The organism is Phenylobacterium sp., from assembly GCF_004299445.1.
Lineage (GTDB): Bacteria > Pseudomonadota > Alphaproteobacteria > Caulobacterales > Caulobacteraceae > Phenylobacterium.
On the sequence record NZ_SCTC01000075.1, the window covers coordinates 1 to 41812 of the forward strand.

The following is a 41812-nucleotide window of genomic DNA, read 5'->3' on the forward strand; positions in this document are numbered from 1 at the left end:
GCCGCCGACGCAGCCGGCCTTTCGGCTGAAGCCAAGACCGCCGCCAAGGCTGCGGCGGCGATCATGGGCATGAACAACGTCTACTACCGTTCGCTCCACCTGCTCTCGAACGGCGAGTACAAGACCCTGCCGGCCCGCCTGCGCATGAACGGGCTGGCCAATCCCGGCGTCGACAAGGTGGACTTCGAGCTGTGGTCGACCGCCGTCTCGGCCGTGAACGGCTGCGGCATGTGCCTCGACGCCCACGAAGCCGAGCTCAAGAAGCACGGCGTGCCGGCCCAGCAGATCCAGGCCGCGCTGCGCATCGCGGCGGTGGTGAACGCGGCCAGCCGGGTGATCGCGTCGGAAGCGGCTCTGGCGGCCTAGAGCCTGTTCCGATCGGGCGGAATCGCCGGGTCGGATCGAAACAGGCTCTAAATCAAAAAGCTTGAGCGCGTTCCGATGCGGAAAACCGGTATCCGGTTTTCCGAAACGCGCTCTAGGTCTCCAACGCCGCCGCCAGCCGCGCCACCCCGCCGTCCATGCCCTTCGCCGGGAAGCCGGTGAAGCCCAGCAGCAGGCCCTGGCGTGGCGGTGAGCCGCGGTACAGCGGGCTGATCGCCCGCGCCGTCAGGCTCTTCGCGGTCGCCTTGGCCTCGGCTTCCAGGTCAGAGAGGCCGTCCTTCAGATAGGCGATCAGGTGCATCCCCTGGTCGGGGACATCAACGTCCAGAATGTGTCCCAGGCGACGTGTCAGGGCCTCGGCCAGAGCGTCGCGCTGGGTCCGGTAGGCCAGGCGGCGTCGACGGATATGGGCGGCGAACTGGCCGCTCTCCAGGAAGTCCAGCGTGATGGCCTGGGTCAGTGTGGGCGGCTGGCGGTCGGCCAGGCGGCGCAGGGCCGACAACGGCTGCACCAGCGGGCGCGGCGCGACCATGTAGCCCAGCCGGATGCCGGGAAAGAGCGACTTGTTGAACGTGCCGACGTAGATCACCCGCTCGCCGCCATCCAGGCCCTGCAGCGACGCCAGGGGCGCGCCCTCGTAGCGGAACTCCGAGGCGTAATCGTCTTCCACGATCCAGGCGCCGGCCTGCCGCGCCCAGGCGATCAGCTCCAGCCGCCGGCCCATCGACATCGCCACCCCGAGGGGAAACTGGTGCGAGGGCGTGACAAAGGCGGCGCGCGCGTCGGGCGCGCTCTGCACGCCCGCCTGGACGATCAGGCCTGCCCGGTCGACGGGCACGAAACAGATCTGGGCGCCCGCCGCGTCGAGGGCCTGGCGGGTCTGCAGGTAGCCGGGATCCTCCAGCCAGACCTTGTCGCCATCCCGCAGGAGCAGCCGCACCGCCAGGTCGACCGCATGTTGGGCGCCCGCGGTCACGATCACCTGCTCGGGGTCGCAGACCACCCCCCGAGCGGCGCGTACGTAGTCGGCGATGGCGCTGCGCAGCCGCGGGTCGCCCGCCGGCTCGGCATAGCCGAAATGCTCCGGGCCCAGCGTGCGAAGCGCCCGGCGCGTGGAGACCGACCAGGCGTCCAGCGCGCGGGCGTCAATGAGCGTGCGGCCGTTGGAAAACATCTGCGGCGCGGCCGGCTGGGCGTTCACCGGCACGTCGGCCAGTTCCAGCGCCCGCGCCGGGAGCACAGGCGCGGCGGCCGGCTCGGGGCTGCGGCGCGGCGCCTTCAGGTCCAGCACGCCGGACAGGTCCTCCGAGACGTAGGTGCCAGAACCGGTGCGTCCCTGGGCATAACCCTCGGCCAGCAACTGATCATAGGCCGCCACCACCGAGGCGCGCGCGACGCCCAGGCGGATCGCCAGGTCGCGGCTGGAGGGTAATCGCCCGCCGGGCTTCAGGGCGCCGGCGTGGATGGCGCTCCGCACCTGGTCATAGACCTGGCGGATCACGGGACGCCCCGCCTCCGGCGCGGCCCAGGGATAGACATCGGCCCAGCTCATGGCGCCCCCAAGTGGTCTGTCCACAATGTTTGAAGTGGACCTATCTAGCAGACCACATAAGGCGTAGCTCGCCAATCCGAAAGGAGGCGGACACCATGCCGACGAACCTGAACCTGCAGATCGACGCGCTGCGCCGCGTCCTGGTGAGCATCCTGGCCTATGCGGTGGCGATGGCCGTCGTGGCCGGAACCATGTTGCCCACCCTCCTTCACGCCGATCCGGTGGCGACGCTTCTCCCCAAGCCGCCGCCGACCGTGGCGCGCAGGCCCCACCCTGCGCCCCTCGTGAGGGCCGCGCTATGACCCCGCCCCCAGAGGGATCCGGCGCGGCCTTCACCCCCACGGCGCGCTCACAGGTGCGGCGCAGGCCCCAGCGCGGCGCCTACGACGAGGCGACGGTCTACGGCATCCTCGACGCCGGAATCATGGCCCACATCGGCTACGTCATCGACGGCCAGCCGTTCGTCACGCCCACCGCCTACTGGCGCGAGGGCCGCAAGCTGTACTGGCATGGCGCGGCCGCCAGCCGGATGCTGGCCACTGTCGCCGAGGGCGCGCCCGTGTGCGTCACCGTCAGCTTCCTCGACGGCTTCATCGTGGGCCGGTCGGGCATCACGCACTCGCTGAACTATAGGTCGGTGATGGCCTACGGCCGCGCGCGGCTGGTGAGCGATCTGGCGGTCAAGCGGGCCGCCATGGACGCGTTCATCGACCGGCTCTACGCGGGACGGCCGGTGAAGCTGCGGCCCACCACGGACGCGGAGCTGATGCAGATCGCCGTCGTCGAGATGGAGATCGAGGAGGCCTCGGCCAAGGTCAAGAACACCGGCGTCACCGAAATCGCCGCGGATGAGGGCTGGGCCGGTTGGTTCGGGGTGTTCCCGGTGGAGACCCGGATCGGCGCCGCCCTCCCCGACCCCCGCGTCGACGTCCCCATCTCCGACGACCTGTCGCCCTATGCGCCCGGCCGCCGTCTGGACGAGGCGCTGGCCTACGGCGCAGGCTTGCCCGTTTCGACGTAACGCTTGAGGCGAGCAAAGCTGCCGCTCAGGACTTGGTCCACTAGGGGCGCGGCCCTGATCGTGTAGTCCCGCACACCACCCACGTTGTAGGTGACGGTCAGCTCCGTCCCGCCGTCCCTGGCGACCGCGTGATAGTAGAGCGCGCCGCGAACGCCTTCGTCCTGCAGCGGGCCCAGAGAAGCGTCGACACGGATCATCCCCTGCTGCGGCCAGGCCAGTTCGACCACGCCGTGGCGCACGCCGCCGCCGGGCAGGGTCTCACACCAGCAGGCGCCAGCCTGCAACGGCATGGTCATGTTCTCGGCCTTGCCGGAATAGGTGTGCTCTGGGTCCCACCAGCGGCCGAGCTCACCGATCGCCTGGTAGACGCGCGCCGGCGGCGCTTTGATCTGCAACACGCTCTTCAGACGGAAGCCTTGCGGGCCTGTTTCGACCACCTCGGCGCGTGCGACGTCGGAGAGGCCCAGCGCGGCGATCGCCGCCAGGATCCAGTACCGCATCGTCTTCCCCCGTTCAGATCGGCTCGAAGCTTAGCGGTCCGCCCCAGAAGGTCTCAACCAGGCTGTTCTGCGCGCCGGGCTGACCGGTGGTCAGAAAGCGGCGAACGGCGCCGGTCCCCGGCTGGAACTCGGGATGCCGGGCGAAATAGCGCTCCAGGGCGTCGGCGGTGGCGTCGGGCTGGCGGATCAGAGGCGTGCCAGGCGGCAGCGCGGCCTGGAACAGGTCGGCCACGATCTCGTAGTGGGTGCAGCCCAGGATGGCGCGGTCCGGCGGCCGTCCGATGCGGGTGGTCAGCGCCTTGACGTGACCCTCGATCACCTTCGCCAGATCGTCGCGCGGCGCGTTCTGCTCGATCATCCGCGCCAGTTCCGGGCAAGGCTCGGAGAAGACCGCCACATCTTGCCGGCGCTTGTCGATCTCGATCTCGTAGACCCGGCTCCTGGTGGTCGCGGGCGTCGAGAAGACGCCCAGGATCTCCAGCTTCTCGGCCTTTTCTTCCTTCCACTGGGCCTCGTGCTCCCAGGGCAGGCCGGTGGCCGCCTCGATGGTGGGCACCACGATACCCAGCACGTTGAGCGGCCGTCCCAGCTCGCGTCGGTAGCCCGGCAGCCAGGTCTGCTGCAGGCGGCGCAGCGCCACGCTGGCGGCGGTGTTGCAGGCCAGGACCACGACATCGCAGCCGGCCTCGAACAGGCGAATGCAGCCGGCCTTGGTCAGTTCGACGATCTCCTCGCCGGGCCGCCCGCCGTAGGGCGCGTTCGCCTGGTCTGCCAGATAGATGAAGTCGGCCTGCGGGAACCGGTCCACAAGGCGGTGGTGGACGGTCAGGCCGCCCACGCCGGAATCGAACACACCGATGCTCATGTCCCGGTGTTAGCGAGCGCCGCGGGGCCTGTCGACGCCGGGTCCGCAGGGTAGCTGCGGAAGGCGTCGGACCATGGCGCCGCCTGCGCTGAATCTGCACGGCGGCGCGCTAGGACCTGCGGGCATTGCATGGGCCTGGAGGCGCCGTTGTCGCTGATAGAGGGGGCGCTGCTAGGAGGCCTGCTTGCCGCCGCGGCCTGCCGGGTGGCCTGGCCTGGACGCTGGCGACCCGCCGGCCCGCGGGCCTGCCTCGCGCTCGCGGCGCTGGCGCTCGCCCAGGCGTTCTGGTCGGGCTTCACCTGGCAGTTTGTCGGCGGCTACGCGCTGCTCTCTGTGCTCGCCTGGCCATGGCGCGCCAGGCGCCGGTGGAGCCGGCTGGCCGGGGCTATCGGACTGGCGGGCCTGATGCTGGCCGCCCTGGGGCCCTGGGCGATCCTGCCCTCGCCCCGTCTTCCCGCCCCGCGAGGGCCGCACCCGGTCGGCTCGACGATCTATCGCTGGGTCGATGGCGGTCGCGCCGAACTCGCCACCCCTGACGCCGCCGACCGGCGCCACGTGGTCGCCCAGGCCTGGTATCCTGCCGCCGCGGCGCGCGGGCGAAAGGTCGCCTACATGGACGGGCTGGGCCGGCTGCCGGGTTCGGTATACGGCCTGCCGCGCTTCATCTTCCGGCGGTTCGGCGAGACCGACACCCACGCCGCCCTCGACGCCCCGGTCTCCACGGGCCAGGCCCGCTGGCCGGTGGTGATCTTCTCGCCTGGGTACGGCGCGCCGCGGGCGGTGTACGCCGGCCTCCTGGCCGACCTGGCCAGCCAAGGTTACGTCGTGGTGGCCCTCGACCACCCCTACGAGTCGGCGATCGTCCAGCTGGCCGATGGCCGCGTCGTCGGCCCGGCGCCCTTCCAGGCGCGCGGCGACACCGGCGTCCCGCACATGGAGCGTCAGGTCCTGGTGCGCGCGGCCGATGTCCGCTTCGTGCTGGATCGCCTCGCCCGTGGTGACGGGCTTGGACCGCTGTCCCGGCGTCTCGATCTCACGCGCGTCGCCGCGATCGGCCACTCGTTCGGCGGCGCGACCGCCGTGCTCATAGCCAGTCGGGACGCCCGGATCCGCGCCGCCGCCGACATCGACGGCATGCTGTACGGCGACGTGCGCGCCGCCGGCCTCCGGGGCCCGCTCCTCCTTCTGGAGAGCGGCGGCACGCAGCAGATGCCGCGCTATGTCCGGGCGACCCGCGCAGTCATGGCCGAGGTTCCCGCCGGGGGATGGCGCTATGCCATCGGCGGTTCTAACCACCTGAGCTTCACGGACGCCGAGCGGTTCCTCAGCCCGCCCACGCGGTGGGTCGCCGCCCGCGTGATGCACGGTCCGCGCGGCGCCGCCGACACCCAGGCCGTCGCGGTGGATATCCTTGAGGCCTTCCTGCGCGGTCCCTTGAGGGACGAGCCGGCCGATGTGACCGCGGTCGCCGCCCGCAGTGCGCAGGCTTGGCCGTCCAGATAGTTGAAGTCGGCCAGCGGGGAAAACGGGCCCGCGAGGCGAATGTGGACGATCAGCTCGCCCACGCCGGAGCCGAACACACCGATGCGCTTGCCCAGGCGCCAGCCGCCAGCGTGAGCCGCGTCGACGCCAGCCGTCAGGCAAACGTCTCCTCAAGGTCGGGCGACTGGGGCCCCCCTCCAAACCTGTTCGGCCCGGGCGTGCCAGGCAGCACGTAAAAGATCAGCAGGACGAGGCCGCCGACAATCGGGATCAACGCAATCAGCAGCCACCAGGCCGAGCGACCCGTGTCGTGGAGACGCCGGAAGCCTAGCGAGAGGCCGGTCACGAGGTTTGCGAGGATGACAAGGAGATAGAGAACCCCGAACCCAGCCCCCATCGAGGCCGTCATTCCGGCGAGCACGGTATTGTCGATCACCACAGCGACGATGAGCTGGATGAGGTAGGCCAGGAACCAGAGCCAGTATTCCCTGCGGCCCGCCCGGCCCTGAAAGTCGAACGTGTGCTTGTAGGCTTCGAACATGCCGTTTCCCCCAGCTGAAAGGCTTCGAGCTTAGGCAGCGATCGTGACGCAAGGGAACTGGAAGTTGTGTCCTAGCTGAACAGGTCGGCCTGGGCGGCGGCCTTCGCGCCCTCGATGGCCAGCAGCTTCATCTTGGTGGTGACCCCGCCGCGGGCCGAAAAGCCGCCTGGCTTGCCGCCCGCCGCCGTCACCCGGTGACAGGGCACGACGATGGGCCAGGGGTTCTTGCCCAGCGCCTGGCCCACGTCGCGCGCCAGCAGCTTGTCGCCCAGCTGCACGGCGATCTCGCCATAAGTCAGGGTCTCACCGGGCGGGATCGCGCGGGCGATCTCGTAGACGCGGGCATGGAACTCGGGCGTGCGGGACAGGTCCAGCGGGGCGCCCGTCAGGTCGGCCTTCTCGCCCCGCATCAGGGCGCGAATGCCTTCGACCGTGGGCGACAGGCGCGCCGGGATCTCGGCTTCGGTCGCCTCGGGAAAGCGCCGCAGAAAAGCGCGGCGCGCCGTGTCGGCCTCGCGCTCGGGCAGGTGGCAGGCCACGAGACCGGCGTCGTTCCAGGCGATGCCGGCGAAACCGATGGCGGTGTCGAACAGGGCGAACTGGGTCATGCTCCGCAAGATAGGGCTGTTCGCCGGCCATCGCTGGCGGCTTTCGGACATCGTTGAAGGAGGGCCGGATGCCCCGCGTCGCCTACGTGAACGAGCAGGCCGGGGAGGCCATGGTGGTCATCCAGCCCTGGGCGCACGCCACCCGCGTCGCGCCGGGCGGCCGCGTGGACATCGTCTTCGATACGAAAGGCATTTCCGATCCAGAGATCCGCATCGCCCACCGCGGCGACGAGGTGGAGATCGTGCTGCGCGTGAACCTGGTGTCGATCTCGGGCGACGGCGTCGAGGGGTTCAAGCTGGCGGAAGGGTGAACCTCCTCCCCTGCCCGCAGGGGGGAGAGGGCTTCGCGACCTTGACCTGCCCAGCGCCGCAGGCTCGCATCGATAGTGAGACATGAGCACCGCAAGCACCTGACGATCCCCCCTTAGAAAATGGAAACCGCGTTCAAGTTCATTCTCGCGGGCCTGCTCGCAAGCTGGGTGTCGGCCGCTCTCTTCGGGCTTCGCCACCTTGCGGAGGTGGGGCCCTACTGGAAACGTGGCGACAAGCGCTCGGGACAGCTGACGAAGGGCGGGCTCATCTCCGCCGGCTGCTTCCTTGCGTTCTTGCTCGCCGCGTTTCTGACGTGGCGCAGGTTGTATGGAGAGGTCTAAGCCGCCGCTTCCTTGACCTTTCGCCCTCTTTGAGCGCATAAGCCCGCCCTTCCGGCGCCAACCTCGGTCAGCGCCCTCTACCGCCACGACCCCCACACCTTATGTGGGACGAGGGCGGCGAGGCCCCCCGTCCACGCAATCGTGCACGGGGGTCGACTGCGTTTGGGCTAAAGGAGTTTTGCGTTGTTTGACGCGCTGACAGATCGGCTTTCGGGCGTATTCGACCGGCTCTCCGGCAAGGGCGTGCTGTCCGAGAAGGACGTCGCCGAGGTGATGCGCGAGATTCGCGTCGCTCTGCTCGAGGCCGACGTCGCGCTGCCGGTCGTCCGCGACTTCATCGCCAAGGCCACCGAGGCCGCGACGGGCGAGGCGGTGATCCGCTCGGTGCGTCCCGCCGACCAGGTGGTGAAAATCACCTACGACGGCCTGGTCGAGATGCTGGGCGGCGGGAAGGAGCCCGAGGGGCTCAACATCTCGCTGAACCCGCCGACCGTGATCCTGATGGCCGGCCTGCAGGGCTCGGGCAAGACCACCACCGCCGGCAAGCTGGCGCTGCGGCTGGTCAAGGATCGCAAGAAGGTCCTGCTGGCCTCGCTCGACACCCGCCGTCCCGCCGCCATGGAACAGCTGGGCATGCTGGCCGAGCAGGCGGGCGCCAACTTCCTGCCGATCGTCCAGGGCCAGGCCGCCCCGGACATCGCGCGCCGCGCCATGCAGGCGGCGAAGCTGCAGGGCTTCGACATCCTGATCCTCGACACCGCCGGTCGCACGACGGTCGACGAGGCGATGATGTCCGAGGCGGCCGAGATCGCGAAGATCTCGAACCCTTCCGAGACGCTGCTGGTCGCCGACGCCCTGACCGGTCAGGACGCGGTGCGCACGGCCAAAGCCTTCCACGAGCGCCTGCCGCTGACCGGCCTGGTGCTGACCCGGGCCGACGGCGATGGCCGCGGCGGCGCGGCGCTGTCGATGCGCGCCGTCACCGGCCTGCCGATCAAGTTCCTGGGCGTGTCGGAAAAGATCGACGGCCTGGACGCCTTCGACGCCGAGCGCGTGGCCGGCCGCATCCTGGGTCGCGGCGACGTCGTGGCGCTGGTCGAGAAGGCCGCGCAAGAACTCGACATGGCCCAGGCCGAGGCCACGGCGCGCAAGCTCGCCAAGGGCCAGTTCGACCTCGACATGATGGCCGACCAGCTCAAGCAGATGAAGCGCATGGGCGGCATGGAAGGCATGATGGGCCTGCTGCCCGGCGTGCAGAAGATGAAGAAGCAGATCGCCGAGAGCGGTCTGAACGACAAGATGTTCGACCGCCAGGTGGCGATCATCTCGTCGATGACCAAGCAGGAGCGGAAGAAGCCCGACATCCTGGCCGCCTCGCGCAAGCGCCGCATCGCCGCCGGCGCGGGCGTCGACGTGGCCGAGGTGAACCGCCTGCTGAAACAGCACCGCCAGATGGCCGACGCCTTCAAGGCGCTGTCGAAGAACGGCGGCAAGGGCTTCGGCCAGATGGCCAAGATGCTGGGCGGCGGCAACATGGACATGGGCAAGATCGCCCAGATGACCGGTCAGCCCGCCCCCACGCCGGAGCAGATCGAAGAGATGCAGTCGAAGCTGAAAGGCCTCGGCGGTCCCGGTGGAACCGGCGGCTTCAAACTCCCCGGGCTGGGTGGCGGCGGCCTCCCTCCCGGATTCAACCCCTTCAAGAAATAGCTTTCAGACCAAGGACTTAAGACAAATGCTGAAGATTCGTCTCGCCCGTGGCGGCGCCAAGAAACGCCCCTACTACTCGATCGTCGTCGCCGACAGCCACTCGCCCCGCGACGGCCGCTTCATCGAGAAGGTGGGCTCGTACAACCCGCTCCTGAAGAAGGACGACCCGAACCGCGTCGTCCTGAAGCAGGAACGCATCGCCGAGTGGATCGCCAAGGGCGCCCAGCCGACCGACCGCGTGGCCCGTGAACTGGGCAAGCTCGGCATCGTGAAGTGGGAAGCCGGCAACAACCCGACCAAGGCCGAGCCGGGCAAGAAGGCCAAGGAACGCGCCGAGGAGAAGGCCCAGAAGGAAGCCGACCGCGCCGCCGCCGCTGCCGAAGCCGCCGCCAACCCGCCGCCGGTCGAAGAGCCCGTCGCCGAGGAAGCCCCGGCTGCCGAAGCCGCCGCCGAGGAAGCTCCCGCGGCTGAAGAGGCCCCGGCTGCTGAAGAGGCTCCGGCCGCTGAAGGCGAAGCGCAGGCCTGAGGCTGACGACGGATGGGCGCTGACTCCGAAAACACGGAAGGCCTCATCCAGGTGGGTCGCGTCGCGGGCGCCTTCGGGGTCCGCGGCGAGATCCGCATCACCAGCTTCACGGCCGAGCCGCTGGCGCTGGTGGACTACAAGACCCTGGTGCGTGAGGACGGCTCGCCCGGCCTCACGCTCACCTCGGGGCGCGACGCGAAAGGCAGCATTGTCGTCCGCGCGAAGGAAATCGAGACCCGCGAGCAGGCCGAAGCCCTGCGCGGCCTCAAGCTGTTCATTCCGAGAGACCGCCTTCCCGAGCCCGAGGAGGACGAGTTCTACGTCACCGACCTGATCGGCCTGTCTGTGCAGACCGCCGAGGGCGAGGTGCTGGGCGTCGTGAAGGCCGTCCAGGACTTCGGCGCCGGCGACCTGCTGGAAATCGCGCCCGCCGTCGGCGGCGCGAGTTGGTATCTTCCGTTCACGCGGGAAGCGGTGCCGGAAGTCCGGATCGCCGACGGGGTCGTGGTGGCCGTTCCGCCGGAAGAGGTGGAGTAGCTTTCCCTCCCCATTAAGGGAGGGAAACTAGGCCTTCGGCTTCTTCATCCGCATCAGGCCTTCCTGGGCGCAGCTGGCCACCAGCGCGCCGTCCGAGGCGCGGTAGATGTAGCCCAGGTTGAAGCCGCGGCCACCCGAGGCCGAGGGACTCTCCTGCACGTACAGATGCCATTCGTTGAAGTCGGTCGGGCGATGGAACCACATGGCGTGGTCCAGGCTGGCGGACTGGAAGCCGGGCGTGCGCCACGAGACGCCATGCGGGCGGATCGCAGTGCCCAGCAGGCTCATGTCCGACGCATAGGCCAGGATCACCTGGTGCATGTGCTGGTCCTCGCCGATCGGATGACGCGCGCGGAACCAGACCTGCTGGCTCGGCTCGCGCGGGTCGGGCGCGGCGCTGTCGAAGCGGCCGCCGACGGTGCGCATCTCGATGGGCTGCTCGCGGTCGATCCAGTCCTCGTCGTCGGGCGCCAGGGCCGCCAGGCGCTTGCGCACGGCCGAGTCATCCTCGACCTCGTCCCACGGAGGCGCGACCGGCTGGTCGGCCTGGTGCTCGTAGCCGTCCTCCGCCACCTGGAACGAGGCGGCCAGGTTGAAGATCTGCTGGCCGTGCTGGACGGCGATGACCCGCCGGGTGGTGAAGCTGCCGCCATCGCGCGAGCGGTCCACCTCGAACACGATCGGGACCTTCGGGTCGCCCGGCCGGATGAAGTAGCAGTGCAGCGAGTGGCAGATGCGATCCTCTACGGTCTCGTAGGCCGCCAGCAGCGACTGGGCGATCACCTGGCCGCCATAGATGCGGTGGCGCTGCTCCTTGTCGGGCGTCGTGCCGCGGAAGAGGTTCACCTCGAGACGCTCCAGCCCGAGCGTCTCGGAGAGGGTCACTTGGTCCATGGGGCGCTCGTTATGCTGCAACTGCGAAGGCGTTGCGCTTACGCCTCCGAGAAAGGCGCCGCAATCCCTTCCCGCCCCGCAAGGCGCGGAGACTATTTGCTCGGCTTCATCCGCATCAGCCCTTCCTGCGCGACGCTGGCGACCAGCGTCCCGTCCTCGGCGAAGATCTGGCCGCGGATCAGGCCCCGCCCGTCCGAGGCCGAGGGGCTGTCGTGGACGTAGAGGTGCCATTGATTGAAGTCGGTCGGCTTGTGGAACCACATGGCGTGATCCAGCGAGGCCGACTGGAAACCCGGGGTCTGCCAGTGGACGCCGTAGGGCCGCATCGCCGTCGACAGCAGGTTCATGTCCGACGCATAGGCCAGGATCACCTGGTGCATGTGGGCGTCGTCGCCGATCGGCGTGCGGCAGCGGAACCAGTTCTGCGACACGGGCTCCTTGGGCTTGCCGTCCAGCCAGTAGGTGCGCGCGTCCTGCGAGCGCATCTCGATCGGCGGCATCCGCGACAGCCACTTCTTCGCTTCGGGCGGCGCGTTCTTCATCATCTCGCGCATGACGTCCATCTGGTCGGGCAGCTTCGACCAGTGCGGCCCCTTCGGCATTCCGGCCTGGTGGAAGAAGCCTTCCTCGGGATCCTTGAACGAGGCGGCGAGATTGAAGATCTGCTTGCCCCGCTGCACAGCCACGACGCGCCTTGTCGTGAAGCTGCCACCATCGCGGCTACGATCGACCTCGAACACGATCGGGACGGTCGGGTCGCCGGGGCGGATAAAATAGCAATGCAGCGAGTGGCAGACACGCGCCTCGACGGTCTCGTAGGCCGCGAGCAGCGACTGGGCGATCACCTGGCCGCCGAAGATGCGCCCCGGCGAGTTGTCGGGGGTGGTGCCGCGGAACAGGTTCTCCTCGATCCGCTCCAGCTGCAGCGTTTCGACCAGGGTGTCGTCCTGGCCCTCGGTCTCGGGAACTTCCGTCTGGCTCATCGCCGCCGCTTACGCGCCGCCCCGGCGCGGGGCAAGATGTTGCTTCCGCGGACGAAGCCGCCACATCCTGCGGCATGGGGGAGATGAGCGTCACCGACAGGCCGATCTGGCGCACGCCGCTCGCCGTGGCGATCGTCGCCTGGATGGTCATGGCCCTGTCCGTGACCCTCGCGGCCGCGCGCCTGATGGAGGTGACGCCCGAGGGCTCGGCGCCCATCGTCATCGCCGCCATCTACATCGTCCCGCCGCCGCTGCTGCTGGGCTGGAGCTTCTGGGCGATGCTGCGCGAGCCGGTGACGGGCTGGCTGGCGCCCACCGTGCTGATGACGTTCGTCGGCGGCTTCGTGCCGCTGTTCCAGCCGTTGTTCCAGACGGGCGTGCGGCTCAACTTCGAGCAGCGCCGCCCGGCCTACGAGGCGATCGTGGCCGATGCTCAGGCCGGTCGGCTGGTGGGTGTGGGCAATCCGCAGGGCTGGGTGACCGGCGAACGCGGCGACATCCGCTTCCGCTATCGCCCAGCCGACCCCGGATTCATCGACTTCGTATGGACCCGCGCCTACGGTTTCCGCGCCGGCGTCCTCTACGACGACACCCCCTGCGTGGCCCGCAAGGGCTACACCTGCCTCTCCCGCGGCGACCCGCTGGACGCCCGGTATTCGTACTACGCGCGGGTGTTCTGACGTGACGGAGGCTCGCGCCTTCCCGTTGGCTCTTGCTGGCTGGTTTGCGTTCGCCGCGTTCGTCCTCCTGGCCTGCGTGCCGATCTATGAGGTCTTGGCCGGATGGCACAGGGTGCCATGGGCTATGATCGTGCTCGGCGTCCTCATGCTCCTGGCGTGGGGTCTGCGGCTGCTCCTTCAAAAGCCTCGGCGGAATTGGCCCGCTCCGATCCTCGTTCTGCTGGCGGCCTCGCTGTGGTTCGGATTGTCGGAGCCGCTGCTCAACGCGGGGCTCATGCTGAACTTCGCGCGGCACCAAGCGACCTACGATCGTGTCGTTGCAGACGCTGAGGCAGGGCTGCTCAAGGGCAAGACGACGCCCAGCGGCGCTATCGAAGGCGTTCGAAATGGCCAGGCTTTCCACGCCGTGCCTGGACCTGCCGGGTTCGTGCGGTTCAAGGAATGGCAAGGCGGGGACTATATGTTCTTCGACGTCTTCCACGACCGGCGCAGTTGTCCGGGGCGCAACAAGGGCCGCCCCGTGCACACGCCGGCGCAGGGGTCCAGACCTGCCACGCTCTCCGTCGGCTATTCGCTTCATTTGGGCGGCCACTACTGCCTTACCCACTTGATTGTATGACGAGGCGCCGTGTGGCGCCCGCTTGACCTTTGGCTGCCGGCGGGCCCTAGGAAGCCGCCATGTCGTTCGACTGCACAGTCCTCACCATGTTCCCGGACGCGTTTCCGGGGCCGCTGGGCGTTTCCCTGATCGGGACGGCGTGGCGAGAGGCCGCGCTTTGGACATTGGAAACAGTGGACATTCGGGGCTTTTCCACAGATAAGCGCGGCTTCCTCGACGACACCCCTGCGGGTGGCGGTCCGGGACAGGTGATGCGGGCGGATGTGATCGCCTCTGCGCTCGACAGCGTGGAGCGGCGCGGACGCCCGCTTTTGTACATGAGCGCCCGGGGTCGCCCCCTGACCCAGGCGCGCGTGAAGGAGTGGGCCCAGGCGCCTGGGCTGATCGTCCTCTGTGGGCGGTTCGAGGGGGTGGACCAGCGGGTGCTCGACGCCCGGGGGTTCGAGGAGGTCTCCGTCGGAGACGCGGTGCTCGCCGGTGGCGAGGCGGCGGCGATGGTGGCGATCGAGGCGTGCGTACGGCTGGTCCCGGGTGTGCTGGGGCAGGCCGAGAGCTTGAGTGAAGAAAGCTTCGAGGATGGGCTCCTCGAGCATCCGCAGTACACGCGACCGCGGGCGTTCGAAGGCCACGACATCCCCGAGGTGCTGCTGTCCGGGAACCACGCGCACGTTCGCAAGTGGCGTCAGGAGCAGCGGGAACAGACCACGCGGGAGCGGCGACCCGATCTCTGGGCCGCCAGGACCGCCAATCAACAGGCAAAGGGCGCCCCTCCAGGAAAAGAGGGCAAGCCCAGTAAGGATGAAGACCGATGAACGTGATCGAACAGCTCCGTAAGGAAGAAGCCGACCGCCTCCTGGCCACCCGCAAGGTCCCCGAGTTCCGTCCGGGCGACACCGTGCGCGTCAACGTGAAGATCAAGGAAGGCGAGCGCGAGCGCGTCCAGGCCTATGAGGGCGTCTGCATCGCCCGCGCCGGCCAGGGCGTCGATGAGAATTTCACTGTCCGCAAGATCTCGTTCGGCGAGGGCGTGGAGCGGGTGTTCCCGATCCTGTCGCCGATGATCGAGTCGATCGAGGTGAAGCGCCGCGGCGTCGTGCGTCGCGCCAAGCTGTACTACCTGCGCGACCGTCGCGGGAAGTCGGCGCGGATCGCCGAGCGCCAGATGTCGGCCCGTCCGACGGCCGAAGCCGCCGCCGAGACCACCGAAGGCTAAGCCTCCGAACAAGCTACGAAATTCAGACGGCGGCTGGAGCGATCCAGCCGCCGTTTTTCATGCGCCCGGCCCTGGGGGAGGTCGGCGCACTCGGGGGAGTTGGTCAGGCCGGCTGGCCCGCGGCCAGGGCCGAGCGCCAGCCGGCGGGGGTCATGGTCGCCAGGTACTCGGCCTGCATTGGCGCGGTCAGCACCTCGATCATCAGGGCGTTCTCGACCCACAGCTCGATGACGCCGAACATGCCGCCGCGATTGCAGCCCTTAGCCAGCCAGCCCTCCTCGGCGGCCAGCGCGTAGATCTCGGCTTCGCTGAGCGGCGAGGCCACGGCGAAGTGGACCGGCCCGTGCCGAGGCTGGTCGCCCATCCGACACTGCACCTCCGCGTCTCCGTCGCCGGGGTGCAACTCGGCGCCCCGGCGGTAGATCTCGATGGCGGAGTTCCGGTGGTCGCCGGCCAGCACGATGACCGACCCGTCGCCCACCGGTGGAAACGGCAGCGCTTCGGCGCGCCACAGGCGGGCGATCGCGGCGCCCACGCGCTGGGGATCGTCGGCGGCGATCGAGAGGTGAAAGATCATGGGCGGGCTCCACTCGTGTTCAGTTGGCGCGCTGGGTAGGCCACGCTTGGGTCCTGCGGAATCGGCGATATTGCGCAGGTGGATTGCAGGAATGCAGGGTGCCCGCATGCAGGACTGGGACGACCTTCGATTCTTCCTGGCGGTGGTGCGCGCCGGCAGCGCCGTGGGCGCGGCGCGGGCATTGGGCGTGAACCAGACCACCATCGCGCGGCGGATCAGTCAGCTGGAGGAGCGCGCCGGCGCCGTGCTGTTCGACCGGCAGCGCGAGGGCTACCGGCTGCGCGAGGCGGCCCTGCCGCTGGTGGCCGTGGCCGAGGCGGCGGAAGTCCAGGCGCAGGCGTTCGCCGACCTGGCGGGCGCGCTGGGTCGGGGAATTGACCGCATCCGCATCACCTCGAACGAGACCCTGGCGAACAGCGTCATCGCCCCCGCGGTGCAGGCCTTCCGCGTGCAGCATCCCGACGTCCGCATCGAACTTCTGACGGGTGAACGGTTGCTGGACCTGACCCGCGGCGAAGCCGACGTGGCGCTCCGGGTCGTCGCGCGGCCGCAGCAGGACGTCGGCCTCGTGGCTCGCCGCGTCGCCTTGGCCGCGTGGGGGGCCTACTGCAGCCGGGACTACGCTCGCTTCCACGGTGCGCCGCGGACGCCCGAGGACCTTGCCGCGCACGACGTGCTGACGCTGGATCACCCCAGCGGCAGTCACCTGGCCAGGCTCGGCCCGAGGGTGCGATCGCACGAGTGTCGCGAAACCCTGAACGACCTCTGCATCGCCGCGCGCGCGGGTTTGGGCGTGGTCAGCCTGCCCTGTCTGCTGGGCTATACTCAATCCGACCTGGAGCTCTGCTTCGTCCAGGAAGAGCCGCTGGATCCGGTCTGGCTGATCTTCCACGAGCGACTGCGCGGCGCGCCACAGGTGCGGGCATTGCTGGATGAAATCGCGGGCCAGGCTTCGCGGGTGCGGCCGCTGCTTCTGCGCGGCGAGGCTGGCGGGCCGGCGCGCGATGCGCTTTCAGAAAAAATGTGACCGATCGTGCTCTTTCTAGGTTGCCGCTGACGCGCGACAGGTGCTCCCTGACGCCTCCAACGGACGGAGCGGCCGCATGCCACAGCGCCTCGAGTTCTTCTTCGATTTCGCCAGCCCTTACAGCTATCTCGCCCACAGCCAGCTCGCCGACCTCGGCGCCGAGGTCATTGTGCGACCGATGCAGGTGCTGAAGGTGATGGAGGCGGTCGGCAACCAGCCCACCACCATCCAGTCACCGGCCAAAGGCCGATATGCCTTCGCCGATCTGACCCGCTGGGCCCAACGCTACGGCGTGCCGCTGAACCCTGGCCGCATGCGCACCAACGACAGCGCCGCCTGCGCCCGCGCCGTCCTGGCTGCGGGCCGCCTGGGCGAGGCCAACGCCGCCACGGCGGCGATCTTTCACGCCTTCTGGGGTGTGGCCGAGCCCTTGCGCACCAACGCCGAGATCCTGAACGTCCTGGGCAAGGCCGGCCTCGACGCGGCCAGGCTGGCCCCTTTGCTGGACGACCCGTCGGTCGCCGCGGACCTGGACGCCAACACCAGGGAAGCCGCCGATCGCGGCGTCTTCGGCGCGCCCACGATCTTCGTGGGCGACGACATGTACTTCGGCAACGACCGACTCGATTTCGTGCGCGAGCGCCTGGCCCAGCCGGTAGCCGCGTGATGGCAAAGCCCGCCGAAAAGCCCCTGGCCCTCGTCACCGGCGTCGGCCCCGGAACCGGCGCCGCCGTCGTCCGCCGCTTCGCCGAGGGCGGCTATCGCGTCGCCATGCTGGCCCGCGACGCCGATCGGTTGGCCGCGCTCGCCGCCGAGATCCCGGACACCATCGCCATCCCCTGCGACGTGACCGATCCGGCCGCCCTGGACGCCGCCCTGGCCAAGGTCGGCGACCCTGAGGTGGTGGTTCATAACGCCGTCGGCGGCGCCTTCGGCAGTTTCCGCGATGTGGATCCGGCGGTGCTGGAGAAGAACTTCCAGGTCAACGTCATGGCGCTCCTGCACCTGGCCCGGAAGGTCACGCCGGCCATGGAGGCCGCGGGCAAGGGCGCCCTCATCGTCACCGGCAACACCTCGGCCCTGCGCGGCAAGGCCCACTTCGCCGCCTTCGCCCCCACCAAGGCCGCGCAGCGGATCCTCGCGGAGTCCCTGGCGCGTGACCTCGGACCCAGGGGCGTCCACGTCGCCTACCTCGTGATCGATGCGGTGATCGACGTGCCCTGGACCCGCCAGCGCTTCCCCGAGGCTCCCGACGACTTCTTCATCGCGCCGGCCGACATCGCGGGCGAAGTCTTCCACCTGGCGCACCAGCCCCGCAGCGCTTGGACGTTCCTGACCGAGGTGCGACCCTTCCGCGAGACTTGGTGACGTTCGCTAGGATCGAGGCGGGCGGGCCACATAGGTCTCTAGGTCCTGGTCCAGGCCATCGTCCAGGCTGAGCCAGCCCACCTTCGCCGACGTCCAGATGTGGACCGTGGGCGTCAGCGCATCGCGGTCGTCACACGTGGCGATGGCCACGCCGATCCGCGCCGGCGGGTCGTTGGGGCAGGCGAACAGCGGCGTGCCGCAGCGCGCGCAGCTCCGGCGCACGATCCGCGGCGACGTCTCGGCGCTTGTGGTCTCCCCGGACCACTCGAACGTCTCCGCCAGGAAGATGGCCCGCGCGAAGAAGGGCGCGCCGGTCCAGCGCTGGCAAAGCCGGCAGTGGCAGACCCGAACGTTGGCCGGTTCCGACATCGCCCGCCACCGCACCCGGCCACAGAGGCAACCCCCCTGGTAGGGCGCGCTCACGGCGCCTCGGCGGCGTAGGCGGCAAACTCTTTCGCCAGGTGGTCGAACATCAGGCGCATGCGGGGGGAACCGCGCAGCGTCTCGTGCATGCAGATCCAGATCGGCAGGGTGAAGCCGAACAGGTGCGGGGCGACAGGAACGAGGCCTGCCCGGCGCGCGATCTGGGTCTGGCAAACCCCGATGCCGACGCCCGCGCGCATCGCGGCCAGTTGCGCCACGTCGTTGTCGGTGCGGTACGAGAAGAGATCGCGTGTCACGGGCCGGTCCAGGCCCCCTCCGATCGCCAGTTCGTCGACGATCTCGGGATAGGCCCGGTCGAAGCCGATCAGGGTGTGCTTCTGCAGGTCTTCGAAGCTGGTCGGGACGCCGTGGGCCTCAAGGTATTCCGGCGTCGCGTGGAAGCCCAGATGCAGGTCGCCCACCTTCTTGGCCACCAGGCTGTTCTGGGTGGGGCGCGTCATCCGCACCGCCACGTCGGCGTCGCGGCGGGTCAGGTCGGCGTTCTTGTTGTCCAGGACCAGCTCGACGTCGATGCCGGGATGCGCCCTGCGGAACTGGGCCATCATCGGCGGGATCACCTCGATGCCCACGATCTCGCTGACCGTGACACGCACCACCCCGCCCTCGCCGCTGATCAGGCCATCGATGTCGCGCGCGGCGGTCGCGGCGGCGGCGGCCATGTCCCCCAGGTGCTGGCGGAAGGCCAGGGCCAGGTCGGTGGGTTGCAGCCCCCGCGGACTGCGCAGGAACAGCGGCGCGCCCAGCTGGCGCTCCAGCTGATCGATGTGCCGTCCCAGGGTTGGCTGGGTCAGTTTGCGGATGCGCGCGGCGGCCGAGAAGCTGCCCGCTTCGAGCACCGCGTGAAGGCTTTGCAGGAGGTCCCAGTCGGGCGTTGCGGCCATGCGAGAACGAATACCTGCTCTGCGACCAAAGGCAATTCCGCAGGTTGGCGCGAAGGCGCACCTCTGAGTGACAGGAGGAGCCCCGCCATGACCACTCACCGCCAAGCTCTCGTCATCGGCGCCACCGGCGGAGTCGGCGGCGCGGTCGCCGACCGCCTGCTGGCCGATGGCTGGCGGGTGCGCGCCATCAATCGCGACCCCGCCACCGCCGCGCAGCGGTCGGGCCGCTCGGGACTCGAGTGGGTCAGGGGCGATGCGATGGTCGAGGCCGACGTCGTGGCGGCCGCCCATGGGTGCGAGATCGTCGTCCACGGCGCCAATCCCCCCGGCTACAAGAACTGGGCCGGCCTGCAGATGCCGATGATCCGCAGCACCATAGCCGCAGCCCAGGCGACGGGCGCGCGCATCCTGTTCCCGGGCACGGTCTACAACTATGGCCCCGACGCCTTCCCGCGCATCGACGAGCGCTCTCCCCAGACCCCGCGCTCGCGGAAGGGGGCCATCCGCGTTCGGATGGAGCAGGCGCTGCGCGAAGCCGGCGTGCCGGTCCTGATCGTCCGCTGTGGCGACTTCTTCGGCCCCAGGCCCGGCAACAACTGGCTGAGCCAGGGGATCGTTCGCGCAGGACGCCCGATCACCTCGGTGATGGCGCCGGGGCCGCTGGACGTGGCCCACGCCTGGGCCTACCTGCCCGACGTCGCCGAGACCTTCGTCAGGCTCCTGGACACCAACCTCGGCGACTTCGAGGTGGTCCAGATGAAGGGTCACGAGATCACGGGTCGCGAACTGGTCGCGGGCCTCGAGGCGGCCGCGGGGCGCCGGCTTAAGGTCAACCGCCTGCCCTGGCTGGCGCTGATGCTGGCGGCGCCGTTCAACGAGAGCCTCCGGGAGATGCTGGAGATGCGCTACCTCTGGGACGAGCCGGTGCTGCTGGACGACACCGCCCTGGTCGCCCGCCTGGGCGCCGAGCCCCGCACGCCCCTGGTCGAGGCCCTGCGCGCGGCGTTGGCTGGGCAGTCTTCCCTCCCTGTCGGGGAGGGACAACTCGCCGGAGGCGAGCAGGGTGAGGAAGTGGTGATCATCCCCGCCGCTTGAGACTTGGCGGCCGCCGCCCCGCCCGTCTCGCGGCGCTCGGCGCCCTCCCCGGCGGGTAGGGAAGAATTTTGCGTCGCTCACAAAATTAATGCGGCGCTGCAGCACTAGACTTGCGCCCGGGGGCCGACCTACATGCGGCCCATGCCCGGCAAGACCCTTTACGACAAGATCTGGGACGCCCACGTCGTCGACACGCAGGACGGCGAGGCGATCCTCTATATCGACCTGCACCTGATCCACGAGGTGACGACCCCGCAGGCGTTCGCGGGCCTTCGCGCCAACCGCCGCGCCGTGCGCCGGCCCGACCGCACCCTGGCGGTCGCCGACCACAATGTGCCGACCGAGGGCCAGGCCCTGGGCGTCGACGCCGTCGCCGACGAGGAGGCCCGCCTGCAGCTGCAGACGCTGGGCAGGAACGTCGAGGACTACGGGATCGAGTACTTCCCGATGGGCGATATCCGCAACGGCATCGTCCACGTCGTGGGGCCCGAACAAGGCCGCACCCAGCCCGGCATGACCATCGTCTGCGGCGACAGCCACACCTCGACCCACGGCGCGTTTGGGGCCCTGGCGCATGGCATCGGCACGTCCGAGGTCGAGCACGTGCTGGCCACCCAGACGCTGCGCCAGAAGAAGGCCAAGAACTTCCGCGTCAGGATCGAGGGCGAAGCGGCCCCCGGCGTCGGCGCCAAGGACTTCGCCCTGGCCGTCATCGGCGAGATCGGCACCGCCGGCGGCACCGGCTACGTCATCGAATACGCCGGCTCGGCGGTGCGTGCGCTGTCGATGGAAGGCCGCATGACGCTGTGCAACCTCACCATCGAAGGCGGCGCGCGGGCAGGGCTGGTCGCGCCCGACGACACCACGTTCGAGTACCTCAAGGGCCGCCCGGCGACGCCGAAGGGCGGCGGCTGGGAGATGGCGCTCAGCTACTGGAAGACCCTGTTCACCGACGACGACGCGGTCTTCGACCGCGAGATCGTCATCGACGCCGCCGCCATTGCGCCGACCGTCACCTGGGGCACCAGCCCCGAGGACGTGGTGGCGGTGACCGGCAAGGTGCCCTCGCCCGACAGCTTCACCACCCCCGACAAGCGCGCCTCGGCCGTCCGGGCGCTCGAGTACATGGGCCTGGAAGCCGGCCAGCCGATCACCGACGCGAAGATCGACGTCGTCTTCATCGGCTCGTGCACCAACAGCCGCATCGAGGACCTGCGCATCGCGGCCAAGATCGCCGAGGGCCGCCAGGTCGCCCCGGGCGTCCGCGCCATGGTGGTTCCGGGCTCGGGCCTGGTCTCGGCCCAGGCCGAGGAAGAGGGCCTGGACGAGATATTCCGGGCCGCTGGCTTCGAATGGCGCGAACCCGGCTGCTCGATGTGCCTGGGCATGAACCCCGACCGCCTGACCCCGGGCCAGCGCTGCGCGTCGACCTCGAACCGCAACTTCGAGGGCCGCCAGGGCCGGGGCGGCCGCACCCATCTGATGAGCCCCGCCATGGCCGCCGCCGCCGCCATCGCCGGCCACATCGTGGACGTGCGCGACTACCTCTGAGGAGCCTGGAATGATCACCGCTCTCGATCACGTCGCCCTCGTCGTCCGCGACCTCGACGCAGCCATCGACGGCTACACGCGCATGCTGGGCGTCGCGCCGAACTGGATCGGCCGGGGCGGCGGCGTGCGCCAGGCCTGGTTCCAGTTCCCGAACATGGCCCTCGACGTCATCGCGCCTGAGGCCGAGGGCGCGTTCGCCGACGGCATGCGCGCCCATCTGGACGCCAGGGGCGAGGGCCAGTGGGCGGTGGCGTTCACAGCAGAGAACATCGAGGCGTTCGCCACCCTGCTGACCCGCCGCGGCCTCCCGACCACGACGCCGGCGCCCGTCAGCACCACCGCCGACGACGGCCGCACGCGCACCTGGCTGGGCGCGAACATCTCGGCCAAGTCCACGGGGGGCCTGCAGTACCTGCTGATGGCCCCGCCCACGGACGGCGCCTGGCCGCTGTCGCCTCCCACCGGTCCCGGCCCGATCGCCAAGCTGGACCACGTCGTCGTCACCAGCGGCAACGTCGACCGCGCGCTGGGCGTCTACGGCGCCAAGCTCGGCCTCGACCTGCGCCTCGACCGCGAGAACCCCCAGTGGAACGCGCGCCAGCTGTTCTTCCGCTGCGGCGACGCCGTCTTCGAGATGGCGGCCAAGGTGGGCGAGCCCGACCTTGAGGCGCTGAGCAAGCCCGACCGCTGGGGCGGCCTGGCCTGGCGGGTCACCGATCCCGAGGCCGCCCAGGCCCGCATCGCCGCCGCCGGCTTCAACGTCTCGGAGGTCCGCACCGGCCGCAAGCCCGGCACCAAGGTCTTCACCGTCCGCGACGCGCCCGCTGGCGTGCCCACGATCATGATGAGCGCCGAACCCAGGCTGGAAACCGCCCCAGAGATGCAAAGCTGATGGAAGCCTTCACCCGTCTCGACGCCGCCGCGGCTCCGCTGCCGCTGGCCAACATCGACACCGACCAGATTATCCCGAAGCAGTTCCTGAAGACCGTGGAGCGGGCGGGGCTGGCCAAGGGCCTGTTCTACGATTTCCGCTTCGACGAGCAGGGCGTCGAGAAGCCCGACTTCGTGCTGAACCAGCCGGCCTACAAGAACGCGGGCGTGCTGATCACCGGCGACAACTTCGGCTGCGGATCGTCGCGTGAGCACGCGCCGTGGGCGCTGATGGACTTCGGCATCAAGGCGGTGGTCGCCACCAGCTTCGCCGACATCTTCTACAACAACTGCTTCCAGAACGGTCTGCTGCCCGTGGTGCTCAAGGCCGAGCAGGTGGCCCAGCTGATGGACGAGGCCCGCGGCGGCAACCACGTGGTCTCGATCGACCTGGAGGCCCAGACGGTGACCTCGCCGTCGGGCGCAGTCTTCAGCTTCGAGATCGACCCCCAGCGCAAGCAGAAGATGCTCCAGGGCCTCGACGCCATCGGCGAGACCCTGCAGGCCGCCGGCTCCATCGACACCTATGAGATGAAGCGCGCGCTGAGCCAGCCGTGGCTGGAGGGCGCGTGACAATCATCATAGCCGGAACCGTCCGCGTCCCGCCCGAGAACGCCGAGGCGCTCTTGCCGCACATGGAACGCCAGCTGGCGGCCAGCCGGGCCGAGGACGGCTGCATCACCTATTCCTACGGCTTCGACGTCGAGGACCCGGGCCTGATCCGGGTGTTCGAGGTTTGGCGCGACCAGGCCGCCGTGGACGCCCACTTCAAGGCGCCGCACATGCCGGTCTGGCGGGCCGCCGGCGCCGAGCTTGGGGTTTTCGATCGCAGGCTCAGCCTGTACGAGGTCGCCTCCGAACGCGCGCTCTAGCGCGGCCCGCAATAATGGGCGCCGGTTTTGCGGTAGGACGCGCGCAACAAGGATTCCTGAGGTTCCGAACATGACCGACCTGCTTCTCCTGCCCGGCGACGGGATCGGGCCGGAAGTGACCGCGCAGGTGCGCCGCGTGGCCGAGGCCCTGACGCCCGACCTGAAGCTCGACGAGCGTCCGTTCGGGGGGATCAGCTACGACCAGCTGGGCACGCCCCTGGCCGACGAGACGCTCGCGGCGGCGAAGGCGTCGCGCGCGGTGCTGATGGGCGCCGTCGGCGGGCCGCAATGGGCCGGGGTTCCGCGCGACAAGCGTCCTGAGGCGGGCCTCCTGAACCTGCGCGCGGGCATGAATGTCTTCGCCAACCTGCGCCCGGCGCTCTGCTTCCAGCCCCTGGCCGACGCCTCGACGCTGAAGCGCGAGGTGGTCGAGGGCCTGGACCTGATGATCGTCCGCGAGCTGGTGGGCGGGGTCTATTTCGGGAGCCCGCGCTTCATCGAGGACCTGCCCGGCGGCGGCAAGCGCGCCGTCGACACCCAGGTCTACACGACGCCCGAGATCGAGCGCGTCAGCCGCGTCGCCTTCGAACTCGCCCGCGGCCGCCGCAACAAGGTGGCCTCGGCCGAGAAGTCCAACGTGATGGACACCGGCCTGCTCTGGCGGGAGGTCGTGACCGACCTGCACAGGCGCGAGTACGCGGATGTCGAGCTGACCCACATCCTCGCCGACAATGCCGCCATGCAGATCGTGAAGGACCCGAAGCAGTTCGACGTCCTGCTCACCGACAACCTGTTCGGCGACATCCTGTCGGACGCCGCGGCCCAGTTGACCGGCTCGCTGGGGATGCTGCCGTCGGCGGCCCTCGGGGTCGCCGGGACGCCCGGCCTCTACGAGCCCATCCACGGCTCGGCGCCCGACATCGCGGGCAAGGGCGTGGCCAATCCGCTGGCCGCCATCCTGTCGTTCGAGATGGCGCTTCGCTGGTCGCTGGACCGCGCCGCCGACGCGGATCGGCTGTTCGCCGCAGTGGGCAAGGCGCTGGACGGCGGCGCCCGCACGCGCGACCTGGGCGGGACGCTGTCGACCGTGGAAATGGGCGACGCGGTGCTGAAGGCGCTCTGAGCGCAGCGCCCCCTCCACCGCTTCGCGGTCCCCCTCCCCCATTTGGCATGGGGGAGGAACTGAGGATCCAGCGCTCCGAGTTCCTCACCCGCTTGCGGGGGAGGGGGACCACGAAGTGGTGGAGGGGGCGTTGCCGCGCCTACAGCCTCAGCCGCCAGGTCTCGGACACCTCGGGTTTGCCGAAGTCGTCGTGGACCCAGGTCTTCTCCAGTTCGAAGCCTGTGGCCGCGTAGATCGCCCGGGCCGCGGTCAGCACCTCGTGGGTCCACAGCACGATCTCGCGGTAGCCCTTCTCGCGGGCGAAGCCGATGCACTCGTCCACCAGCCTGCGGCCCAGCTTCTCGCCGCGGGCGGCGGCTTCGACCATCAGCAGGCGCAGGCGCGCCACGCCGGGCTCGGCGTCCTTCACGATGAACACCGACCCCACGCGCTCGCCGCCCCGCTCGGCGATCCAGCAGCGCTCCATCTCGGGGTCGAAGTTGTCGAGGAAGTCGGCGCAGATCCGCGCCGTCACCGCCTCGATCTTCGGCGCCCAGCCGTAGGTTACGCCGTAGAACACGCCATGCCGCTCGGTGACCCAGCCCATGTCGCCGGTCTGGTGCGCGCGGAGCACGATCGGCGGCTTGTCGGTCCTTGGCTGCATCAGGCTCTGGGCGGTGTCGAGCGCGCCCGCCAGCCGCGCCTTGTCGGGCGCCGAAAGCCCGCCGATCAGCTCATGCACGCGCTCGATGGTCTTGGCGTTCAGGTCGGCGAAGTAGGCCTGGCCGCGCGGGGTCAGGCGTAGCGTCACGCTGCGCCCGTCGCTGTTGGAGCGCCGCCGCTCCAGCATCCCATCGCGCTCCAGCTTCGACATCATGCGGCTCAGGTAGCCGGCATCGAGGTCCAGGGCCGCCGCAATGGCGCTGGGCGTGACCATCTCGCCGTGGCTGATCTCATACATCACCCGGTTCTCGGCCAGGGTGTAGGGCCCGCCCAGGTAGCCGCGCTCCAGCACGCCGATGGCGCGCGTGTAGAAGCGGTTGAATCGGCGGACGGCGGCGACGGTGTCGGGGGCTTCGCTCATGGTTCCAATGCACGGCAATTGATTGACTCAGTCAAGTAATTCTTCGGCCTGGCAGGTAGGCTGGTGTTAAGCGGCTTGCGGCAGACTTGAGCCGTGATCGAGGATCAGGACGAGTCCGCGCCCAAGAAGCCGCACCGCCGCGCCGGCGACGCGGACGTGCTGGCGCTCGCCGAAAGCCTGCTGCTCACCATCCAGAACACCTTCGACCGCGGCGACCTCGAGGTCTTCAAGACGGTGGTCGAGAGCTATCCCGACGTGGGCCGCGACGGCGCGGGCGACGTGGTGGCCAGCCTCATCGGCCTGCTGGACGATTTCCTGGACCAGGAGACCTGCGACCGCATGGCCATCGCGGTGCACATGCGCGCCTGGCGCTTCATGGTCAGCCGCAAGCCCGACAAGGCCGAGCGGACGCGCATCCTCAAAGGCCTGAGCGATGTGCGCGACGTCTACGCGACGGCCGGCGCCGCCTGACCCGTTGACGCCCGTGCGCCGGGGCCCACATCGTGGGGTCAAGCCCGGAGGAAGCCCCGTGTCGTCATCGTACTGGCTCGTGAAGTCCGAGCCGTCCACCTACAGCTACGCCGACCTGGAGCGCGACGGGAAGACCGTGTGGGATGGCGTGCGCAACTTCACGGCCCGCGGCCACCTCAACGAGATGAAGGTGGGCGACCCGGTGTTCTTCTACCACTCGCAGGACGGCAAGGCGGTGGTGGCTATCGCGGAGGTCTCCAGGGAGGCCTTCCCCGACGCCAGCGACGAGACCGGCCGCTTCGTGGCGGTCGAGCTGAAGCCGAAGCGGTCCTTGAAGACGCCTGTGACGCTGGAGGCGATGAAGGCTAACCCGGCGCTCGCCGAGCTGAAGATGATCCGTCAGGGCCGGCTCTCCGTCTCGCCAGTCACGCCCGAAGAGTGGCTGACGATCCTGATGATGGCCGGCGAATAGCGCGACGCCGCAGCATCCCGCCGGCCAACCCGAAGCCCGCAATCAGCAGCGCCCAGGTCCCTGGCTCGGGCACGGCCGTGGGGGCCGCCGCGATCGTGAGCGTGTCGAAGCGCAGCGCCAGATCGGCCGTGCGTATCGGGCCCAGCACATAGGCCAGCGGCGTCCCGCTGGTGTCCTGGATCGACAGCGCCAGATGCCCGGTGGCCGTGTCGCCGATCCCACGCGTCCACGTGACCGGCTCACCGAAGGGACGCAGCAGGAAGAGGTCGCTGGCGGTGATGATATTGAAGTCCAGCGCCCCCGCCACGTTCCGGAAGTCGCCGGTCATCGAGGGCCGCTGCCGGCTCTCGGTCGCGAGCCCGTAGATCTGGTCGGGACCCGAGAAGGCCTTTGCGAAGGTGCTGTCGAGGTTGCCGAAGTCGTAGGCGAAGCCGCCCATGCTGAAGTTGGCTGTCATGGGGCTCTGGTCGCCCGAGCCATAGACTTGGTCGCCGCCCGGAAACGAGTCGATGGCCCCCCGACTGTCATCGATCGTCAGCGTCAGCGTGAACGCGCGCTCCGACACCACGCCCGTCGTCGCGCCGGTCGAGAGATCGACGCCCAGCTGGAGCGTTCCGAACGGCGCAGGCGCCGTGAGGTGTCCGTTGTCCGAGCCCGACGCGACACCGGTGAGGACGACGGTGGTGACGGCCGCCGCCGCCGGCGCGGCGCTGAAGACGACCGCTGCGGCCGCCAGGATGGAGGTGATGCGCACGTTGGAACCCTCAGGACTTTAGGTCCCGAGCCTATCGCTGCGCGGGCTTCCCGCCGTTGCGCCAGCGTCTCAAAATCGGCCGGCCGGCTTACACGTGCGTCTCAATCAGCTCGGGAAGATCGTCATCTGGGTCTGGATCACCAGGGCCAGCAGCTTGCCGTCGGCGCCGGTGATGCGGGTCTGCCAGACCGACGAGCGGCGGCCCACGTGCAGCGGCGTGGCCTCGCCCTCGAGGGTCGAGCCCGCCGGGGCGCCGCCCAGGAAGTTCGTCTTGCTCTCCAGGGTCGTCGTGCGCGCGCCGTCGGCCAGGTTCATCACCGCGCCGGTCGCGCCCAAGGCATCGGCGAAGGCCATGTAGGCGCCGCCGTGACAGATGCCGCCCGCGGTGCAGAGGTTCTCGCGCACGACCATGCGGCCGCGCACGCGGTCCTTCGTCCGCTCCAGAACCTCGACGCCCATCAGGTCGGAAAACGGCATGCCGGTGGTCATGGATGGATGCTCCTCGCTTTTGGGTCGGTTTAGGCGCCGCACCCACGCATGGCCATGACCCGCGAGGTCATGGACTTGATGCATCCTCCCCTCCGCGAGACGTTCGAGAGCCAATCTGAAGCCGTCTTGAGGATCGTTCGGTTGCACTGCGGGACCGCAGGGCGTAACGGGACGCTCCCCAAGTTTTAGGAGACGACCGATGGGTTATCGGGTCGCCGTCGTGGGCGCCACGGGCAACGTGGGCCGCGAGATGCTGAACATCCTCGAGGAAGTGAACTTCCCCGTCGACAAGATCCACGCGATCGCGTCGCGCCGTTCCATCGGCGTCGAGGTCTCGTTCGGCGAGAAGATCATCAAGTGCGAGGACGTGGAGCAGTTCGACTTCTCCACCGTCGATCTCGTGCTGATGAGCGTGTCGGGCAGCTTCTCCAAGGAATGGTCGCCCAGGATCGGCGCGGCCGGCCCCATCGTCATCGACAACTCGTCGGCCTGGCGGATGGACCCCGACGTGCCGCTGGTGGTGCCGGAAGTGAACCCCGACGACGTCGAGTGGGCCAACAAGAAGAACATCATCGCCAACCCGAATTGCTCGACCGCCCAGCTGGTGGTGGCGCTGAAGCCGCTGCACGATCTTGCCAAGATCAAGCGCGTGGTGGTGTCGACCTACCAGTCGGTGTCGGGCGCCGGCAAAGAGGGCATGGACGAGCTGTGGGACCAGACCAAGGGCATCTTCGTCCTGGGCGCCCCGCCGCCCAAGAAGTTCCCCAAGCAGATCGCCTTCAACGTCATCCCCTTCATCGGGTCGTTCAACGAGGACGGCTACACCGACGAAGAAGCCAAGATGTGGAACGAGACCCACAAGATGATCGACCCGGCGATCAAGCTGACGGTCACCTGCGTGCGTGTGCCCGTGATGGTCGGTCACTCCGAGTCGGTGAACATCGAGTTCCACAACCCCATCGACGAGGACGAGGCCCGCGACCTCCTGCGCGAGAGCCCCGGCATCAACGTGATCGATAAGCGCGACTCCACCGGATACATCACGCCGAAGGAGGCCCAGGGCGAGTTCCCGGTCTTCGTCAGCCGCATCCGCAAGGACCCGACGGTGGACCACGGTCTGAACCTCTGGGTGGTGGCCGACAACCTGCGCAAGGGCGCGGCCCTCAACGCCGTCCAGATCGCCGAGCTGCTCCACGCCCGTGGCCTGATCAAGCAAAAGGCGCTCGCCTAGGATGTCTCCGGTGTCGGCGCCCGGCGGAGACAACCGCCTGGCGCTCGGCGCGGGCCTCTCCTGTTATCTCATCTGGGGCTTCGTCCCCCTGATCTTCCAGGCCATCGGCGCGCTGGGCGTCGGGCCGTGGGAGATCCTGGCCCATCGCATCGTCTGGAGCATCCCGACGGCGGCGCTGTTCGTCTGGCTGGCCCGCCAGGGCCCGCAGGCGATGGCGGTGCTGCGCCAGCCCAGGACCCTGGCCTGGCTGTTCCTCTCGTCGTTGCTGATCGCCACGAACTGGGTGGTCTTCATCTGGGCCGTGACGTCGGGACGGCTGCTGGAGAGCAGCCTCGGCTACTACATCAACCCGCTGGTCAGCATGGCCGCCGGCGCGCTGCTCTTCCGCGAGCGGATCGACCGGATCGGCATGGCCGCCATCGCGCTGGCCCTGGTCGGCGTGACCGTCCAGGCCATTGCCCTCGGGCATCTGCCCTGGGTGTCGCTGGTGCTGGCGTTCAGCTTCGGCGGTTATGGCGTGGTGCGCAAACAGGTCGCGGCCGACGCTCAGACCGGCTTCCTGGTCGAGACCCTCCTCGTGGGCCTGGTCGCCGTCGGCTACATCGCCTGGCAGGCGGGCCAGCCGGGCGCGAGCCACTTCTCCGACCCGGTCACCGCCGCCTGGCTGATCGCCTGCGGCCCGATCACGGCGATCCCGCTGGTGCTGTTCTCATGGGCCGCGCGGCGCGTGCCGCTGTCGGTGATGGGCTTCATGCAGTTCCTCTCGCCCACCATCAGCTTCGTCATCGGCCTGTCGCAGGGCGAGGCCTTTACGCCGCTACGGGCGCTGTCGTTCGCCTTCATCTGGGGCGGGGCGGCTGTGTTCCTGTATGGCGCGTGGCGTAGGTCGCGCTCGGTCATCGTGGCGCAGAAGATCGAGGCCGCGGCCGAATAGCCCGCCCTTCCCACTGCTCGGGAAAGGCAGGGCGCGGAGAGGGGGCCATGCGCAAACGCATAGCGATCAGGCGAAATCGCTGATCTATGCAGTGTTCAGATGTTGCTACACAGACGTTGTCCACACGGACGGCCCCGCTCCCCCGGGGCTCCCCACCAGAACCTGAAGGACCACGCTCATGACCCTCTCGCAGATCGAACGCCAAGCCGACCGCCTCGCCCCCGTCGCCCTGCTGATCATCGGCCTGTTCACGGCCTTCGCCACCGCCGGCCTCGGCATCTGATCCCGTCCGACCTCGAGCTTCGGACAAGGGCCCTTCGGGGCCCTTTTTCGTTTTCCCTCCCCGCCGGGGAGGGAGATGCGCAAACGCATAGCCGTCAGGCGAAATCGCTGATCTATGCAGTGTTCAGATAGTGTTAGAACCAACTTGTCCAAACGGACACCCCGCTCCCCCGGGGGCCACCAAGACCAAGGACCAAGACCATGACCTTCGCCCGCTTCGAAGCTTCCTTCGACCGTTTCGCCCCGATGTTCCTGATGGCGCTGGGCCTGTTCGCCGCCGTCTCGACCGCCGGTCTCGGCATCTGAACTCACGTCCGACCCAGACCATTCGGACGAGGGCCCTTCGGGGCCCTTTTTCGTGGGCGCTACAGCGCGGCGTAGGCCGCTTCGATCAGGCGACGGGGCCGCGCGTCGCCCATCAGCGCCACGCCCTGCCTGTTCATCACGTAAGCCCCGCCCAGCCGCCGCTCGGGATCGGCGAAGGCGCACGATCCGCCCCATCCCGAATGACCGAAGCTCTGCGTCCCCGGCCCCCAGGGAAAGTTGATCTCGTTGCGCATGAACCCCGCGGCCCAGCTCATCACATAGGGCAGCACCAGGTCCTGGCCGCGGATGCGCTCGCGGCTGGCTTCGGCGATCAGGGCCGGCGACAGGATCTCGCCGCCGTCCAGCCAGCCGTCGTTGGCCAGCGCGCCCATCAGCTTGGCGAACGCCTCGGCCGTGGCGTAGCCGTTGGTGGACGGCACCTCCATGCGTCGGTAGTCCGCCCCGGCCTTGCCCGCCGCCGACGACCAGGGCGCGAGGAAGGCCGCCCGCGTGGCATCGTTGATCTCGCCGAAATCGGGCAGCGCGCTGGGCCGCACCAGCTCGGCCACGCGATGTTCGTGCTCGGCGGGCAACCCCACCCAGAGATCGAGGCCGAACGGGTCGCCGATGTCCTCCCGAAACGCCGTGCCGATGGTGCGTCCGTCGACACGGCGGAAGATCTCGCCCGCGATATAGCCCACTGTGACCGGGTGATACCCACTGGCGCTGCCTGGCGGCCACATCGGCGCCATGGCGGCCAGCCGCGCGCAGATCGCGTCCCAGTCGACCCAGAGGCCCGGGTCCATCGGCTCAGGGAAGCCCGGCAGGCCCGCCTGGTGCGAGATCGCCTGCTCGATGGTCACCGCGCCCTTCCCGGCCTGGCCGAACTCGGGCCAGACGCTGGCGACAGTCTGGCCGTAGTCCAGCCGCCCGGCGTCCACCAGCCGCGCGATCATCAGGGCCGACACCGACTTGGTGGTCGAGAACACCGGGACCAGCGTGTCCTCGCCGAACGGCGCCTCCCGCTTGCGATCGGCCCAGCCGCCCATCAGGTCCAGCACCACCTCGCCATCTTCGACCAGCGTGAAGCGCGCGCCCAGCTCCTCACCGGCTTCGAAGGCGCGGGCGAAGACGTCCTTGACGCCCGCGAACCGGGCGGGCGCGAAACCTGTGATGTCGACCATGAACCTGGACCGTGGTGGCTTCTGCAAAGCCGACACCGGCGTTGCCTTCGGCCATATACCGCTCCACGGCCGAAGCGACAGCCGCCGACGCGCGGCTCCGTCAGAGGATCTGGGTCCGGACCTCGACGTCGGGGTTCGCCAGCCGGTCGGCGATGGCGATGATGGGCAGTTCGGTGGTGCGCCAGGCGCGGGCCGCCTCGACGGCCATGCGGGCGGCGCGCGCAGCCCGGTGGGCGGCGTCCCGGGGCGCGAGACCCTCGACGAGGCCGGCGCCGAAGCTGGCCGTCACCAGATCGCCGGTGCCGCTGGGCGCGCTCTCCTGGCGCGGGTGAGCGAACAGCACCGCTTCGTCGCCGTCGACATACAGCAGGCCGATCTCGCCAGGCCCGACCGGGGCCGAGGTGATGAGCGCCGGCCGGCCCAGCGCGCGCGCGGCGTCCCTCGCCTGGGCGAGCGTCTCGACGGGCTTGTCGGTCAGGAAACCCAGCTCCCACAGGTTGGGCGTGATCCAGTCGGCCAGCGGCACGAGGCGCTTCTCGACCTGTTCGGCCACTTCGTATTTCACGTAGAGGCCCTTGGGCGCGTCGCCCAGGATCGGGTCGACGATCACGAGGGGCCGTCGGTGGCCGCCATTCCCGCCTGTCCGCTCGGCGTCGCGGACCCGCTCGATGACCCCGGCGGCGATCTCCACCTGTTCGGGATCCGAGAAGTGCCCGGTGATGATCAGGTCGACCATGCCGAACAGCGCGTCGGCTTCGATGTCGCCCAGCATCCGCCGGAAGACGTCGGGCGGGGTGATCTCGCCCTTGCCGCCCCGGGCGGGCGTCCGGCCGAACATCACGGTGGGCGCCAGCACCGGATCGATCTTGTGCGCCGCCAGCACATACTGCTGCGCCGCCCCGCCGATCCGCGAGGCCGCGACGAACGATGAGAGGATCAGGGCGAGCGGCACAGCTTTCGCCCCTAACGCAGATAGCATGGCCTCGCCAGAGGATTTCTACTGGGGATGGTAAACCGCACTACCAGCAGTGGCATCTCAAACAGCAAAAAGGGCGGGCCTTGCGGCGCCGCCCTTCGTTGTTCCGGCGACCGTTCGCCTAGAGCCTGTCCGGTTCAGATGGAATCATCGGAACCGGATGAACAGGCTCGACCTCTTTGATTTAGAGCGCGTTTCGGGGGCGAAACCGGCGTCCACTTTCGCCCAACGCGCTCTAGTAGCGATAGTGCTCGGGCTTGAACGGACCCTGCTGGGTCACCCCGATGTAGTCGGCCTGTTCCTTGGAGAGAGTCGTCAGCTTGGCGCCCAGCTTCTCGAGGTGGAGCATCGCCACCTTCTCGTCGAGGTGCTTGGGCAGCGTGTAGACCTTCTTCTCGTACTTCGCGCCGTTCACCCACAGCTCCATCTGGGCCAGGGTCTGGTTGGTGAAGGACGCGCTCATCACGAACGACGGGTGGCCCGTGGCGTTGCCCAGGTTCACCAGACGGCCTTCCGACAGCACGATGATCTTCTTGCCGTCCGGGAATTCCACGTGGTGGACCTGCGGCTTGATCTCGTCCCACTTGAAGTTTCGCAGGCCGGCGATCTGAATTTCCGAGTCGAAGTGGCCGATGTTGCAGACGATGGCGTTGTTCTTCATCGCCCGCATGTGGTCGACGGTGAGAACGTCCTTGTTGCCGGTGGCCGTGCAGAAGATGTCGCCCTTGTCGGCGGCATAATCCATCGTCACGACCTCATAGCCTTCCATCGCCGCTTGCAGGGCGCAGATCGGGTCGATTTCCGTGACCATGACGCGCGCGCCGCCGTTACGGAGCGAGGCGGCCGAGCCCTTGCCCACGTCGCCGTAGCCCAGGACCACCGCGACCTTGCCGGCCAGCATCACGTCGGTGCCGCGGCGGATGGCGTCCACCAGGCTTTCGCGGCAGCCGTACAGGTTGTCGAACTTCGACTTGGTGACGCTATCGTTGACGTTGATGGCGGTGAACGGCAGCTCGCCGCGCTCGTGCATCTGGTACAGGCGGTGCACGCCCGTGGTGGTCTCTTCCGACACGCCCTTACAGGCGTCGCGGATCGCCGAATAGAAGCCGGGCTTTTCCTTCAGGTAGCGCTTCATCACCGCGTAGAGCGCTTCTTCTTCCTCGTTCTGCGGGTTGTTCAGGACCGACGGGTCCTTCTCGGCCTTGGGGCCCAGCACGCAGAGCAGGGTCGCGTCGCCGCCGTCGTCCAGGATCAGGTTCGGATAGCCGCCGTCGTGCCACTCGAAGATCTTGTGGGCGTATTCCCAGTACTCGACCAGCGTCTCGCCCTTGATGGCGAACACCGGCGTGCCCTTGGCCGCGATGGCGGCGGCGGCGTGGTCCTGGGTCGAGAAGATGTTGCACGACGCCCAGCGGACCTCGGCGCCCAGCGCCTGCAGGGTCTCGATGAGCACGGCGGTCTGGATCGTCATGTGGAGCGAGCCGGCGATGCGGGCGCCCTTCAGCGGCTGAGCCTTCCCGAACTCGGCGCGCGTCGCCATCAGGCCCGGCATCTCGGTTTCGGCGATCTCGATCTCTTTGCGGCCCCAGTCGGCCAGCGAGAGGTCTTTCACGACATAGTCGGTCATTTCATTTCCTGCGATCGGCGGAATTCGTTGGCGGCCCTATAGCCGGAGGCGGCCTCTGTAGCAACCAACACATAAAGAAATCCTTATGCGACTGCTCACACAGCGGTGTTGACGTGAGGGAAAGATGGATTGCCCGCCGCAAGGTGACCGTCGTATCCGGGCCGCCTTCCTCCCCCGCAGGTCCCGGAGCCCGCATGAACGCCCCTGCCCATATCGCCCTGTCGGCCAGTCCTCGCCATGACTGGACGCTGGAAGAGGTCGAGGCGCTGTTCGAGCTGCCGTTCACCGAGCTGGTGTTTCGCGCCGCCGAGGTCCACCGGCGGTGGTTCGACCCCACCGAACTGCAGCTTTCGCAGCTGTTGTCAGTGAAGACCGGCGGCTGCCCCGAGAACTGCGGCTACTGCAGCCAGTCGCAGCACTTCAAGACCGCCACCAAGGCCTCGAAACTGATGGACGCCGACTCCGTGATCGCCCAGGCGGCCGAGGCCAAGGCGGGCGGCGCGCAGCGCTTCTGCATGGGCGCGGCGTGGCGGGACCTGAAGGATCGTGACGTGCCGAAGGTCGCCGCCATGATCTCGGGCGTGAAGGCCCTGGGGCTCGAGACCTGTGCGACGCTGGGCATGCTGACGCCCGAGCAGGCCAGGGCGCTGAAGGCGGCGGGCCTCGACTACTACAACCACAACCTCGACACCGGCCCGGACTATTACGACCAGGTCGTGACGACGCGGACGTACCAGGACCGCCTCGACACCCTGGCGGCCGTCCGCGACGCCGGCATGTCGACCTGTTGCGGCGGCATCGTCGGCATGGGCGAGACCCGCCGTGACCGCGCCGGGCTCCTCCACCAGCTGGCGATCCTGCCCGAGCACCCGCAGAGCCTGCCGATCAACGACCTGATGCCGATCCCCGGCACGCCCCTGGGCAAGTCCAACCCTGTCGACCCGCTGGAGTTCGTCCGGATGATCGCCGTGGCGCGCCTGGTTTGCCCCAAGTCGATGGTCCGCATCGCCGCTGGCCGTGAGCATATGACCAAGGAACTGCAGGCGCTCTGCTTCCTGGCCGGCGCGAATTCGATCTTCATCGGCGCCCGCCTTCTCACGACCGACAACCCGGGCCGCAACGCCGACGACGCGCTGCTGGCCGACCTCAAGATGAAGCCGATGGCTGCCCTCGCCTGATGGGGAGGATCGACACTTCCTCAACGCGATCGGCTTCTCTCCATCGCTTTGAAGAGCTGCTGACAAAAGCTGGCGAGGCCGTGCGCTAGACCGTTCGTTGTCGGACGGCGACTAGCTCCGCCGTCCTTCGGGCCCTATCTGGTTGGCCCCAAGGGAGAGCGCGTGGAATCGATCATATCCATTCAGGGCCTGGCGAAGACCTACGCCGGCGGTTTCCAGGCCCTGAAGGGCGTCGACCTCGAGATCCGGAAGGGCGAGATCTTCGCCTTGCTGGGGCCGAACGGCGCCGGCAAGACCACGTTGATCGGCATCGTCTGCGGCCTGGTCCGGATGACCGGCGGGCGCGTGATCGCCGACGGACACGACATCCAGAAGGACTACCGCGCCGCGCGGATGAAGATCGGTCTGGTCCCGCAGGAGATCTCCACCGACGCCTTCGAAAAGGTCTGGGACACGGTCAAGTTCAGCCGCGGCCTGTTCGGCAGGGCTCCGAACGACGCGCACCTGGAGAAGGTGCTGAAGGACCTTAGCCTCTGGGACAAGAGGGGCGAGAAGATCATGGCGCTCTCGGGCGGCATGAAGCGCCGGGTGATGATCGCCAAGGCGCTGAGCCACGAGCCCAGCATCCTGTTCCTCGACGAGCCCACCGCCGGCGTCGATGTCGAGCTGCGGCGCGACATGTGGGACATGGTCCGGGGCCTGCGCGAGCAGGGCGTCACCATCATCCTGACCACCCACTACATCGAGGAGGCCGAGGAGATGGCCGACCGGATCGGAGTGATCTCGAACGGCGAGCTGATCCTGGTCGAGGACAAGGATGTGCTCATGCGCAAGCTGGGCAAGAAGCAGCTGACTCTCCAGCTGCAGGAGCCGCTGACGGCGATCCCCGCGGGCCTGGAAGCCTATCCGCTCGAACTGGCCGCCGAGGGCGCCGAGCTCGTCTACACCTTCGACGCCCAGGCCGAGACCACGGGCATCGCCGAGCTGATGAAGCGCCTCGCCGAGCGCGGCGTCGACTTCAAGGATCTCCATACCCAGGAGAGCTCGCTGGAAGACATCTTCGTCAGCCTGGTGAGGGCCCGCGCATGAACCTGCACGCCGTCCGCGCCATCTACCTCTTCGAGATGCATCGCTGGGTCCGGACCATCGTCCAGAGCGTGGCCGCCCCGGTGATCACCACATCGCTCTATTTCATCGTCTTCGGCGCCGCGATCGGCAGCCGGATGCCCGAGATCAACGGGGTCAGCTACGGCGCCTTCATCGTGCCGGGCCTCCTGATGCTGTCGATCCTGACCGAGAGCATCTCCAACGGCTCGTTCGGCATCTACATGCCGAAGTTCGCAGGCACCATCTACGAGGTGCTGTCGGCGCCGATCTCCGCGGGCGAGGTGGTGCTGGGCTATGTGGGCGCGGCGGCCAGCAAGTCGTTCGTCCTCGGCCTGGTGATCCTGGCCACGGCGCGGATCTTCGTGCCCTACGAAATCAACCACCCCTTCGTGATGCTGGCCTTCCTCGTGCTGACCTCGGTCACCTTCAGCCTGTTCGGCTTCCTCACCGGCATCTGGGCCGACGGCTGGGAAAAACTGTCGATCATCCCCACCCTGGTGATCACGCCGCTGACGTTCTTAGGGGGCAGCTTCTACTCGATCGACATGCTGCCCGGCGTCTGGAAGACGATCGCCCTCTTCAATCCGGTGGTCTACCTGGTCTCAGGGTTCCGCTGGAGCTTCTACGGCGTCTCGGACGTGAGCGTGGGCGTCAGCCTGGCTGCGACGCTGGGCTTCCTGGCGGTGTGCCTCGCCGCCGTGACCTGGATCTTCCGGACCGGCTGGCGGCTGAAGACGTAGGCGCTGAGGGTTTTCCCTCCCCACCGGGGAGGGACAGCTCGCCGAAGGCGAGCAGGGTGGGGAAGCGGCGATCCTCCACCCCCTTGACGATGAGAACATACTAAGAACAATAGGCGAGTATGCTGCCCGAGATCGCACGAGCGCGCCGCTATCGCCAGACCATGAGCGAGCCGGAAGTCATGCTATGGAGCCGGCTTAAGCGGCTACGCGAGCTCGGCTTTCATTTCCGGCGGCAGGCGCCTTTCCGGGGATATTATCTCGACTTTTTATGCTTCTCGCGACGGCTCGTCATCGAAGTCGATGGGTGGCAGCACGGCGACGATCGCCAAGCCGAGCATGACGCGGTGCGAGACGGGATACTCCAGCGCCACGGGCTGCGGGTGCTGCGTTTCTGGGCGAGCGATGTGCGCCGCGACCTTGATGGCGTGATGGATCAGATCGTAGGAACGCTTGAGGCGACGCCCAAGGTGGAGGGCGTGGCCAACTTCAGGCGCCGGATCTGGTCGTGACTTCCCCACCCTGACCGCTTCGCGGTCTGTCCCTCCCCGGTGGGGAGGGAAATGGGTCCGCTGGTAAGCGACCCTACTCGTCTTCCTCGAAGCGGGCCTTGACCAGTTCCACCAGCGCCTGAACCGCCTCTTCCGCCTGATCGCCCTCGGCCTCGATGTCGATGCAGCAGCCCGGGGACGCCGCCAGCATCATCAGGCCCATGATCGAGCGGGCGTCGACGGTGTGGCCGTCCTTGGAAACGCGGACCTCGGCGTCGAAGGTCGCGGCGAGCTTCACGAACTTGGCCGACGCCCGCGCATGCAGGCCGCGCTTGTTGATGATCTCGACGGTTTGGTTCGCTTCGCTCAGCTACTTCTCTCCGGCCAGGACGTAGGAGGCCACGGAGATGTACTTTCGCCCGGCTTCCTGCGCCGCCGCAACCGCCTCTTCCAGGCTGAAGCGCGTGCGCACGCTGGCCAGCTTGATCAGCATGGGCAGGTTCAGGCCCGCGATCACCTCGGCCTTGGTCTGTTCCATGACCGAGATCGCGAGGTTGGACGGGGTGCCGCCGAACATGTCGGTGAGCAGGACGACGCCCGAGCCGGTCTCGACGCGGCCACACGCGGCCAGAATATCCTGGCGGCGCCGCTCCATGTCGTCTTCCGGGCCAATGCAGATCGCTTCGACCGCAGCCTGCGGTCCCACGACGTGCTCCATCGCGTAGACGAACTCTTGCGCCAGCCGGCCGTGCGTGACGATCACGAGGCCGATCATGCCTGACAATCCAAGGGGTATCCCCACCCGCGAACACACGCCTGATCAGGGGCGCGAGCGAAGCTAGATACGCCTCTTGTGCGCCGCGTCAAAGGACTCCATCGCGCGGCTTAGTTTCGCAGGCGCTGAGGCCTCGAACGGATCTACCGACAGTAGTGGAACGTCCACCCCAAGGACCGCCTCGGTTGCGGGGTCGGGCATCCGTTCGGGCGTCCCCAGCCGGACCAGCACCGTGATCTCGCAGAACGCCACGACGGCCACCGGCGCTACGCCCACGCCCCGCACCTCGAGCAGGCCGCGCAGCCCGTCCGGGGCTCGTCCGTACAGGCGGCCCGCGTCGACCCAGACCTGCACACGGTCGTCGGCCACGAGGCGGAAGCCATGGTTCAGCGCCCGCAGCGCCAGGTCGCTCTTGCCCGCGCCGGACGGGCCCTCGATCAGCACGCCGCGCCACAGACCTTCCACGCGCCGCGCGATCAGGCCCGCGTGCCGGATCACGGCAGCGCCGGCAGCGTCAGCGTGAACATGGCGCCCAGCACCTTGCCCTCGGCGCCCGTGCGGTTCTCGGCCCGCAGCGTGCCGTCGTGGGCGGCGGCGATCTGCCGGGCGATCGACAGGCCCAGGCCCGAGTTGCCGCCGAACGCCGCGCCCTTGGGCCGAGAGGTGTAGAAGCGCTCGAAAACCGTCTCCAGGTTCTCGGGCGGGATGCCGGGGCCGTCGTCGGATACGGTCACGATGGCCTCGCCCTTCATCCGCACCAGGCCCACGGTCACCGTTCCCCCCGGCGGGCTGAACGAGCGGGCGTTGTCGATCAGGTTGCGCACGATCTGGCTCAGAGGCCCTTCACGTCCCAGTACGCGCGTCGCCTCGACCCCCTGGTGCGGCGCGAAGACCACCTGCACGTCGCCGGCCCGCGCCGTGGCCTGGTAGAGGCTGACGATGTCGCCGATCAGCCGGCCCAGGTCGACCGGCTTGGGCTGGTCGCGCGACAGTTCGGCGTCCAGGCGCGAGGCGTTCGAGATGTCGGTGACCAGCCGGTCCAGCCGCTGTACGTCGTTCTTCAGCACGTTCATCAGCCGCTCGCGCGCCGCCGGGTCGCTGACGATATCCAGGGTTTCGACCGCCGAACGCAGCGACGTGAGGGGATTGCGGATCTCGTGCGCCACATCGGCGGCGAAAGCCTCGATGGCGTCCATGCGCTCGCTGAGTGCGTGGGTCATGTCCTCGAGGCTGCGGGTCAGGTCGCCCACCTCGTCGTCGCGCTTGGCGAGGTCGGGCAGCGAGATGGCCCGCGCCCGGGCCTGGCGCACGCGGTCGGCGGCGCGCGCCAGCCGCAGGACCGGTTGAGCCACGAGGCTGTTGAGCAGCAACGACGACGCCACCGTCACCAGCACCGCGATCAGGATGAAGGGAATCAGCGCCCGGCGCTCCTGGCCGATGATCGCATCGACGTCGCTGGCCTCCAGCGTCACCACGCCCAGCACCGCGCGCACATGCTGGATCGGGATCGAGACCGAAACGACGCGCTTGCCGCGGTCGCCGCGGCGCATGCCGGACTGGGGTTTTCCCTGCAGTGCGGCTTTCACCTCGCTCTGGAGCGCCGCCTGGACCTCGTGACGCGTGGGCGGCGCGGCACGGGGCATCAGCTGGAAACCGCGACCGTCGTCGGCGCGGTCGCGGGCGGGCGGCAGGTCGCGCTGCTCGACCTCGTCGGCCATCCACTCGCTGTCGGCGACCAGCCGGCCCTCGGCGTCGAACAGGCGCGCGCGCTGGGCCCGCGGGTTGGAAAGGGTCTGCAGCAGCTCGGTCGCCAGCGCCGCGTCCATCTGCGGCGTGGGCTCGCCCACGGTGGCGGCCTGGTTGAGGATCGAGGCGATCAGTTCGCCCTGTGTCGACAGGCTGTCGATGCGGGCGTTGACCAGCCCCTGTCGCACCTCGTTCAGGACCAGCGCGCCCACGACCAGGATGGCCAGGCCCAACAGGTTGAGCGCCAGGATCAGCCGTCCCAGCCGCGACCCGGGCAGGCCGCGATAGCGGCGACGGGCCGCGCGCTTCTCCAGCGCGACCCGCCCCGAGCTTGGCCGATCTGGGCTCAGCCCGTCCGACGCCTGCGGATCAGGATTCGCGGTATCGGTAGCCGACGCCATAGAGGGTTTCGATCGCGTCGAACTCAGGGTCCACCTCGCGGAACTTCTTCCGCATGCGCTTGATGTGGCTGTCGATGGTGCGGTCATCGACATAGACCTGATCGTCGTAGGCCGCGTCCATCAGGTTGTCGCGGCTCTTCACGAACCCGGGGCGCTGGGCCAGCGACTGCAGGAGCAAGAACTCGGTGACGGTCAGCTTGACCGGCTTGCCTTCCCACAGGCTCTCGTGACGGGCCGGGTCCAGGGTCAGCTTGCCACGCTTCAGCGCGCGGGCCGCGACATCGGCCGCCGCCAGGGATGGCCCGGCCACGTCGTCGGTCTCGCCCCGGCCGGACCGGCGCAGCACCGCCTTCACCCGCTCGATCAGCAGGCGCTGACTGAAGGGCTTGTGCATGTAGTCGTCGGCGCCGAGGTTGAAGCCGAGGATCTCGTCGATCTCTTCGTCCTTCGACGTCAGGATGATCACGGGAATGTCCGAGGTGCGGCGCAGGCGTCGCAGCACTTCCATACCGTCCATGCGCGGCATCTTCACGTCCAGGATCGCCACGTCCGGCGGGTCGTTTTCCAACGCCGCCAGGCCCGAGGCGCCGTCGTAGTAGGCCTTGACGGTGTGGCCGTGGCTCTCGAGGGCCAGGCTGACCGACGTGACGATGTTTTCGTCATCGTCGACGAGGGTGATCTTCGCCATCTGCAGTCGGGTGCTCCTTAGACCGTTACGCGCGAGGGTATTGAGCCTTCACCGTGGCCTCAATGGGGCCACGGCGCCGGCCTGACAAAGTCAACGTACCCTTAAACTTATTCATCGAACGTCGCTCTCTCTCGCGGGGGTGGGACTATGGACGGCTACCGGATTCACTTCGAAGTCTACATTCGCAAGATGCCGGGCGGCCCGTGGGTGCTCGATCTTGCGACCGAGAATCGCGCCGCCGCCATCCAGCACGCTGAGGAACTG

At 68.7% G+C, this 41812-nt stretch carries 51 protein-coding genes; 30 read left to right on the forward strand and 21 right to left on the reverse strand.

Features of this window, described 5'->3' with window-relative positions:
* On the forward strand, positions 1 to 366 hold a 366-nt coding region (locus EPN98_RS20580; RefSeq protein WP_293364806.1), incomplete at its 5' end, for a carboxymuconolactone decarboxylase family protein.
* 112 nt (positions 367 to 478) lie between these two features.
* On the opposite strand, the gene EPN98_RS20585 is transcribed toward EPN98_RS20580, so the two are convergent.
* Positions 479 to 1936 (reverse strand): PLP-dependent aminotransferase family protein, encoded by a 1458-nt coding sequence (locus tag EPN98_RS20585; protein ID WP_293364807.1) that lies wholly within the window; start codon positions 1934 to 1936, stop codon positions 479 to 481.
* Positions 1937 to 2031: 95 nt separating this feature from the next.
* On the opposite strand from EPN98_RS20585, the gene EPN98_RS20590 reads away from it, so the two are divergent.
* Entirely contained in the window at positions 2032 to 2238 is a 207-nt protein-coding gene (locus EPN98_RS20590) for a hypothetical protein (RefSeq protein WP_293364808.1), read from the forward strand.
* Positions 2235 to 2957, forward strand: coding sequence for a pyridoxamine 5'-phosphate oxidase family protein (locus EPN98_RS20595; protein WP_293364809.1), 723 nt, complete (start codon positions 2235 to 2237; stop codon positions 2955 to 2957). Before EPN98_RS20590 ends, EPN98_RS20595 begins: the two co-directional genes overlap by 4 nt.
* On the opposite strand, the gene EPN98_RS20600 is transcribed toward EPN98_RS20595, so the two are convergent.
* Together EPN98_RS20600 and EPN98_RS20605 are read right to left on the reverse strand one after the other, a co-directional pair.
* On the reverse strand, positions 2927 to 3457 hold the full coding sequence (locus tag EPN98_RS20600) for an ATPase (RefSeq protein WP_293364810.1): 531 nt from the start codon (positions 3455 to 3457) through the stop codon (positions 2927 to 2929). The two genes, EPN98_RS20595 and EPN98_RS20600, sit on opposite strands and share 31 nt — an antisense overlap.
* Before the next feature lie 13 nt (positions 3458 to 3470).
* Positions 3471 to 4322 (reverse strand): aspartate/glutamate racemase family protein, encoded by an 852-nt coding sequence (locus EPN98_RS20605; protein ID WP_293364811.1) that lies wholly within the window; start codon positions 4320 to 4322, stop codon positions 3471 to 3473.
* Positions 4323 to 4469: 147 nt separating this feature from the next.
* Between EPN98_RS20605 and EPN98_RS20610 the strand changes: the two genes are divergently transcribed.
* Positions 4470 to 5825: a hypothetical protein gene (locus EPN98_RS20610; RefSeq protein WP_293364812.1), complete on the forward strand. Its 1356-nt coding sequence runs from the start codon at positions 4470 to 4472 to the stop codon at positions 5823 to 5825.
* Between the two features lie 133 nt (positions 5826 to 5958).
* On the opposite strand, the gene EPN98_RS20615 is transcribed toward EPN98_RS20610, so the two are convergent.
* Together EPN98_RS20615 and EPN98_RS20620 are read right to left on the reverse strand one after the other, a co-directional pair.
* A complete protein-coding gene (locus tag EPN98_RS20615; protein WP_293364813.1) occupies positions 5959 to 6345 on the reverse strand; it encodes a DUF805 domain-containing protein in 387 nt (128 codons plus the stop codon).
* A gap of 71 nt (positions 6346 to 6416) precedes the next feature.
* A complete protein-coding gene (locus EPN98_RS20620) occupies positions 6417 to 6953 on the reverse strand; it encodes a methylated-DNA--[protein]-cysteine S-methyltransferase (RefSeq protein WP_293364814.1) in 537 nt (178 codons plus the stop codon).
* A 68-nt stretch (positions 6954 to 7021) separates the two neighbouring features.
* On the opposite strand from EPN98_RS20620, the gene EPN98_RS20625 reads away from it, so the two are divergent.
* The 5 genes from EPN98_RS20625 (at position 7022) to rimM (ending at position 10379) form a co-directional block, all read left to right on the forward strand.
* Entirely contained in the window at positions 7022 to 7264 is a 243-nt protein-coding gene (locus EPN98_RS20625; RefSeq protein WP_293364815.1) for a hypothetical protein, read from the forward strand.
* 120 nt (positions 7265 to 7384) lie between these two features.
* Positions 7385 to 7606: a hypothetical protein gene (locus EPN98_RS20630; protein ID WP_293364816.1), complete on the forward strand. Its 222-nt coding sequence runs from the start codon at positions 7385 to 7387 to the stop codon at positions 7604 to 7606.
* Between the two features lie 183 nt (positions 7607 to 7789).
* Positions 7790 to 9316, forward strand: a complete 1527-nt coding sequence (ffh, locus tag EPN98_RS20635) for a signal recognition particle protein (RefSeq protein WP_293364817.1) — start codon at positions 7790 to 7792, stop codon at positions 9314 to 9316.
* A 25-nt stretch (positions 9317 to 9341) separates the two neighbouring features.
* Positions 9342 to 9842, forward strand: coding sequence for a 30S ribosomal protein S16 (gene rpsP, locus EPN98_RS20640; RefSeq protein WP_293364818.1), 501 nt, complete (start codon positions 9342 to 9344; stop codon positions 9840 to 9842).
* 12 nt (positions 9843 to 9854) lie between these two features.
* Positions 9855 to 10379, forward strand: a complete 525-nt coding sequence (gene rimM, locus EPN98_RS20645) for a ribosome maturation factor RimM (RefSeq protein WP_293364819.1) — start codon at positions 9855 to 9857, stop codon at positions 10377 to 10379.
* 27 nt (positions 10380 to 10406) lie between these two features.
* Here rimM and EPN98_RS20650 read toward each other — a convergent pair whose 3' ends face one another.
* Together EPN98_RS20650 and EPN98_RS20655 are read right to left on the reverse strand one after the other, a co-directional pair.
* A complete protein-coding gene (locus tag EPN98_RS20650; RefSeq protein ID WP_293364820.1) occupies positions 10407 to 11273 on the reverse strand; it encodes an acyl-CoA thioesterase II in 867 nt (288 codons plus the stop codon).
* Positions 11274 to 11365: 92 nt separating this feature from the next.
* Entirely contained in the window at positions 11366 to 12256 is an 891-nt protein-coding gene (locus EPN98_RS20655; RefSeq protein WP_293364821.1) for an acyl-CoA thioesterase II, read from the reverse strand.
* Positions 12257 to 12339: 83 nt separating this feature from the next.
* Here EPN98_RS20655 and EPN98_RS20660 point away from each other — a divergent pair, with 83 nt between their 5' ends.
* From EPN98_RS20660 to rplS, 4 genes are read left to right on the forward strand one after another with little or no spacing between them, the layout of a single operon-like run.
* Positions 12340 to 12936 carry a hypothetical protein gene (locus tag EPN98_RS20660; RefSeq protein WP_293364822.1) on the forward strand — a complete coding sequence of 199 codons (597 nt, stop codon included), beginning with the start codon at positions 12340 to 12342 and terminating at the stop codon, positions 12934 to 12936.
* Between the two features lies 1 nt (position 12937).
* On the forward strand, positions 12938 to 13555 hold the full coding sequence (locus EPN98_RS20665; RefSeq protein WP_293364823.1) for a hypothetical protein: 618 nt from the start codon (positions 12938 to 12940) through the stop codon (positions 13553 to 13555).
* 59 nt (positions 13556 to 13614) lie between these two features.
* Positions 13615 to 14367, forward strand: coding sequence for a tRNA (guanosine(37)-N1)-methyltransferase TrmD (gene trmD, locus EPN98_RS20670; protein WP_293364824.1), 753 nt, complete (start codon positions 13615 to 13617; stop codon positions 14365 to 14367).
* Complete coding sequence (gene rplS, locus EPN98_RS20675; RefSeq protein ID WP_293364825.1) at positions 14364 to 14768, forward strand: 50S ribosomal protein L19; 405 nt, start codon at positions 14364 to 14366, stop codon at positions 14766 to 14768. Before trmD ends, rplS begins: the two co-directional genes overlap by 4 nt.
* A 103-nt stretch (positions 14769 to 14871) precedes the next feature.
* On the opposite strand, the gene EPN98_RS20680 is transcribed toward rplS, so the two are convergent.
* On the reverse strand, positions 14872 to 15345 hold the full coding sequence (locus EPN98_RS20680; RefSeq protein WP_293364826.1) for a hypothetical protein: 474 nt from the start codon (positions 15343 to 15345) through the stop codon (positions 14872 to 14874).
* Positions 15346 to 15436: 91 nt separating this feature from the next.
* Between EPN98_RS20680 and EPN98_RS20685 the strand changes: the two genes are divergently transcribed.
* The 3 genes from EPN98_RS20685 (at position 15437) to EPN98_RS20695 (ending at position 17740) form a co-directional block, all read left to right on the forward strand.
* A complete protein-coding gene (locus EPN98_RS20685; protein ID WP_293364827.1) occupies positions 15437 to 16372 on the forward strand; it encodes a LysR family transcriptional regulator in 936 nt (311 codons plus the stop codon).
* A gap of 76 nt (positions 16373 to 16448) precedes the next feature.
* A complete protein-coding gene (locus EPN98_RS20690) occupies positions 16449 to 17039 on the forward strand; it encodes a 2-hydroxychromene-2-carboxylate isomerase (protein WP_293364828.1) in 591 nt (196 codons plus the stop codon).
* Positions 17039 to 17740 (forward strand): SDR family NAD(P)-dependent oxidoreductase, encoded by a 702-nt coding sequence (locus EPN98_RS20695; protein ID WP_293364829.1) that lies wholly within the window; start codon positions 17039 to 17041, stop codon positions 17738 to 17740. Before EPN98_RS20690 ends, EPN98_RS20695 begins: the two co-directional genes overlap by 1 nt.
* Positions 17741 to 17746: 6 nt before the next feature.
* On the opposite strand, the gene EPN98_RS20700 is transcribed toward EPN98_RS20695, so the two are convergent.
* Both EPN98_RS20700 and EPN98_RS20705 read right to left on the reverse strand, forming a co-directional pair.
* On the reverse strand, positions 17747 to 18109 hold the full coding sequence (locus EPN98_RS20700) for a GFA family protein (protein WP_293364830.1): 363 nt from the start codon (positions 18107 to 18109) through the stop codon (positions 17747 to 17749).
* A 50-nt stretch (positions 18110 to 18159) separates the two neighbouring features.
* Positions 18160 to 19065 (reverse strand): LysR family transcriptional regulator, encoded by a 906-nt coding sequence (locus EPN98_RS20705; RefSeq protein WP_293364831.1) that lies wholly within the window; start codon positions 19063 to 19065, stop codon positions 18160 to 18162.
* A gap of 87 nt (positions 19066 to 19152) precedes the next feature.
* Here EPN98_RS20705 and EPN98_RS20710 point away from each other — a divergent pair, with 87 nt between their 5' ends.
* The 6 genes from EPN98_RS20710 to leuB all read left to right on the forward strand — a co-directional run bounded on the left by EPN98_RS20710 (position 19153) and on the right by leuB (position 24636).
* Positions 19153 to 20160: an NAD-dependent epimerase/dehydratase family protein gene (locus tag EPN98_RS20710; RefSeq protein WP_293364832.1), complete on the forward strand. Its 1008-nt coding sequence runs from the start codon at positions 19153 to 19155 to the stop codon at positions 20158 to 20160.
* Positions 20161 to 20301: 141 nt separating this feature from the next.
* Positions 20302 to 21711 (forward strand): 3-isopropylmalate dehydratase large subunit, encoded by a 1410-nt coding sequence (gene leuC, locus EPN98_RS20715; protein ID WP_293364854.1) that lies wholly within the window; start codon positions 20302 to 20304, stop codon positions 21709 to 21711.
* Between the two features lie 10 nt (positions 21712 to 21721).
* Positions 21722 to 22603 (forward strand): VOC family protein, encoded by an 882-nt coding sequence (locus EPN98_RS20720; RefSeq protein WP_293364833.1) that lies wholly within the window; start codon positions 21722 to 21724, stop codon positions 22601 to 22603.
* A complete protein-coding gene (gene leuD / locus EPN98_RS20725) occupies positions 22603 to 23214 on the forward strand; it encodes a 3-isopropylmalate dehydratase small subunit (protein ID WP_293364834.1) in 612 nt (203 codons plus the stop codon). The genes EPN98_RS20720 and leuD overlap by 1 nt, the downstream gene beginning before the upstream one ends.
* Complete coding sequence (locus EPN98_RS20730) at positions 23211 to 23513, forward strand: putative quinol monooxygenase (RefSeq protein WP_293364835.1); 303 nt, start codon at positions 23211 to 23213, stop codon at positions 23511 to 23513. Before leuD ends, EPN98_RS20730 begins: the two co-directional genes overlap by 4 nt.
* A 70-nt stretch (positions 23514 to 23583) precedes the next feature.
* Positions 23584 to 24636 (forward strand): 3-isopropylmalate dehydrogenase, encoded by a 1053-nt coding sequence (gene leuB, locus EPN98_RS20735; RefSeq protein WP_293364836.1) that lies wholly within the window; start codon positions 23584 to 23586, stop codon positions 24634 to 24636.
* A gap of 139 nt (positions 24637 to 24775) precedes the next feature.
* On the opposite strand, the gene EPN98_RS20740 is transcribed toward leuB, so the two are convergent.
* On the reverse strand, positions 24776 to 25699 hold the full coding sequence (locus tag EPN98_RS20740; RefSeq protein ID WP_293364837.1) for a GNAT family N-acetyltransferase: 924 nt from the start codon (positions 25697 to 25699) through the stop codon (positions 24776 to 24778).
* A gap of 93 nt (positions 25700 to 25792) precedes the next feature.
* Between EPN98_RS20740 and EPN98_RS20745 the strand changes: the two genes are divergently transcribed.
* Positions 25793 to 26170, forward strand: a complete 378-nt coding sequence (locus EPN98_RS20745; RefSeq protein WP_293364838.1) for a hypothetical protein — start codon at positions 25793 to 25795, stop codon at positions 26168 to 26170.
* Between the two features lie 58 nt (positions 26171 to 26228).
* On the forward strand, positions 26229 to 26642 hold the full coding sequence (locus EPN98_RS20750; RefSeq protein ID WP_293364839.1) for an EVE domain-containing protein: 414 nt from the start codon (positions 26229 to 26231) through the stop codon (positions 26640 to 26642).
* On the opposite strand, the gene EPN98_RS20755 is transcribed toward EPN98_RS20750, so the two are convergent.
* Together EPN98_RS20755 and EPN98_RS20760 are read right to left on the reverse strand one after the other, a co-directional pair.
* On the reverse strand, positions 26596 to 27396 hold the full coding sequence (locus tag EPN98_RS20755) for a PEPxxWA-CTERM sorting domain-containing protein (RefSeq protein WP_293364840.1): 801 nt from the start codon (positions 27394 to 27396) through the stop codon (positions 26596 to 26598). The two genes, EPN98_RS20750 and EPN98_RS20755, sit on opposite strands and share 47 nt — an antisense overlap.
* A gap of 105 nt (positions 27397 to 27501) precedes the next feature.
* A complete protein-coding gene (locus EPN98_RS20760; protein WP_293364841.1) occupies positions 27502 to 27885 on the reverse strand; it encodes a PaaI family thioesterase in 384 nt (127 codons plus the stop codon).
* Positions 27886 to 28084: 199 nt separating this feature from the next.
* Between EPN98_RS20760 and EPN98_RS20765 the strand changes: the two genes are divergently transcribed.
* Together EPN98_RS20765 and rarD are read left to right on the forward strand one after the other, a co-directional pair.
* Positions 28085 to 29116: an aspartate-semialdehyde dehydrogenase gene (locus EPN98_RS20765; RefSeq protein ID WP_293364842.1), complete on the forward strand. Its 1032-nt coding sequence runs from the start codon at positions 28085 to 28087 to the stop codon at positions 29114 to 29116.
* A gap of 1 nt (position 29117) precedes the next feature.
* Positions 29118 to 30050, forward strand: coding sequence for an EamA family transporter RarD (rarD, locus tag EPN98_RS20770; RefSeq protein WP_293364843.1), 933 nt, complete (start codon positions 29118 to 29120; stop codon positions 30048 to 30050).
* Positions 30051 to 30697: 647 nt separating this feature from the next.
* On the opposite strand, the gene EPN98_RS20775 is transcribed toward rarD, so the two are convergent.
* From EPN98_RS20775 to ahcY, 3 genes are all read right to left on the reverse strand, one after another.
* A complete protein-coding gene (locus tag EPN98_RS20775; protein ID WP_293364844.1) occupies positions 30698 to 31822 on the reverse strand; it encodes a serine hydrolase domain-containing protein in 1125 nt (374 codons plus the stop codon).
* A 100-nt stretch (positions 31823 to 31922) separates the two neighbouring features.
* The gene (locus EPN98_RS20780) at positions 31923 to 32774 is read right to left on the reverse strand and encodes a PfkB family carbohydrate kinase (RefSeq protein WP_293364845.1); all 852 of its coding nucleotides are present in this window, start codon (positions 32772 to 32774) and stop codon (positions 31923 to 31925) included.
* Between the two features lie 259 nt (positions 32775 to 33033).
* Positions 33034 to 34425: an adenosylhomocysteinase gene (ahcY, locus tag EPN98_RS20785; RefSeq protein ID WP_293364846.1), complete on the reverse strand. Its 1392-nt coding sequence runs from the start codon at positions 34423 to 34425 to the stop codon at positions 33034 to 33036.
* A gap of 194 nt (positions 34426 to 34619) precedes the next feature.
* Here ahcY and bioB point away from each other — a divergent pair, with 194 nt between their 5' ends.
* The 4 genes from bioB (at position 34620) to EPN98_RS20805 (ending at position 37959) form a co-directional block, all read left to right on the forward strand.
* Positions 34620 to 35603 carry a biotin synthase BioB gene (gene bioB / locus EPN98_RS20790; RefSeq protein ID WP_293364847.1) on the forward strand — a complete coding sequence of 328 codons (984 nt, stop codon included), beginning with the start codon at positions 34620 to 34622 and terminating at the stop codon, positions 35601 to 35603.
* Positions 35604 to 35741: 138 nt separating this feature from the next.
* Positions 35742 to 36692, forward strand: a complete 951-nt coding sequence (locus EPN98_RS20795; protein WP_293364855.1) for an ABC transporter ATP-binding protein — start codon at positions 35742 to 35744, stop codon at positions 36690 to 36692.
* Complete coding sequence (locus tag EPN98_RS20800) at positions 36689 to 37450, forward strand: ABC transporter permease (RefSeq protein WP_293364848.1); 762 nt, start codon at positions 36689 to 36691, stop codon at positions 37448 to 37450. Before EPN98_RS20795 ends, EPN98_RS20800 begins: the two co-directional genes overlap by 4 nt.
* A 119-nt stretch (positions 37451 to 37569) precedes the next feature.
* Entirely contained in the window at positions 37570 to 37959 is a 390-nt protein-coding gene (locus tag EPN98_RS20805) for an endonuclease domain-containing protein (protein WP_293364849.1), read from the forward strand.
* A 73-nt stretch (positions 37960 to 38032) separates the two neighbouring features.
* Here the strand turns inward: EPN98_RS20805 and EPN98_RS20810 are convergent, their stop codons facing one another.
* The 5 genes from EPN98_RS20810 to EPN98_RS20830 all read right to left on the reverse strand — a co-directional run bounded on the left by EPN98_RS20810 (position 38033) and on the right by EPN98_RS20830 (position 41548).
* Positions 38033 to 38308 (reverse strand): HPr family phosphocarrier protein, encoded by a 276-nt coding sequence (locus tag EPN98_RS20810; protein WP_293364856.1) that lies wholly within the window; start codon positions 38306 to 38308, stop codon positions 38033 to 38035.
* Positions 38309 to 38713 (reverse strand): PTS sugar transporter subunit IIA, encoded by a 405-nt coding sequence (locus EPN98_RS20815; RefSeq protein WP_293364850.1) that lies wholly within the window; start codon positions 38711 to 38713, stop codon positions 38309 to 38311.
* 63 nt (positions 38714 to 38776) lie between these two features.
* Positions 38777 to 39211 (reverse strand): HPr kinase/phosphorylase, encoded by a 435-nt coding sequence (locus EPN98_RS20820; protein ID WP_293364851.1) that lies wholly within the window; start codon positions 39209 to 39211, stop codon positions 38777 to 38779.
* Positions 39208 to 40860: a stimulus-sensing domain-containing protein gene (locus tag EPN98_RS20825; RefSeq protein WP_293364852.1), complete on the reverse strand. Its 1653-nt coding sequence runs from the start codon at positions 40858 to 40860 to the stop codon at positions 39208 to 39210. The genes EPN98_RS20820 and EPN98_RS20825 overlap by 4 nt, the downstream gene beginning before the upstream one ends.
* Positions 40829 to 41548 (reverse strand): response regulator transcription factor, encoded by a 720-nt coding sequence (locus tag EPN98_RS20830; RefSeq protein ID WP_293364853.1) that lies wholly within the window; start codon positions 41546 to 41548, stop codon positions 40829 to 40831. The genes EPN98_RS20825 and EPN98_RS20830 overlap by 32 nt, the downstream gene beginning before the upstream one ends.
* Positions 41549 to 41812: the final 264 nt, after the last annotated feature.

What these genes read in the sequence shown, in the direction of transcription:
- EPN98_RS20585 (WP_293364807.1), bottom strand. Translation starts at nt 1,936, where the DNA reads ATGAGCTGGGCCGATGTCTATCCCTGGGCCGCGCCGGAGGCGGGGCGT.
- EPN98_RS20590 (WP_293364808.1), top strand. Translation starts at nt 2,032, where the DNA reads ATGCCGACGAACCTGAACCTGCAGATCGACGCGCTGCGCCGCGTCCTG.
- EPN98_RS20595 (WP_293364809.1), top strand. Translation starts at nt 2,235, where the DNA reads ATGACCCCGCCCCCAGAGGGATCCGGCGCGGCCTTCACCCCCACGGCG.
- EPN98_RS20600 (WP_293364810.1), bottom strand. Translation starts at nt 3,457, where the DNA reads ATGCGGTACTGGATCCTGGCGGCGATCGCCGCGCTGGGCCTCTCCGAC.
- EPN98_RS20605 (WP_293364811.1), bottom strand. Translation starts at nt 4,322, where the DNA reads ATGAGCATCGGTGTGTTCGATTCCGGCGTGGGCGGCCTGACCGTCCAC.
- EPN98_RS20615 (WP_293364813.1), bottom strand. Translation starts at nt 6,345, where the DNA reads ATGTTCGAAGCCTACAAGCACACGTTCGACTTTCAGGGCCGGGCGGGC.
- EPN98_RS20620 (WP_293364814.1), bottom strand. Translation starts at nt 6,953, where the DNA reads ATGACCCAGTTCGCCCTGTTCGACACCGCCATCGGTTTCGCCGGCATC.
- EPN98_RS20625 (WP_293364815.1), top strand. Translation starts at nt 7,022, where the DNA reads ATGCCCCGCGTCGCCTACGTGAACGAGCAGGCCGGGGAGGCCATGGTG.
- EPN98_RS20630 (WP_293364816.1), top strand. Translation starts at nt 7,385, where the DNA reads ATGGAAACCGCGTTCAAGTTCATTCTCGCGGGCCTGCTCGCAAGCTGG.
- rpsP (WP_293364818.1), top strand. Translation starts at nt 9,342, where the DNA reads ATGCTGAAGATTCGTCTCGCCCGTGGCGGCGCCAAGAAACGCCCCTAC.
- rimM (WP_293364819.1), top strand. Translation starts at nt 9,855, where the DNA reads ATGGGCGCTGACTCCGAAAACACGGAAGGCCTCATCCAGGTGGGTCGC.
- EPN98_RS20650 (WP_293364820.1), bottom strand. Translation starts at nt 11,273, where the DNA reads ATGGACCAAGTGACCCTCTCCGAGACGCTCGGGCTGGAGCGTCTCGAG.
- EPN98_RS20655 (WP_293364821.1), bottom strand. Translation starts at nt 12,256, where the DNA reads ATGAGCCAGACGGAAGTTCCCGAGACCGAGGGCCAGGACGACACCCTG.
- EPN98_RS20660 (WP_293364822.1), top strand. Translation starts at nt 12,340, where the DNA reads ATGAGCGTCACCGACAGGCCGATCTGGCGCACGCCGCTCGCCGTGGCG.
- trmD (WP_293364824.1), top strand. Translation starts at nt 13,615, where the DNA reads ATGTCGTTCGACTGCACAGTCCTCACCATGTTCCCGGACGCGTTTCCG.
- rplS (WP_293364825.1), top strand. Translation starts at nt 14,364, where the DNA reads ATGAACGTGATCGAACAGCTCCGTAAGGAAGAAGCCGACCGCCTCCTG.
- EPN98_RS20680 (WP_293364826.1), bottom strand. Translation starts at nt 15,345, where the DNA reads ATGATCTTTCACCTCTCGATCGCCGCCGACGATCCCCAGCGCGTGGGC.
- EPN98_RS20685 (WP_293364827.1), top strand. Translation starts at nt 15,437, where the DNA reads ATGCAGGGTGCCCGCATGCAGGACTGGGACGACCTTCGATTCTTCCTG.
- EPN98_RS20690 (WP_293364828.1), top strand. Translation starts at nt 16,449, where the DNA reads ATGCCACAGCGCCTCGAGTTCTTCTTCGATTTCGCCAGCCCTTACAGC.
- EPN98_RS20695 (WP_293364829.1), top strand. Translation starts at nt 17,039, where the DNA reads ATGGCAAAGCCCGCCGAAAAGCCCCTGGCCCTCGTCACCGGCGTCGGC.
- EPN98_RS20700 (WP_293364830.1), bottom strand. Translation starts at nt 18,109, where the DNA reads ATGTCGGAACCGGCCAACGTTCGGGTCTGCCACTGCCGGCTTTGCCAG.
- EPN98_RS20705 (WP_293364831.1), bottom strand. Translation starts at nt 19,065, where the DNA reads ATGGCCGCAACGCCCGACTGGGACCTCCTGCAAAGCCTTCACGCGGTG.
- EPN98_RS20710 (WP_293364832.1), top strand. Translation starts at nt 19,153, where the DNA reads ATGACCACTCACCGCCAAGCTCTCGTCATCGGCGCCACCGGCGGAGTC.
- leuC (WP_293364854.1), top strand. Translation starts at nt 20,302, where the DNA reads ATGCCCGGCAAGACCCTTTACGACAAGATCTGGGACGCCCACGTCGTC.
- EPN98_RS20720 (WP_293364833.1), top strand. Translation starts at nt 21,722, where the DNA reads ATGATCACCGCTCTCGATCACGTCGCCCTCGTCGTCCGCGACCTCGAC.
- leuD (WP_293364834.1), top strand. Translation starts at nt 22,603, where the DNA reads ATGGAAGCCTTCACCCGTCTCGACGCCGCCGCGGCTCCGCTGCCGCTG.
- leuB (WP_293364836.1), top strand. Translation starts at nt 23,584, where the DNA reads ATGACCGACCTGCTTCTCCTGCCCGGCGACGGGATCGGGCCGGAAGTG.
- EPN98_RS20740 (WP_293364837.1), bottom strand. Translation starts at nt 25,699, where the DNA reads ATGAGCGAAGCCCCCGACACCGTCGCCGCCGTCCGCCGATTCAACCGC.
- EPN98_RS20760 (WP_293364841.1), bottom strand. Translation starts at nt 27,885, where the DNA reads ATGACCACCGGCATGCCGTTTTCCGACCTGATGGGCGTCGAGGTTCTG.
- EPN98_RS20765 (WP_293364842.1), top strand. Translation starts at nt 28,085, where the DNA reads ATGGGTTATCGGGTCGCCGTCGTGGGCGCCACGGGCAACGTGGGCCGC.
- rarD (WP_293364843.1), top strand. Translation starts at nt 29,118, where the DNA reads ATGTCTCCGGTGTCGGCGCCCGGCGGAGACAACCGCCTGGCGCTCGGC.
- EPN98_RS20775 (WP_293364844.1), bottom strand. Translation starts at nt 31,822, where the DNA reads ATGGTCGACATCACAGGTTTCGCGCCCGCCCGGTTCGCGGGCGTCAAG.
- ahcY (WP_293364846.1), bottom strand. Translation starts at nt 34,425, where the DNA reads ATGACCGACTATGTCGTGAAAGACCTCTCGCTGGCCGACTGGGGCCGC.
- bioB (WP_293364847.1), top strand. Translation starts at nt 34,620, where the DNA reads ATGAACGCCCCTGCCCATATCGCCCTGTCGGCCAGTCCTCGCCATGAC.
- EPN98_RS20800 (WP_293364848.1), top strand. Translation starts at nt 36,689, where the DNA reads ATGAACCTGCACGCCGTCCGCGCCATCTACCTCTTCGAGATGCATCGC.
- EPN98_RS20805 (WP_293364849.1), top strand. Translation starts at nt 37,570, where the DNA reads ATGCTGCCCGAGATCGCACGAGCGCGCCGCTATCGCCAGACCATGAGC.
- EPN98_RS20815 (WP_293364850.1), bottom strand. Translation starts at nt 38,713, where the DNA reads ATGATCGGCCTCGTGATCGTCACGCACGGCCGGCTGGCGCAAGAGTTC.
- EPN98_RS20825 (WP_293364852.1), bottom strand. Translation starts at nt 40,860, where the DNA reads ATGGCGTCGGCTACCGATACCGCGAATCCTGATCCGCAGGCGTCGGAC.
- EPN98_RS20830 (WP_293364853.1), bottom strand. Translation starts at nt 41,548, where the DNA reads ATGGCGAAGATCACCCTCGTCGACGATGACGAAAACATCGTCACGTCG.